Origin of the sequence: Paraburkholderia sp., assembly GCF_049581445.1 — a bacterium.
GTDB lineage: Bacteria > Pseudomonadota > Gammaproteobacteria > Burkholderiales > Burkholderiaceae > Paraburkholderia.
Map to the genome: position 1 here is coordinate 1 of NZ_JBAURZ010000377.1, position 57,671 is coordinate 57,671.

Below are 57,671 nucleotides of genomic sequence, written 5' to 3' on the forward strand. Positions count from 1 at the left end.
GAGGCATCGACGCGCGGCATCGTGGCGGCCTTGGCGGTGTCCGCATAGGCCTGGGCACCGGCGATGCGGGCGCGCGCCTGTGCAATCGTCGGGCTGCCCTTGAGGGCTTCGTCGATCAGGGCCTTCAATTGTGCGTCACCGAACTGGTCGGCCCAGTCGGCTGCGGGCCAGTGACCGCTTTCGGCCGGCAGGCTTTGCGTGGTCGCGAACTGTTGCGGCGCCGCCATCTGCTGGTCGCTGTGAATACCTGCATAGTTGACGCATGCCGAGAGCAGCGCCACCAGGATTGCCGACAGCCCCGTCTTCATCACATGGATACCGCTGCCTGATTGAATAAACTGCGCCTTCATTTTTGGACCTGCCAGACTAATGGTGAAAAAGGGAGCGCTTGCCGCCCGGGCGGCGCGCTGCTCAGTGACCACCTGCGCCCGCTGCGCTCTTCGCGCCGGCCTTAGTGGGCTTGGTGATCCAGATGAGCGGAATGATCACGATAAAGATCACTGCCGACAGCCAGAACACATCATTCAGACCAAGCATTGCCGCCTGCGTGGTCATTTGCGTTTCGAAAAAGACCTGGGCCTTGAAGACACTCGCGTGCAGCGTCGTCTGAATACCCGCAATCGCATGCATATAAGCCGGGTTATTCACGCTGGTGCGCTCGGCGAGTTGCGCGTGGTGCTGGATCGTCCGGTCATTCCAGATCGTGCTCAAGATCGACGTGCCCGCTGCGCCGGCGAAGATTCGCGCGAAGCTCGACAGACCGGCGGCTGCCGGAATCTTCTCCGGCGGCAAGCCCGACAGGATGATTGCCGTAAGTGGTGTGAAGAACATCGCAACCGGGATGCCCTGCAACAGCGTCGGCAAAACCAGCGTGTAGACGTCGATGTTTGTCGTGTACCACGAGCGCATCAGGAACACGCCCGCGAAGCCTACGAAGGCCAGCGTCGCCAGCACCCGTATGTCCGATTTCGGCATGATCTTGCCCATCACCGGCGCAAGGAACACGGAGAAGATGCCGAGCGGTGCCACCACGAACCCTGCATCGACGGCACGGTAGCCCAGGTATTCCTGAATCCACGTCGGCAGGATCACGAGGTTGGCGAAGAAGATCGCGTACCCGATCGATATGGCGATGGTGCCGCCCGCGAAGTTGCGTCCCTTGAACAGGCGCAGGTCGACAATCGGTTTGGCCTCGGTCAGCTCCCAGATCACGAAGAACAGGAACCCGACCAGCGCGACGCTCGTGAGCGCCCAGATCACCGGTGAATTGAACCAGTCGAGATCCTTGCCTTTGTCGAGCATGATCTGCAGCGAGCCTACCCACACGACCAGCGAGAGGAGTCCAACCTTGTCGACCGGCAGCTTGCGCGACGGCGTTTCGCGCTTGCGATAGAGCGCCCAGATCACCGCGGCGGCGAACAGCCCAACCGGCACGTTGACGTAGAAGACCCACGACCAGTTGTAGTTGTCGGTGATCCAGCCGCCGAGAGCCGGCCCGGCGATCGGCCCGGCCGTCGCAGTCATGGCCCACAATGCCAGCGCGTTCGAGCTTTTATTCTTCGGAAACGAGGAGAGCAGGAGCGCTTGCGATAGCGGTACCAGTGGCCCCGCCACCGCGCCTTGCAAGACGCGGGCCGCGAGCAGCAAGGGCAAGTTCGGCGCGAGACCGCATGCCGCGGACGACAGCACGAACAGCAGGATGGCGACCACGAAGAGCTTGACCTGTCCGACTCGCTGCGTGAGCCACCCGGTCAGCGGAATCGCCACCGCGTTCGACGCGGCGAACAGCGTGATGACCCAGGTGCCTTCATCCACTGACACGCCCAGGTCGCCGGAAAGCGTCGGGATCGCGACGTTGGCGATCGACGAGTCCATCACAGTCATGAAGGTGGCGAGGGCCACAGCAAACGTGCCCAGTGCGAACTGCCAACCGGTCAATGGCGCCGGAGCGCTCGCGGCTTTAGGCGGGTTCATGTTGCGTCCTTTAAGAGGCTTGATGGCCGGCTGTTCTCAAGCCTGTGCCGCGTATCTGATCTGTCAGATATTTGGTGAAAAAAAAAGGCTGATTTAAAAACGCCACGCAAACCCTCTCGTGGCGTCTTTTCTGATCGCCAACACGTACGCTTGCAACGCACGCATTGCCGCGATCACCAGTAGCAATCCGCAGGGCGGAGCGCTACCGGTCCATCCTTACGCAGCCGCGATCGCTTCGCGTGCGCCAGCGAGGGATGCGCTAGCCGTGTCCGGACCCATGGCCAGGCCTTCAGCGTAGATGAAGGTAACGTCGGTCATGCCGAGAAAGCCAAGGAAGGTCTGCAGAAACGGCGTGTGGGTGTCGTCTGGAGTGCCGACGTACTGGCCGCCGCGCGCCGTCACGACGAAGACCTTCTTGCCCGTCACGAAACCTTCCGAACCGGTGGCTGTGTACTGGAACGAGATGCCGGCGCGAGAGATAAAGTCGAAGTACGTCTTCAGTTGCGACGACACGCCGAAGTTGTACATCGGTGCGCCGATCACAATGATGTCGGCCGCTTGCAGTTCGGCGATCAGCGCTTCGCTACGCGCATTGATAGCCGCTTGTTCCGGGGTCCGCTGGTCAGCCGGCGTGAAGAACGCGCCGAGGATCGAATCGTCGAGGTGGGGCAGCGGCTCAGCTTGCAGATTGCGGACGACGACTTGCGCGCCCGGATTCGATTGTTGCAACTTCTCGGTCAGTTCGTTGACGAGCAGGGTCGAGGTTGCGCCTTGCGAGCGGGCTGCCGAGTTGACTTGGAGGATCGTGGTCATGATATGTCCGGTATTGGGTTAGAAAAGCGCAGGACCCAGGTTACGCGAGATGGATTTATTGCGGGAAGCTGGCAAACCATGCTGGCGACAGGTGGCCTGCTGAGGAGACATTCCTGTTGGTTGATGCATGATGGACCGAGTCGATGGTTTTGCCGTACCATTTTTCCGATGTACACGTTCGATGGAGTTGCACATGTTGTCAGAGGAAGAACTGGCGCTGCTGGACGCGATTCGCGAGACAGGGAGCCTGTCACGCGCAGCCGCTCAACTGGGCAAGGCGCCTTCGACCGTTTCGCATGCTGCGCGCCAGCTTGAGAGCCGCTTCGACGCGCTGTTGTTTGATCGTCGCCGCTACCGCTTGCAACTCACGCCGGCGGGGCTCTTGCTGGCAGAAGAGGCGGGGCGTCTCATGCAGGACATGGCGCGCATGACGCAGCGGGTTCGGCAGATTGCCAGCGGGTGGGAGGACCGCCTTTGGATCGTGACCGATGAAATTATCGAATTCGATGTGATTATGCCGGTAATCCGCGCATTTGATGCATTGCAATCCGGGGTCAAGCTACGTCTAACGAATGAAGTGCTAAGCGGCACATGGGAGGCACTTCGCGATGGCAGAGCCGACCTGATAATAGGGGCGACCAATGAGCCCCCTGCGATACCCGGTCTGCGCTGGTTCGATCTTGGTGTGATGGAATGGGCATTTGCGGTTTCACCCCGCCATCCGCTGGCGGCGGCCAAAGGCCCGCTCAAGCGGGACGCCATTTCGGCCCATCGTGGCATCGTCGTTGCCGATTCGTCTAGAATGGCGGCATCACGCGCCTACGGACTCGTTGGCGGCCAGCCGTCGCTTGCCGTGCCCAACATGCGGGCGAAGATTCTCGCACAGCGCGACGGCCTTGGTGTCGGCTGGCTGCCAAAACGTCGGATTGCGTCGCTGCTCAAGCGTGGCGAACTGGTTGAGAAAGACACGGTCGATCCACGTGAACCCAACAAACTATATGTTGCCTGGCGTGGCGATCACGAAGGGCGCGCCCTGCAATGGTGGGTAGAACAACTGCGTCAACCACGTCTCGTGCGGCGACTGATGCAAGGCATCGACCTGTTTGTGTAAGCCGCAAGGAAAGGAGGTGAGGGGCGTTTAATTACACCGTGTAACAAGTGAAATCCCAAACGGGGTATTAATCGCCAGGTTCTCCAGTAATAGGATGCGCGACCACGTCATCCACACTGGAGAATCGAATGAAAAAAACTATTATCGCTGCGCTGCTGGCCGCTGCCGCCAACCTCGCCCATGCAGGCACGGTGCTGGTCGTGCTGTCGGATCAGGATCAACTGAACCTGAAAGACGGCAAGGTCATGCAAACGGGCTTCTTCCTGAACGAATTGATGCAACCGGTCCAGGCTTTCGTCGAGGCTGGCGAAACCGTTGTATTTGCCACCCCCAGCGGCAAGGCACCGACTGCGGACCAGCGATCGAATGATGTGAAATTTTGGGGTGGCGACGAAAAGGCCCGTCAGGAAAGTCTCGCGCTGCTGGACACGCTGAAGCTGACCGCGAAGAGCGGTTCGCCGGCGATCAGCTTCGCGCAGGTCAAGAAAATCGGCTACGACAAGTTCGACGCCGTGTTTGTACCGGGCGGCCATATCCCGATGCAGGAACTGCTGAAGGACAAGCAACTGGGCGAGTTGTTGAGCAACTTCCATGAAAACGGCAAGGTCACCGGCTTCACCTGCCATGGCACTATCGCCATGCTGTCGGCCATGCCGGATGCACGCGGCTTTGTCACCGCGCTGGAATCCGGCGAGCAGCCTTCGGCCCCCGCCAACTGGATTTATAAGGGATACAAAGTAACTGCTTTCACCGATGAGGAAGAAGAGCAGGCCAAAGGCTTCCTGAACGGCGGCCACATGAAACTGTTCCCGCAGGACGGCCTGGTGGCAGCCGGCGCCAACTTTGCCGAAGGCAAGCCGTGGAGCGAGAACGTGGTCGAAGACCGCGAGGTGATCTCCGGGCAGAATCCGCAATCGGCCAAGGCAGTCGCGCTGGCCATGCTGACTAAACTGAAGTAATTCAAGGGCGGCGGCGATGAAACCCATCACGAGGCGTTCCCGGCAGGCCGGGGCCGTAGGTGGTGCGAATCAGGCCGCCGCGCGTGAAAGGCGCAGGACAACGCGAGAAGCCCGCTGACCCAACGGGTACTTAGGCTTTTGGCCGATCGCGCGAAACGCGCGAGAAACTGGACTCCGGGTGGGCCGCGAGAAAAACCGGCAGATCGGTAGTGGGCGGTTTGGCAGGAACGTCGAAGAACATTTCGCAAACCCATCCGCGATGATACGACGCGTGATTCACCAGATGCATGAACATCGCGCCGCGCGACATCGTCGAGCGCTCGCCTGATATGAACGTGAACGACAGTTCTTCAGCCAGCGAGGCATCGATCTGTTCATCTGCCCAACTTTCGAACCACGCATTCACGTCCTGTTGCGCGCGACGCAGGTCGCCCAGTTCGGCGTGCACAATGACGTTGCGCGCCGTGAAGCCGTGTTCCTTGCGTTCGAGATGGGCCCTCCAGATCAAATCGACCACATAGTTGTGGTTCAGCGTGCCGACCATTGATTTGAATAGCGTTTGCCGGGTTTTGACGACTTCGTCGGGCGGCAAGGCCGCGGTGGCATCAAACATCAGATTGTCAGCCCACGTCTTATAGCGGGAAAGGATGTGGGCGGTTTGCGTATTGAGCATGACGGGCTTCCTCGGCTATTCGCTCGCGTCGTTTAACACGTCCGGCGCCGCACGACACGCGCGGGCCAGCTATTCACGCAACAGTTCATGCGTGCTCTGCGAACGGTTCACAATGGCATCGGGAAGTTTAACCGTCTGACTGAATTGCTGCAGACGAAGCCGCGCCCCGGCACTCGAAGCTGTTACTCTTTGCTCCCCCACCGTGGCATGGTCCCAGGTAATGGGCCGACCGCCCCGTGTCACGAAAAACAGGATCTTGAATGTTCGGCTTTCTTCGCAGCTACTTCTCAAACGATCTCGCGATCGATCTCGGTACGTCAAACACGCTGATCTACATGCGGGGCAGGGGCATTGTCCTTGACGAGCCTTCGGTCGTGTCGATCCGCCGCGAAGGCGGCCCGAATGGTAAAAAAACCATTCTGGCGGTCGGCAAGGAAGCCAAGCAGATGCTTGGCAAGGTTCCGGGCAACATTGAAGCGATCCGCCCGATGAAAGACGGCGTGATCGCCGACTTCAACATCACTCAACAGATGATCAAGCAGTTCATCCGGATGGTGCATGCGCCGCATATTTTTGCGCCGTCGCCGCGGATCATTATCTGCGTGCCGTGCGGGTCGACCCAGGTTGAGCGGCGGGCAATCCGGGAGGCCGCGCACAGCGCAGGCGCTTCCCAGGTTTTCCTGATCGAAGAGCCCATGGCCGCCGCAACCGGTGCGGGCCTGCCAGTATCTGAAGCGACCGGCTCGATGGTTGTCGATATCGGCGGCGGCACAACCGAAGTCGGGGTGATCTCGCTCGGCGGCATCGTGTACAAAGGCTCGGTACGCGTCGGCGGAGACAAGTTCGACGAGGCAATCGTCAACTATATCCGGCGTAACTACGGCATGCTGATCGGCGAACAGACCGCCGAGACGATCAAGAAGGCGATTGGCTCAGCGTTCCCGGGGTCCAAAGTTAACGAAATGGAAGTGAAGGGCCGCAACATGTCGGAAGGCATACCGCGCAGTTTCACGGTCTCCAGCAGCGAGATCCTCGAAGCCCTCACCGATCCGTTGAACCAGATCGTATCCGCGGTCAAGATCGCGCTCGAACAGACGCCGCCGGAACTCGGCGCCGATATTGCGGAGCGCGGCATCATGCTCGCGGGCGGTGGTGCTCTACTGCGAGATCTAGACCGTCTGCTCGCCGAAGAGACGGGTCTACCCGTGTTCGTTGCCGAGGCCCCGCTTACCTGCGTCGTGCGCGGCTCCGGCATGGCGCTCGAACACATGGACAAATTCGGCGGCGTTTTCTCCTACGAATGAGAGCTGCGGAGCGGCCGCCACGCGACCGCTCCGCAGCGCCGAAGCCAGTTCAATTTTCGAATCGCAGCCTTGGCCAGGACGTCTCCAGCCATTGAGTGTGTTTCTGGAGATCCGACCTGATCAAGCTTTGGGCGAGCTATAACTGTCTGGCGACGCGCCGCAGGACTACTCTGAACAGGCCATGTACGCGTTGCAGCAGGCTTTCGGTGTCAGTGCCAGAGAAGCCAGGAAACTGGCTTACTTTCAGATTGCCGAATTCCCGCGTCCGGCTGGCGTTGTATTTGAGCGCATTGGGGGCGCGCGTCGCTGAGCCGTCCGCGTTCGTGTTGGCGGCCTGCTTGCTACACTAGGAGCAATTGGCCGCCAGCACTGACATAGTGCGGCTCACTGAAGCGCCAACTACGTGACTTCGCAAAACCTACGACGAGCACTTAAATGAAACTTTCAAAGAGAAAATTTGGTCGCACCGGCTGGAATGTGTCCGAAATCGGCTTTGGGGCATGGGCGATCGGTGGGTCGTGGGGCGGTGTTGCAGAAGACGACGCCAAGGCGGCGCTCAATGCCGCACTTGATAGCGGTGTTACTTTCATCGACACGGCGGACGTCTACGGCGACGGCCGGTCGGAGCGGATCATTCGCGATGTGCTGCAGCAACGAGGCGGCGAGCGTCCCATCGTGGCCACCAAGCTCGGGCGCCGACTCGATCCGCATGTGACAAGCGGATATACGAACAAGCGCGAGCTTGCGGGTTTCATCGACCGGAGCCTTTCGAATCTGGGTGTCGATACGCTCGACCTCGTGCAGTTGCATTGCCCGCCGACGGAGGTTTATTACCATCCCGAGGTATTCGACGCGATGGACGACTTCGTTGCTGCCGGCAAGATCCGCTTCTACGGTGTATCGGTCGAAAAGGTCGAAGAGGCGCTGAAGGCGATCGAGTATCCCAATGTGGTTTCGGTACAGATTATTTACAACATGTTCCGTCAACGCCCCGCCGACTTGTTCTTCAGGCAGGCACAAAAGAAAAACGTTGCGGTCATCGCGCGAGTGCCTCTGGCGAGCGGCATGCTGACCGGCAAGATGTCGGCGGATTCGGTTTTCCCGTCCGACGACCATCGTGCTTTCAATCGCCATGGCGAGGCGTTCGACGTCGGCGAAACGTTCTCCGGGGTGCCTTATGACATCGCGTTGAAAGCAGTCGACGAACTGCGCGGCCTCGTGCCGATGGACGCCTCCATGGCGCAGCTGGCCCTTCGCTGGATTCTCATGGAGGATGCCGTCTCCGTCATCATCCCGGGTAGTAAAAACGCGGCCCAGGCGGCGTCAAACGTCGCATCTGCGAGCCTCGCGCCACTGTCCGATGAGGCAATGCAACGTGTCCGTGAAGTCTATGAGCGCCATATAGCGCGTCAGGTCCACCAGCGCTGGTAAAGAGTCCCAAACCCGTGGAAGGCCGCCGCGACACCGGCCGCCACGATTCAAGATGCAGCCTGATCCAAGGATAGCGGGGCAGGCGGATTTTGCCCTTTGCGACGGGCGGCTGCTTTTGTTCCCACTTCCCGCAGCGGCCTGGCTGCTCCGCGCTGCCCGCGTTCGCCACTAGCACCGCTACGGCGAAAATCTCCGCATGGCCAGGTCTTTGCACACAAAGCCGCCTTGAGCACCTTAATCGACATAAAGTTAAAAGCAAACCGACAAAGAAATTAAACAATATTTAATCTTTGTTGTGAAAATGGAAAGTATCGAAAATCCTTGATTGGTCAATTACCCCGTTGCATCATTTAATTTGAATGACTCCATTGAGTCACCCCTATTACCTGATTAACATCGCTCACGCCGTTGAGGTGAAAGGAGACCGTCCGCGTCGACAGATATCGTATTTTTACGAAGACGCGTCGCGGCAATTATCAAGGAAAACTAATGATCAAGAAGTTGCTCACAATACTGCCGATCGCGTTTGCTGCTGCAAGCGCGCACGCGCAAAGCAGTGTAACGCTGTACGGGATTGTGGATTTGGGCGTCGATTACGCGAGCAATGTCGAAAACGGCAGCAACGGCAAGCTCGTGCCGGGAACGGGCGGCAAACTCTTCCAGATGCAGAGCGGCGTTCCTGCCGGCAGCCGGTGGGGCATCAGGGGCAGCGAAGATCTGGGTGACGGGTTGCACGCGATCTTCCGGCTCGAAAGCGGCTTCAATGCGGCAGATGGAGCAGAAGGTGGCGGTGGCCTCGCGTTTTCGCGTAATGCTTATGTTGGCATCAAATCGGATAGCTACGGTACGGTGACGGTTGGTAAGCAATGGGACGCAAACGTCGACCTCGTTGAGCCGTATTCGCTGAACGGGCAGTATGGCGGGTGGTACTTCTCGCATCCTAACGACATGGACAACCTCGACAACGGGTTCCCGGTCAACAATGCCGTGAAGTACGTGAGCCCGAGCATTGCCGGTATCGTGTTCGAAGGTCACTATTCGTTTGGCGGCACCGCTGGACAGTTCTCGACCAACTCGTCGTATAGTGCGGCCGCTCAGTACACGCATGCCGCCTTTAGCGCTGGGGTTGGTTATCTGCGCGTCAACACACCGATCACCGCCGTGGCGGGCTACGGCAGCGGTGGTTCGTACGTCAATGCTGTCTACGGCGACGCGCTTGCTAATGCGCGCAGCCAGGGTGTTCTCGCGGCCGGCGCATCGTATGCATTTGGTCGATTCAAGTTGATGGGTGACTTCTCGAACGTAGATTTCCAGAGCGGCGATGCAGGGCACGACGTGCGCTTCCAGAACTACGAGGTGTCAGGTATCTACTCACTGACGCCCGCCCTTACTTTTGCAGCCGGTTACACGTTCACAACCGGTCTCGACCACGCGACCGGTGCGGAACCGAAGTATCACCAGGTGAATGTGATCTCGCAATACGCACTCTCGCCGCGCACGTCGCTTTATGTAATGGGTTCGTATCAGCGCGCCGCTGGCTCCGCACAGAACGCGCAGATTGCAGGCTTTAATCCGTCGAGCTCGCAGTCGCAGGTCGTGGCACGTGTGGGTATCACGCACAGCTTCTAAGGACGAGAACTTGACGTTTGTTCGAGGTATCGTTCGAAACGAAGCACCGGCTCGATAAGTGCCGTGTGCGTAGAACAGGCCGGGTGCAGTTACACCCGGCCTGTTTTTTTGAGTACCGCCGCGCCCGTTTGCACGGGCAAGCTTCTCTCAGAACGCCTTTGCAGGCATTGGCGTTCAGACGCCGCAGGACTGGCTGACATCCTCCAAGGATGCGTAGTCGGTGTACCCCCGATGGTCTCCGCCATAGAATGTGGCGCGCTCGTGCCAGGTCATTGCCGCCCCGGTGCGTACCCGCTCAGGCAGGTCCGGATTGCTGATAAAGGGACGCCCGAATGCGACAGCATCGGCACGCGCATCGCCCACAGCGGCACGGGCCGTTTCCGCGACATATCCCCCTGCAGAGATAAGTGGGCCTTTGAAGACAGATTTAAAGTGAGCAGCCGCGTCCGGAGCGTTCGCATCGAGCGGGAGATCCGTAGTGAAGTCCGCGCGAGGTTCGACGACATGCAGATAGGCCAGGTCACGCTTGTTAAGCTCACGACCGACGTAATCCCACAGTGCCTCTCCATCGCTATCGGACATGTCATTAAATCCGTTCCACGGCGACAGTCGGACACCCACTCGCTGTGCACCCAGTGCAGCGATCACGGCATCGACCACTTCGAGTAACAGGCGCGCCCGATTTTCAATCGACCCACCATATCGGTCTGTGCGTTTGTTTGAGCCGTTGCGCAGGAACTGGTCGAGCAGGTAGCCGTTTGCGCCGTGAACCTCAACTCCGTCAAAGCCAGCCTCTCGCGCGTTGCGCGCTGCCGTGACGAAGTCCGCAACAAGAACGGCGAGTTCCTTTTCTTCAAGCGCGCGCGGCGTTTCGAAAGAGACAGGCTGACCGGACGCGTCGGTGTGATCGCCGGATGGACGAACGGGCGAGGGCGCGACCGGCAGCGCTCCATCGGGTTGTAGCGAAGAATGAGAAATGCGACCCACGTGCCAGATTTGACTGAAGATGAAGCCGCCTTTCGCGTGGACCGCGTCTGTCACCGCGCGCCAACCGGCTATCTGCTCGGCGCTGTACAGGCCGGGCGTCCCGCGGTAGCCCTGTGCCTGCGGCGTGATATCTGTCGCCTCGGTAATGAGCAAGCCGCCTTCGCTCGCGCGTTGTCCGTAATACTCGGCGTTCAGTGCGTGGGGAACATTGCCCGGTTGAGCCGAACGCATTCTGGTCATGGGGGCCATAACAATGCGATGCTTCAGTTCCAGGGCGCCAAGCTTAAGCGAGGTAAAAAGCGGATCGGGCTGCACTGTTACGCTCCAGAAGATATTGGAGCGTAAGCGTATCAACTATATCTATTCGCGAGTAGATGTCGAATGCAATCATCCTGTATATCGTTTCCCGATACAATTGGTCGTATGCCGCCGAAGCACACGGCTAACAGGATTCGTGAAGGAAACCGATATGGATGCCGAGAAAATTGACCTTGGTGGCGTCGCAGTCTTTTTGAACGCCGCTGCGGCAGGCAGTCTTTCCGCAGCAGCGAGACGGATGGGCATCGCACCGATGGCCGCAACGCGGCGACTCGCAGCGCTGGAAGATGGATTGGGCGTGCGCCTCATGCAGCGCACCACGCGGTCGGTGTCGTTGACCGCTGAGGGCGAGGCCTTCCTTCCGTTCGCGTCCACCATCGTTGAGGCGGCGGAAGCCGGTCGCGCAGTCATTTCGCCGTCGCAAAACGGTGCGGCGGGTTTGCTGCGCGTAACGGCATGCGGGTCAATCGGCCGGACGGTCATCATCCCGCTGATTACGACACTGCTGGACCAAAATCCTGGCCTGCGGGTAGACATGCTGCTTACCGACACGGTGGTCGACATCGTATCGACCGGCGTGGACGTCGCGGTTCGGATCGGCGTGCTGAAGGATTCAAATCTGATTGCCACCTCGCTTGGGGTCAACAGGCGGATACTCTGCGCGTCCCCGGCGTATCTCTCCCGGCGTGGAAGTCCCCGCCGCCTCAATGACCTTGCCGACCACGATTGCATCGCGCCAACCGGCACATTGCACTGGCAGTTCAACGTCAACGGCGAGGAGCGCTCGATCCGCATTTCCGGCCGCGTCACGATCAGCAGCCTCGATGGTGTGTTCGATGCGTGCGTGGCCGGCGGGGGGCTTGCCGTCCTCTCAAGCTGGCATGCAGGCGCCGAGATCGAATCTGGCAAGCTGGTGCAGATCGACCTTAAGGATGCTACTCCCAAGGAACTGGAAATTTGGGCCGTGTACCCAACGAGACGTCAGGTTTTGCCGAAGGTGCGGGTTTTTGTCGAAGCGATGCGCGAACGTCTGGCGAGGCCGGCTAACGTAGCAGCCTAGTTTAGGAATCGGGTTCAACAGTACGTCTTACCACAGGCTTTAAGCCCGAACTTGCGTTGCGTGAGGCAGCACGCGGTGGTCCGGCCTGCGCTACGCCTCAAATACTTATTTCGGAAAAGGGGATGTCATGGCTAAGGATGAAATCGTCTGGGGGATCCTGGGCACCGCGAAGATCAACGACAAGGTTGTCTTGCCCATGCACAGCGCGCCAAAGTGCCGGGTGAAGGGCATCGCGTCGCGATCTCAGGCAAAAGCTCAGGAAGCGGCGAACAAATATGGTTTGACTGTCGCATACGGCAGTTACGAGGCGCTGCTGGAGGACCCGGAAATCGACGCGGTCTATATTTCGTTACCCAATCACATTCACGTGGAATGGACGATCAAAGCCGTCGAGGCGGGCAAGCACGTCCTGTGTGAGAAGCCGATCGGGTTGGACGCTCAACAGGTTGAACAACTCATCGCTGCGCGCGACAAAAGCGGCCGATACATACAGGAAGCCTTCATGGTTCGCACGCATCCGCAATGGTTGAAGGTGCGAACCTTGATCGACGAAGGTGCGATTGGCGAATTGCGGGCAGTGACTGGCGGCTTTACCTATAACAACACGAACCCGGACAATATCCGCAACCAGAGTGAACTGGGTGGCGGCGGTTTGCTCGATATTGGCTGTTATCCCATCACAACGTCACGCTCCATTATCGGGCGTGAGCCAAAGCGAGTGGTTGCCCTGATGGAGCAGGATCCAGTCTTCAGAGTGGACCGGCTTGGCTCTGTGCTAATGGACTTCGGTGGTGTGCAGGCGAGTTTCTTTTACTCGACTCAGACCCATCCCTATCAGCGAATGCAATTTCACGGTACCGAAGGGCGGATTGAGGTCGAGATTCCATTCAACGCACCAAACGATAAACCGGCGCGTTTGTTAGTGAGTGAAAGCACGAGCGCGGGTGTCGGGTCTGACCGATGGCTGGAAATTCAGGTATGCGATCAATATGGTGTCGCAGCTGCAACGTTTGCGGAGGCGGTATTGAGTGGAAGCCCGCAGGCTATTCCGCTAGAAGATGCGCGCGCAAATATGCGAGTGATTGATGCTGTGTTCCGCTCGGCTCGATCGGGCGCGTGGGAGGGAATTCAGGGAAGTTGAGGTGTTGAGTGCAACGCGGGGGCAGCCTCCGAGGTTTGACGTGCGGAAAGTTCCAAAGCCGCGAGCCACGATTCGCGCGTTATAGGGAGTGGCCGTTGGCGTAGGTTTCGAAAGCGATCTTTGGCACGCCTGGAAGCGACCGTCCGGAACGAATCGCACTCGACCGGTTACTTGCCCCGGAATCCGATCGCCCTTGAAGCGGCGCCCGACTCCATTTGCCTCGGGGCCACAAATTTTCCAGCGTTGGGATATTCTTCAAGCTCATTCCCCGCTGGCCGATGTGCGCCCCGAATCGCGCTGTGGCTCATCGCGTCAGCCCTCACCGAGGACTACCATGGCGATCGACTCTTCCGCTTCCCCTGTCTGGTTCATCACTGGCTGTTCGACCGGGTTCGGTCGGGAAATTGCACAGGCTGTACTCGCGCGTGGCTGGCGTGCTGTGGTCACTGCGCGCGATCCCGGCACGCTCACCGACCTGACGAACGCGGACCCCGAACGCGCACTGTCGCTCAAACTTGATGTGACCTCGCCCGAGGCCGTAATCGCCGCCGTCGCGCAGGCGAAGGCTGCGTTTGGCCGCATCGACGTGCTGGTCAATAACGCAGGATATGGTTATCTGTCAGCTATTGAAGAAGGTGAAGATGACGACGTGCGCGCCATGTTCGAGGTCAATTTCTTTGGCGCGGTTAGCACGATCAAGGCCGTATTGCCTTTGATGCGGGAGCAGCGAGCAGGACATATCGTCAATATCACGTCCGTTGGGGGCTTGGTGGGTAATCCGGGCAGCGGTTATTACGCAGCAACCAAGTTCGCGCTGGAGGGGCTTGGAGAAGCCCTCGCGCGTGAGACCGCCGAGTTGGGCATCAAGGTGACGACGGTCGAACCAGGGCCGTTCCGGACAGACTGGGCGGGTCGATCACTCAAGCAGACGCGCCAGTCGATCGACGCATACGCATCCATCGCTGGGAAGCGCCGCGCGCAAGTGGCAGCGGATAGCGGGCGGCAACCCGGCGATCCGGCACGCGCCGCGCAGGCGATCATCGCCGCCGTCGAAGCGAAGGTGCCGCCATCGAATCTCGTACTGGGCAAACCCGGGCTGGAAGCGGTCCGGGCGAAACTGGGCAGGCTTCAGAATGATTTGAATAGCTGGGAGGCGACGACAGTCGGCGCGGATTTTCCTGACTGATATCTACCACGGTATGGCCTTTTACTTACCGCTCTCCCGCATCCAGCAGAATACGTAGATCCTTTATCAGAAGGACCCGCCGCGCACGCCTACGCTGAGGCAGACAACGCTTGCGCGACACGCTCACGCAGTGTCGGCAATACATCGGCTTCGAACCACGGGTTGCGCTTGAACCACGCAATGTTGCGCGGTGACGGATGAGGCAATGGAATCATCTGCGGGCTGAAGTCTCGCCACCGCAGCAGGGTGTCGGTCAGTGTCGTACCGGATGCTGAGCCGAGACCAAACCGCTGCGCATATTGCCCGATCAGCAAAGTGAGCCGGACTGAGCGCATCTGTGCCAGCAAATCACGGTGCCAGTGTGCGGCGCATTCGGGCCGTGGTGGCAAGTCGCCACTTGCACCATGGCCTGGGAAACAGAAGCCCATCGGCACAAGCGCAAATTTTGCGTCATCGTAAAACGTCGCATCGTCGACGCCGAGCCAGGTGCGCAGACGAGCACCGCTCGCATCGCTCCATGGAACACCTGACGCATGCACTCGCGCGCCGGGCGCCTGGCCGATGATCAGAATCCGTGAGCTCCCAGACGCAGCGAGCACTGGGCGTGGGGCATGCGGCAGGACAGGTGCGCAGATCGTGCAGGCACGGATGTCGCGCAACAATTCATCCAGCGGGATTAGCTTTATAACAGTCATATCGCTCATGGCGTGACAGGATAGATAACCGGTCTCGTTGTACGTCCGTATCAATCTGAGGATGATACCGCTGCCAGCGCCAGAACACCGCTTCGGCGTACTTGATCGCGCATCGGGTATTGCGTCCCAGGGCGAGCAACTGAGCGAGGCGTGTATCCGCTCCCATCGCTCATCGTTTACAAACTTTTTGCGAAAACGCGGCAACTCTTTTGATGAACCGCGCCGGCAATCCTCCTAAGATCCTCAGGCTCCAAGTACCGAAGCAGGACCATTCAAAAGATGGCCCGCCTCAGCGGCACGAGGAGCCTTTCGTTGAACACGTTTGTCGAGCGAACGGAGCGTTATCCGGACGTTTCATCCGAGATCCTGCTCATCCATCTCGACGCCTTGTTGGGGCATTTCCTGGAGCATAAGCAAGTGAAGAAGAATATTGTCGGGGCAGCAGTTTTGTCCGTTTTTGCCGTGGCGGCTCAAGCGCAAAGCAACGTCACCCTCTATGGGTTGATCGATGCGGGTATCGTTTATACGAACAATCAGGGCGGCAGCAGCGCGGCGCAGGAACAAAGCAGCATGCTGTCGAACGAAGTATGGGGTTTGAGGGGCAGCGAGGACCTCGGCGACGCTCTGCATGCGATTTTCCGCCTCGAGAACGGGTTCAATCTGCAGAACGGAAAGACCACTTATGCGGGCACCATGTTTGGCCGTCAGGCATACGTTGGTTTGCAGAGCGACAACTATGGAACGGTGACGCTAGGGCGGCAATACGACGCCGTGGTCGACGATCTCGGGGCGATCGCATTGGCAAACAACGGGGACGGAAACAACCTGGCCGCGCATCCGTTCGACAACGACAACGTGGACGACTCGTTTTATATCAACAACTCGGTCAAGTACGTGAGCCCGACGTACCAAGGGCTGCAGGGCGAGGCACTGTACGGCTTCAGCAACGCAGCCGGCGCGTTCTCGAACAATCGCGCCTATAGCTTCGGCGTGACATACAGCAACGGTCCGATCAATCTGGCGGCCGCTTACCTCCAACTAAATAACGGTGCGCTGAGTTGTACCGGGGCGCTGTCGAACAACGACTTCGTCAGCTTCCCCGCCGCGCGGCAACGCGTGATGGGCGCTGGCGGCAACTACACAATCGGACCGGCGGTGGTCGGCCTGCTGTGGACGCATAGCTTGTTCGACAACACCGAGCCCGGCGCGAACTCCGCGATCCAGCAGTCGTTCGACACCCTGCACTTTGATAACTACGAAGTCAACGTGCACTATTCCGTGACCCCGGCGATCTCACTCGCTGGCGCGTACACCTTCACTCAAGGCGCTGTCGCTGGCGGCACCGGTTCGGCGGACCCGAAATGGCATCAAGTAACGCTGATGGCAGATTACTCGTTCAGCAAGCGCACGGATGTCTATGTCGAAGGTGTCTACCAGCACGCGTACGGCGCTGCCGGCTCTGCGTTCGAGGGTGCGGATATCAACGGTTTGTCGCAAGCTACAACAGGCAATCAGATTGCGGCAACCGTAGGCCTTCGGACCCGCTTCTAACGCGTGCAGCGTTTGGTCGGGGTAGAGAAGTGGGTCAGGCCAGGCACATCGTGCGGCGATCCGATCACGCGCGCTGGGGCCACTGGATAGGCCACCGAGACTCAAACCTGGCAGTCCTGCGATGTTGGATTTAAAGCCGCTCAGAAACCGGATCTGTTTTCCATCCAGTTCGCCGCCGCTGCGCTCAGCAACGAGACCGCGGCGACGCTAAGCGGCGGAATGCCGTTGCAGATATCCACCACGCTCGCCGCGGAAGTCGGACTTTCTACGGCTTCCGCGCAAGCGAGCAGTTGTCCAAGCGCGCCGGCGCGCGTCCGGATGGCTTCGCGCACGGGCTCGGCCAGTTGCAGTTCGTCAAACAGGTCAGCAGGATCGCGCTGCAGTACGTCTGGCAGCAAAGAAGTCATGCCTGTCATGAACGCATTGTCGGCGAACGCTTCCTCATGGGGCTTGATTCGGCGCGCGGCCAGCTCCATGAAACGTGCCCGGGTGCCGACCAGTTGCACGAGCGCATTGGAGGCGACAGAGCGGCTATCGCCGTCCGTGTAAAGCGCAAGGAGAACCCAGCGCCGCAACCATTCGGTCCCAACCATCTGCACAGCGTCGCGCAGATGCAACTGTTGGCGTGTTACCGCATGGTGCCCGGAGCTGGCAAATCGCAGCAATTGCATCGTCAGCGAGGGGTTGCGCTTGACCTCCTCGACAACGGTCAAAAGCGCGGGCTCCGCGTTGAGTAGAACCAGAAGCTTGACCAGCGCCTGGCGCAGCGGGGGAATCCGGCGGACCCGCAACAGGTGAGGATGCGCGAAATAGTAGCCTTGGAAGAGGTCGCAGCCCGCTTCGTAGGTCCACCGGTATTCCTGCGGCGTCTCGACTTTTTCCGCAATGACGCGTTTGCCGGCGCGATGCATTGCGTCGACGAATGGCCGCAGTTTATGGGGAGTCCAGTGAGGCGCCTCGATCTTGACGAGCCGGACCTTGTCAAACACCGCGGTACGGATCTGATCGCACTCGCGACAATCGTCGATGGCGAAACAGTACCCTGCATGCGATAGCGCTTCGATGCGCTTCAACAGTTGGGCGTCCTCCTGCATCGACTCGCGGATTTCGATCACAAAAGGCTCTGGCGGCAGTAGCGTGAACATGTCGTTCATGAGCCAGTCCCGCCCTGCGTTGATGTAGCCGGGCAGACCTCCCAATACGCTTTCGATACCCAGTTCGCCGAGCGTCTCGATCACGATCTCGGCTGTCGCGCGGATGTCATCCGATACTGTGCCCTCGTCCCGCGCTGGGTTACTTGAACCGAACGGGCGGAAAAGCAATTCGTACGCGACGAGATGGCCTTCGCGGTTCAGGATTGGCTGCCTTCCCAGATACGAATTCATCGTGATCAAGGATAACGCGGCAGTATCGTGCGTGATGTCATTCATGCGGATTACTGGTCAATAGACGTCTGGCATATATGAATGCGGATAGCAACACGACGTCCCGGACACTGCAATGGGATTTGATCAGTTTTCCCTATCACACGATTTCTGCGGCTTTCTGGCTGGCCAGAAGGATGGCTGTATGGGTCGGCGTCACATCCACGTGTCCGCCAGACTGCGTGAGCGTCGACACAATGGCGTGGTCCTCAAAGCGGCATTGGCACAACAACTGATCCGAAGCAGCGAGCCTGACCGTTTGTGCAAGCGTAAGCGCGGCAAGGAGGTCTGCGCTCCGCTCGGACAATCCCAACCGGAACATCCCGACCAGCTTGTCCTCCCTGAGCATGCGTTGCGCAAGCATGATGTAAGCCAGGTTGATTTCCCTGACCATTGTCAACGCATCATCGTTCACGATCTTTCCATCCCCTTTGGATCCCTTGGCAAAGCGATCACCGATCCCTGAACCACCGGCGCGAGTTCACGCGGCAAGCCCGCGAGTTACTACCAGACACAAAACGTTACATTTAGATACGTTTGCGCGTAGTTTAGGGATGTCCTTTGCGAAAGGCAATGGCTCAGAAATTATCCGGAAGACTCGTCGCCGTGGGCCGCCGTGCCGTGGGCGCTGGCGCTGACTGTGTCCGGTAGGCCCGCAAAAGCCAAAATCTCAAAGAATGCTCACTTGCAGGTAAGGGAAATGTTCCATATTATTTCAACGTTTCGTGCGTGCGCCGACCGTCTGTAAGAATTTCCGAAAGATTAGATGGTAAGGGTGACGCTCAGGTACCGGGATGCGAATCCTGCTTCGGGCCGGCATGCTACGAAACTCGGGCCCCCGACCGGTAATGGCGTTATGCAACCGACCGGTGGGCGCGCGTTACGAAAGCCTTACTTAAAGCAATTATTGTTACGGCCCGGTGAGCATTGGGCGCTGTTCCTTGCACGTGTTGCTGTTTTTTGGGGCACGGCTTGGGCTCGGCTATCAATAGCTCGTCGCTTGTTTGTATTCCTGGAGGTATGCGTGAATATCCATTCCGTGGCAAGCACCATGGCGACACCCAGCTATCAGCGGACAACGTCGTCGAATTCGAATCCCGTTCAAACAATCGAGCACGTTGCTACTGAAGTCGCCGGCGTTGCGGCGACGGTCGCGCCGGTAGTCGGCCTGGTGGGCGGCCTCATCAATATTTTTGCCTGACCGACGCGCAGTCGGGTCAAGTCTCGGCAGACCTGTCGAGAGCGTGAGATGTTCCAAAAGAGTGCGCCGCCCTTCTCCACGAAGGGCGCGAAGGCATTTGCAAATATCCACCAGTCTGGGTTCGAACGCCCAGTATCCCCAGTCGCATCCCATGTGAAGACCACAGCGTGGGCTCACGATCGTTCGTTATCCAAAATGTTTGTTATCCGACGTGTAGCGGACATACAACGTGAAAGGCCACGACGCGTCAGCCTTGGCGTCGGAATCGCGCGTTGATTCCAAAAGTCTGATCAAACGGGACGGCCTCCCAGATTCGTGCTCAGCCGAGGCGCACCGAAACGCGAATTTATTGTGAAGCTTTCCTTTCAACTTTAGAAAAAGATAGTCCTTAAATTGACGCACTTATCGGCTTAAAGTCGGCCTCTGAACTTCAATCGTTTGCTCACTGGCGTTTGGCGGTTCGTTCAGTGACAAACAAAGCCATTGAACGGAGGATAAAGCAATGAAGATGCGGCAACTGGCCCTCACGTCGGCCATCCTTGTGACGGGCGCTGCTCACGCGCAAAGCAGCGTCACGCTTTTCGGCCTGATTGATACGGGCGTCGTCTACGTCAATAACCAGCGCGCGGTTGCGACCAACCCGAACGTAGGCGGCTCCAGCTGGTCACTGCAGTCTGGCAACGTCTTTACGTCGCGGTGGGGCTTGCGCGGCACTGAAGATCTCGGTGGCGGGCTCAGCGCCGTATTCTGGTTGGAGAATGGTTTCAACGTCGCCAACGGCACGTTCAAGAACGGGGGAGACCTGTTCGGCCGTCAGGCCTGGGTCGGCCTGAGTGCCACCCAGTACGGTACCGTTACGCTGGGTCGTCAATACGACTTCATGGTCAGTTATCTGGCACCCCTTAGCGCGACCGGTTCGGGCTTTGGCGGCAACCTGGCAACTCACCCGTACGATAACGACAACCTGAACAACGACATGCGCCTGAACAACGCAGTCAAGTTCAGCAGCGTGGCGTTCGGCGGCGTGAAAATCGGCGCGATGTACGCATTCTCGGGGGCAGCAGGACAGGTCTCGAACAACAACGCGTATAGCGCGGGGATCTCCTACGCGTTCGGGCCGATCAACCTCGCGGCGTCTTACTTGCAGATCAACCGCGACGCCAATAATCCGAATGCGACGGGAGCGGTCAGCACGGGTGACGGCGATGCGTTGACGACAGGCGGTCTGCAACGGATGTACGGCGCAGGCGCGCAGTACCTGTTCGGCCCGGCTTCCGTCGGCCTCGTCTGGACGCATTCGTCGACGGAAAACGTGACGGGTCTCTGGCAGGGCGGCAGCACCACGACCGGCAAGCTGACCGGTAGTTACCTCAAGTTCGACAACTTCGAAATCAACGGACGATATTTCCTGACTCCGGTCCTGAGCCTTGGCGCATCGTATACGTACACGATGGCCTCGTTCGATGCGCCGAAGGGCGCGGATCCGCATTGGAACCAGGTCATGGCCCAGGCGGATTATTCGCTGTCGAAGCGTACCGATGTCTACCTGGAGGGGGTCTACCAGCGCGTGGGTGGCGGCAACGGCCTGCCGGTGTTCGACGCAGGTGTCTACAGCCTCACCCCGTCAACGAATGAGAAGCAGGTTGTCGTTGCCGTAGGGATCAAGCACAAGTTCTGAACTGAGTTCGTCGGGTGTCTGGGGATGGTGGGAGAGGCGGAGGCACTCACATCCGCTATGCCCGGACGAGATTACCGGACACTTTCCAGCGAAGTTCAGGTGGCAGCAACGCCCCCGGCGAAACCTTAGCGAAGCACATCATGCGCGGATGGCGACAGCTCAAACTTGCTCCAAACCAGCATCACGCAACCAAGCGCCAGGATCCCGCCGACGATGCCTGAAAAACGCCACGCCGCGGCAGCAGGATCGACGGACCAAAAGGAGTCCTGCACGAAAACGAGTATGAATGCGATCGCAAACTGTCGGCCGATATAACTGGCGCCTTGCTGTCCCGTCTGCAGGTGGCATCCCACCCACACGCCAGCAGACAGCGCGAGCAGGTAGGGAATATCATGGCCGCTTACCAGTGGCAGCAGCGCGATTCCCACCGGTCCTGCAAAGAGGCAGCCAATCATGCGTTGAATCATCTTTTGCATCACGGGCTTGCGTGACGGTACGAGTTGCGACGACGGAAGAATCAGCACGGCGATGATGGTGACCAGCGCCTGCGCCAGACCCTGCAGTTTGAACGCATAGGTGAGCGACGCGACGATTACGACCGCAACGGCGGCCTGGATGGCCAGTTCAGCCCGCACTAAACGCTGCGTTTCGAACGATGGCTGCGTTCCGGTGGACATCGAATTGGTTGCTTCATTGGACGTCGAAGCGAGTCCGTGTTGTGGACGCCAACGTCTGCCGACGTGGAAAATACCGGACACCAATACGCATGCAAACACGCCGACGCAGACGTCCACAACCCGCAGCAGGGCAAATTGAGCCGTCGGTTTAAACGTGTGTAGTTCATGAGCCTGATAGATCACCATCACTGCCGTCACACCGCCGAGCACCCAGCCATACGAGGCGGATCCGGCATTCGCGCGATAAATGGTGAACCCACTGATTGCGCCCAGCAACGGAACAAATAGCCAGGGCAGATCCCCAATCTGGGGGCCTGCGAGTGTCCCGACCAATGCGCCCAAGATCGTCCCCAACACGCGAAGCATTGCTCGTTCGACCGATAAAGCAAAGCTCGTCTGCATCACCGCAAATCCGCTGATTGCAGCCCACCAGACGTCGGGCAGTTTCAGCATATGCGCAAACGCGACAGCCAGTCCGACGGAGATCACCGCCTCGATACCAAAGAGCGCGCGCTCCGCCGATGGTTTCCATCCGGCAAGCTCGCGACCGAGCGCGAAAATCGCATCACGGGCAATTTCTATGAGGATGGCATTGCGCATTTCGCATGTCCTGGCAAAACAGATGAACTAGGTCGTGAAGCGCAACACGACACGGGCGTCGAACTCAGTCCAGGCAGTTCCCGGTCAACCACCAGGCAATGTGCTGCAAGTCATTTGCCGATGAACTGGAGCGTATCCACCATCGGCGTCTTTGATGCGTTGACCATTCCCTGGAAGGGCGTATCCATATCGAGGACGACATAAATCGCAGTGGTAGCTGAAATCGCGCAAAGAAGAAAAACGACGCACATGCTCCAGCTTCTCGGCGCGCTGAAGCCAAATATGCCGAATATGACGACGAGCCAGCCGACGAGGATCATGATCAATGGAGTCGGGATCAAGCCCTTTCTGTGTTCGAGTGCAAGCCATCGGCCGGCAAAAATATCGTCCCAAAGATGAAGCGCACTGTCCTGCAACTTCTCCTGCAAAGCGCCGACGGGCTGTATGGCAAAGATAAGTTCCTGGATGTCGTACGTACTCTGAATGATCTCTCGCGACTCCGCCTCTGCGCTCTTGCCCGTTGTGCTGGAAAACAGGAACGTGATCCACCGGGCGTAATCTTTCTTGATCTGAGCGCGCAGGTCGTCGGTCGAAGGGCCGAACTGGGCCAAGGTGCGATCGAGCCGGATCATGGTGACAGTGTTCCGCTCAAGTGCAGTGTTAACGAGATCCAGCGAGGACTTTCCCGACGAAATCAGCAGGCTAAGGACCAATGCCGACAATGTCGCAACGAGTCCAACGGCGATGCGCATCGCGCCAAGTGAAGCTTCGTCGAAATGGTGATCCGGCATTTTCAATCGCACATACGACCCAAGTGCTGCGCTTGAAAGGATTAGCCCCAGTACGATGGCGGAAATAACGTAGTGGTCCATGTGGAGACGGCCTCGTTAGTTCGAACAGGGTTCGGCGACTCGTATGCGAAACCAGCATGGCAGCCAGGCGGCGGATTTGAGCGCTGGCCACACCGTCAATTATGCGTCATTTGGAGTTCCGATCTACCGGGTCCTAATTGCTTGGCGTGGCTGATTTCTCGGGCCGCTTCATGCTTGACGAATGGGCACATGCACAAAGAGCCTATGCACGTGCCGATTCGCAGTCGAAAATGCAGGGAGACTAGGTGGGGTGAGGCCGGTCCAACGATGATATGCAACCTCAGCGGATCAAGCACGACGGCGGACTTGACAGGCATGCCGCCGTCGCTTCTCGCTCACGAGTTCAGATCGCCGAGAAAGTTGCGGCAAGGTGTCTCCGTGTTTGGCCGGTGCTGGAACTTGCGCTTCACCAGCGTGCTATCCGTATGAAAGGCATCGGGGCATTCCACTTTCAATTTTCGGATCGTCATATCAACGTATTCGATGCCGATCTTCGCAGAGTTAATTAACTCTCGCTTCTGGGATTGGTTCAGTTTCACGTCATCTCCGTGTAGAGAAAAGGACTTCAAGAAAAAGTTGCCAGCGTCGCCGGCTCAGCTATGCCTGAACAGTGCGATCTGGCCTTTCTTGTAGAGATCGTGGACCTTCCCTGCGAGCGGTGCATCCGGCGTCTTCTGGCACTCGCCAACGACTGCGGCTACCGGTGTCGCGACATCCACCACGTTTGTGACCGTCTCGCGCACGCCGAGCTTGTCGACGCCGGAGACCCAATAAACCAGTGCTGGCTTGTAGGCGTCTTGCACGGCGAGAAAGTCTGAACAGCTCATTTCAGCGGGTGTGACCGGCTTGGGTGCTTGCGCGAAAGCAAGTGGGGAAAGGCACAAACTGACCACCGTGGCGGTGGCGACGATAAAGTGCTTCATGGCATTCTCCAGATAGTGCTACGTTTCGCCACCTCCCGGCGGCGGCGTGCTGCTTGTCGATATCCCAATGCCCTCCAGCGTCGCGGAATGGGCGCTCAGGATCGTGGATTCCACCAACAACCGGCTCTATGCATTAGGCGGTGGAACGCGTCTTGAGGCGTCCGCCGCGCGAGCCGTTGCGCGATGTTGATACGTAGCGTATCGAGAGAGAATGAGGAGAAAATTAGGTCGCCGCGATTGGCGTGTCGGCAGCGTTGTGCAGCCGAAGATAGCTGTTGTCGCAGCACTCGACGGTCGCCCCGTGAGATGCTGCGTCCTGCTGATGATGTGGCGCGAGCGGATAGTTGCTGTCTTGCGTGAAGTGCAAGGCGGTTTTCGGTCGGTGCGGGAGAGATCGGTTAGGACCTGGGCGGAGTTTCTGCCTTCGTCAGAGCGGTGCTGGATGCGGGCCGGTTTCGGGCACTGGCTTGCACGGGGGGGCGTTGCTTAGAACCCTGGTCCTGTTTGGCGTGTCGTTGGTCGAGTTGAGCGGAACGATTGATATGCATGTCGGACGCCGGATGATGAACGTGCTGCGCCATATCCTTTGCATGCAACTGCTGCGGGCGCACGTTCTTTTCATGACGCCGGCCGTGTTCGACATCGGCGCGTACGATTGACGGATGTGCGGAGTGATGGGCGGTCACTGAGCGCAGGTTGTCCCGTCGGCGAAACACCTCCCGGCGTCTGTCACCATGACCATAGAAGTGCCGATGACGCTGACCGTCTGGTCCCGTCACCCAGATATACGTGCTTCCGCCGATGAAGACGACATCGCTATTGGCAGCCCCCGAAACATAGACATCGTTGGCTTCCGGCAATACTTCTTCTGTCACGACGGGCCGCACAGCCAAGGGTCGACGAGGGGCGGGCGGGGCTGTCGCTACTGCCGTGGGCGGCGCAGATGGTGTAACCGGTGAACTCGTGACCTGTCTTGGTACAGTAGTCACGCATCCGGATAAAAAGAGCGCAGCAGTGGCTGCGGCGATGGTTACTGCCAACTTCGTGTGTTTCAAGCACTGCTCCGCGGTCCGATTTGGCTATTGTGTCGAGATAACGGCCAAAGTCTGCCAATCTTTATGCCGGCGCGGCTAAGTTAGAAAGAAATATGTAAATTGGCACGTTCCGCAATCAGGACGTGCCTTCAGGAATCAGTCAAACTCCATGCCCCCGCCAAGCCGAAGTTCAGCGAGTTTGCGAATCTGCTCAGGCAAAATGCGACCCAGCGACAACGGAGGCAACGCATCGATGGAAAAGAAGCCTACGGCGTCTGTCTCAACACCCGAAATATCACCCGAAGCGACAATGTTGCCGAGAAACACCAGCTTCCAGGTGTGAAACAAGGAGGGTGGGTGTTCGTGCTTCGGCATGTCCCATATCGCTAGCAATCGATCGATGGTCACGGTGTACCCGCTTTCCTCGCGGACTTCGCGAAGAGCGTTCTCGGCGGGCGAAGTGCCAATGTCGGCCCATCCACCAGGAAGGGACCATCGACCGTCGGCAGCTTCTCGCACTAGGAGCACCTGGCCAGCGTCGTTGAATACCGCGCAGCGAACGTCAACCTTCGGATTGGCGTAGCCTTGTTCGGGGGCGAAAAGTTGTGCGACCTCTGCGGCATCGATATCGGCCAGTTCGGCGAGCTGCGCTTGCGCAATGCCGAGTAGTTCCTGATAGCGCTCTCGGTCGAATGCGCCCTCCGTGTAATGCAGGCCTGTTTGCGCAATGGCTAACAGGCGACGTGCCTGCGTCAACCGTTGTTTCGTCAATTCAGAAGGTGTATGCATGGGACCGGTCCACGTCTAGCGGATTGATGAAATGCAAAACCCCACTCTAATCCAAACTCTGAACGTTTCGCCAAGCGGCGCTGAAGCTGGCGCTGTCAGCAGGGCTTCATAGCAGCGCCATCGATTCGGTCATGTTCTGCCGCATCGGCGTCTATTCGGGCTTCTTGCCGGACGCGACGGCTTCGCGCACTTTGTCATACTTCCCGCGGCTCACGAGTGGGCCACGTAGGACGCTGTCTTGAAGACCGTTCCCTATAGTGATTATGCACGTTTGCTCCTCCAACTTCACAATGAGAGAATTGTGAAAATGGGAAGGGATCTGGGCCGAACCGCGTTTAGAACACGGTGCGAGTTGAAGCGAATTTCGGTGGGGCTTGAACGACAAAGACATGGAAGCATTGAACGTCAGGCAGGAACGCACGCCAAGGAATACCCTTTAGCACATTATCTGTCGATTAGAGTTAGCGCTTTGGTTGTCGACCAGAGTTCGCGCTTTAGGGCGTAAGTCTGGCCCCATGCAGGGTTATTGCGGTCGAATCTGGAGGAGCCATGAGTCGAACTGAAACAGCATTGATTGTGGGTGCGGGAAAGGGACTGAGTGCCTCGCTGGCACGCCTGCTCGCGGCGGAAGGTATGCAGGTCGCGCTAGCTGCCCGCGACATCAGCAAGCTTGCGGACCTGGTAGACGAGACGGGCGCTCTGCCCGTGAAGTGCGACGCCAGTCGACAGGAAGACGTCGAAGCGCTCTTCGAACGCGTGGAGCACGCATTCGGCGCCCCTGACCTCGTTGTCTACAACGCGAGTGGCCGCTATCGCGCGGCCATCGAAGACATCGAAGCAGAGAAACTCGAGGATGCCATCAGAGTGACCGCATTCGGCGGCTTTCACGTTGCTCAGGCTGCGGTGGTGCGAATGCTGGCACGCGGCAGCGGCAGCATTCTCCTGACGGGTGCAACTGCGAGCGTAAAAGGCCTACCCGGTTCAACAGCATTCGCCATGGGAAAATTCGCGCTTCGCGGCTTGGCCCAGTGTATGGCGCGAGAGCTTGCCCCAAAGAATATCCACGTTGCGCACTTCGTTCTCGATGGCGGGATCGCCAGCAGCCGGGTTCAATCAGATGATAGTAAGGAGGACAAATGGTTAGATCCCGACGCGATAGCGCGTGAGTATCTGCACGTGCATCGTCAGCACCGCAGTGCGTGGACATGGGAGGTCGAACTGCGACCGTGGGTGGAGCGGTTTTAGCGATGTCGGGTCGATCCGGATGATCGGCCCGAGTCCGCCTCGTGGTCATGGCATGGACCTGCATGCGACGATTCGAAGATTGCAGGATCAAATGTCGGGAAACGCGGCGGAGGACACGGGCGCAGAGCCAGTTCGAAAGTAGTCCACAGCGAATTCAACAAATGATCTTGTTTTGGCGGAAACATGCCTACGGCCCGGATAAACCAGCGCCACTTCCTTGTCCGCGCCCTGGATCCGGTAGTCGGGGAGTACATGCACGAGGGTCCCGCGTGACAGATCCGCCGCCACATGACTCTCCGGCAGGATCGTAATGCCCATGTCGGCAAGCGCGGCCTGCCGCAACATGGCTGCGTTGTTCACCACGTAGGCGGGCTCCAGGCTGACTGTCTCCTCGCGTCCATCCAGCGCGGTAAACGTCCAGTCAGAGTTGTGAATTTCCGCCGAGGGCGCGAGGAACGTCTGCGTGGCAAGGTGCGCGGGCGTGACTGGCATACCGTGCAAACGGATGTAGCCAGGCGACGCAACGGCGATCGGACAAACCCTGAAGAGCGGGCGTCTGATTAGCGTGCTGCCTTTGATTTGTGCTGGCACCACTATCCCGGCATCGAACCCTTCTTCCACCAGATTGACCGACCGATGTAGCAAGGTCACAGACAGCTTCACTTTCGGATGGCGCAGGCGATACTCCTGCAGCAGAGGGGTGAGGCGAAACAACGAGAATGAGGCCGCGGCGACGAGTTTTAACGTGCCTGTGGGTTCGCTGGTGCTCAGGGTGAGGCTCGAGTCCATCGCGCCAAGCTGTTCGATAATACCTCGGCAGCCGTCGGCGTACGCCATGCCGGCTTCCGTGAGCGATACATGGCGGGTCGTCCGGTTAACCAGCCGGGTATTGAGGTGACTCTCGAGTAACGCGACATAACGCGTAACGACAGCATTGGACATGTCCAGACTCGCGGCGGCGCGTCCAAAGGAACCATTCTCTGCGACCTTCAGAAAGATACGCATGGCCTGTAGTTGATTCATCATGATGTTGACACTATAGGTGGGGAGTTGTTCAACGGGACCGTCTCGTTCAGGTGGAGCGCGACGATCGCCCAGGTCGGTACGCGAATATCTCAGCAACCTCCATCTGTATGGCCTCGACCTCACCGCTCGACAAAGCGTTGCTCCGGCGAGCTGTTCGCATGACACCAGCAACCTGGAAGATTGTTCGATAGCAACTTGCTCACTTCGTTATGCGAATTTAACGATGGTGGAACAATTCGTAAAGATCTAATTCTCAATTATTTCAATGTGACGTGTCACGATTGTCTTTCCTTGACGGAAGGCGGGCACAAATATCACCGCTCAGGGCGAATCAAATAAATCTGTCGGTCAGTCCCAATGTTCATCGTGATTTTTTAATAAAAATATATGAAGCATTTAAATTATTTAAATAAGATAGGCGGTTCAATTAATTTAAAAATGATTTTGCATGTGTTGATGCGGAATTTATTGAATAATCAACCTATAATTACTCGCGCACCTATGCTTTTTCATGGTCGAAGAGGTGGTGTCTGCTACACACCCTTCCGCGCTCCTGCAATCTATACACGCGCAGGCCCTCCCGGCCGAACGTCAGGGGGATGGGTGCACGCCAGTCTTTGCGTTGTCGATTCAGATCGACCACTACGAGTCAAAACGGCTGTCGGATTTCTTTAACAATTTTCTAAGAAAGAATGCTGAAGACGAGTCACAGAGCGGTATTGCAGGAGGCGAACGCTGCGCGACTCCCGCAATGATCGAGCTATGGAGGATGTTGTTCGAGATTTTCAGACGATCGCGCCTGACGCGCTATCTCCATTTGCGCGAGGCAAGACGAGACGCCCTTTAGTGGCGGAATTGATCGTCAAAATAAAGTGTTCTTCCGCCGGCAACGCTATTGCGGAGCAATCTGGAGATTTGCATGGTAGTTTTATCATCGCTGTCGCTGATGTATTCAAGGGTGTTTCCGGTCGGATATTCCGTCCGTTCCCGGTTCAGGCGACTGCTTTGTTGCGCGGCGCTGACATGCGTCGCGGGATGCAACAAACCGGGTCCCACTTCTGCGCAGCAACCTGTTGACGTCAGTGTCGTGACTGTCGCGCAGCAGGATGCCTCAGTCGATTTTGAATTTACCGCGCAGACGCAGAGTTCACGTCAGGTCGAGATTCGTGCGCGCGTCGATGGCTTTCTCGACAAGCGGACCTATACCGAAGGCCAACTGGTGCACGAAGGGCAAACGCTCTTTCTGATGGATAGCAAGCCGTTCGAGGCGGCCCTCCAGACAGCGAAAGGAGAATTGGCGCAGCAACAGGCTCGGCTTACCGTGGCGCAGGCGAACCTTGCACGCGTGGTTCCGCTTGAAGCGGCGAACGCATTGAGCAAAAAGGACCTGGACGATGCTACCGGCAGCGAAAAGCAGGCCGAAGCAGCGGTAATCTCGGCAAAGGGGCAGGTGCAGGCCGCGTCGCTCAACCTGGGCTATACGAGCATCAAGTCTCCGTTGACTGGGTTGTCCAGCTTCGCACGGCAGCAGGAAGGCAGCTACGTTACGCCAGGGCCTTCGGGCCTTCTCACCTACGTTTATCAACTTGATCCGATGTGGGTTAATTTCAGCATCTCCGAAAATGAAATGCTGGGCTATCGCGATCAGGTCGCGAAGGGTCAGTTGCGGTTTCCATCAGGTAACGATTTCGATGTGTCGCTGGTGCTGGCAGATGGGTCCACGTTTCCTGCCCATGGGCACATAGATTTCGCGAATCCCGCCTTCAGTTCGGACACGGGCACCTTTCTCGTGCGCGCCGTGTTCGACAACCCGAAGGGAAGATTGCTACCGGGGCAGTTTGTCCGCGCTCGGATAGCGGGCGCGACGCGTCCGAACGCTATTCTGTTACCGCAACGCGCGGTATTGCAGGGGGCGAAGAGCCATTTTGTCTGGGTCGTGAGTGCAGAGAAAAAGCCCCAGCAGCGTATGGTTGAAGTGGGTGACTGGCATGGCGACGACTGGTTCATCACCGAAGGGCTGAATGCTGGGGATCGGGTTGTCGTGGACGGCGCGATTCGTGTCGCACCAGATTCGCACCTCAGGATCATGCCGCTGCGCGCCAGCGCCGCGACCAGCGTGCCGGTCCCGGTGGACGTGCAGGTTTTGCAGGACTCAGATAAAGCACGGCCTGCGCGAACCCGGTCTGAAAGTTTGGCGGGTCGATAACAGCCATGAAAATCTCTCATTTCTGTATCGACCGCCCCATCTTTGCATCGGTCATCTCGATCGTGATCGTCCTTGCCGGGGCGCTGTCGATGCTGTCACTTCCGGTTGCGCAATATCCGGACATCACGCCGCCGCAAATCACGATCTCTGCCACCTATCCAGGCGCAAGCGCGGATGTCGTCGCCAACAATGTGGCCGCGCCGATCGAGCAGCAAGTGAACGGCGCGGACAACATGATCTACATGAACTCGTCGAGTTCGTCCACGGGCAATCTGACGATCAATGCCTACTTCGGAACAGGGACGAACCCTGACCTGGCGCAAGTGGATATCCAGAACCGGGTCAACCTCGCGTTACCGCAGTTACCTCAGTCGGTCCAGTCGCAGGGTGTACAGGTTCAGAAGAAGTCCTCCGCGTTCATGATGGTGATTGCCATTCATTCGCCTGGTAACCGCTATGACGCTACGTACATCGCGAACTATGCGAATGTCTATGTGCTCGATGCGATAAAACGCATTCCCGGAGCAAACCAGGCGAGCATCTTTGGTACTCCAGACTACGCGATGCGTATCTGGCTCAGACCCGACCGGATGGCGCAACTGGGTATCACCGCTGCGGATGTGCAACGCGCAGTGGCGAACCAGAATCAGCAGTTTGCGGTAGGCCGCATCGGCCAGTCGCCGACGGGCGTGCCGGTCGAGCAGTCGTTCGCGGTCACGACGTCAGGGCGGCTGGCGGAACCCGCCGAGTTTGAAGACATCATCATTCGCGCCCAGAGCGGCGATGCAGCGATCGTGCGGCTGAAGGACATCGGCCGGGCCGAACTGGGGCAAAAGGACTATTCCATTCGCAGCAAGTTTCAGGGCAAGCCTGCGACAGTCATCGCCATCTATCAGCAACCCGGTGCCAATGCGCTCGACGTCTCGAAGCAGGTCCGCGCAACATTGCAGGGGATGAAGAAGTCGTTCCCGCCAGGCATGGACTACGACATTGCCATGGATGCGACCGACTTTACCCGCGCGTCCATCAAGGATGTAGTCGTGACGTTCTTCGAGGCGGTCGCGCTGGTGGTGGTGGTCGTGTTCGTTTTCCTGCAGAGCTTGCGAGCGACCCTGATTCCGGTGTTGGCCGTACCGGTGTCGATCATCGGCACCTTCATGGGCATGCTGGCGCTGGGCTTTTCGATCAACATGCTGACGATGTTTGGCATGGTGCTCGCGATCGGTATCGTCGTGGATGATGCAATCGTCGTGATCGAGAACGTCGAGCGCAACATGACGGTCCACCAGCTCGACGCCAGAAGCGCCGCCAAAATGGCGATGGACGAAGTCTCCGGGCCGGTCATCGCAATCGTGCTGGTGCTGTGCGCAGTGTTCGTGCCGGTGGCATTCATCGGCGGCATTACCGGCCAGATGTATAAGCAGTTCGCGATCACCATCGCGATCTCCGTGGTGATATCGGGCATTGTCGCGCTCACGTTGTCGCCGGCGCTGGCTGGGGTGTTGCTCAAACCAGGTCAGCACAAGAAACGCGGCTTCTTCCGCTGGTTTGAGAATCGATTTGAACGGCTGACGCAGGGCTATACAAATGCGGTTCAGCTTGTCATCAAACGCTGCGGGGTAGCTTTGGCGCTGTTCGCCGGCATGATCGTGCTGGCAGTCTTGATGATGAGAACGATCCCCGGCGCTTTTCTTCCTCCTGAGGATCAAGGCTACCTGCTGGGCGCCGTGATCATGCCGGACGCCGCGAGTCTCGATCGCACCGAAGGGGTGTCCCGTAATGTGACGGACTACTTCATGAAGCAGAGCGCGGTCGGCAGTGTGACGGTCGTGGACGGCTATAGCCTGCTGGACAACCAGACGAAAAACAATGCGTCTACGTTCTTCATCGGTTTAAAGAGTTTCGATGAACGGTATAAGTCGGCAAACATCAGGACGCAGAACGCGCGGACCTTACTATTGGAGGCGAATAAAACTCTGTCTGGCGTCAAGGAAGGAATTATTGCGGCCCTTAATCCACCGTCGATTCCTGGCCTCGGTACGACCGGCGGCACGGAAATGTGGATTCAGAGCAAAGGCGATGCGACGATCGACCAGCTTGCCGCTGTTGTGCGGGACTACGTTGCGCAGGCGAAGCGACGTCCGGAACTTGCCGATGTTACTTCCACGTTTACAGCCTCCTCGCAGCAACTCCGTGTCGATGTGGACCGCGACAAGTCGGCCACGCTAGGTGTGCCGATCGACGACGTCTACAGCGCAATGCAGACGATGTTCGGCTCCCTGTACGTGTCTCAGTTCAACCGTTCGAGCCGGCTCTGGCAGGTCATCTTGCAGGCCGAACCGTCGTATCGACTCAAGCCTTCCGATCTTGACCAGGTGTATGTGCGAAGCGGCAACGGCAGCATGGTGCCGCTGAAATCCGTGGTGTCCTACAAGTACGTCACGGGCCCGGACCTCGTCGCGCGATTCAACAACTTTCCGGCGGTCAAGGTCACTGCAAGCGCGGCTCCAGGCTATAGCTCGGGTCAAGTCATTGCCGCACTGGAGGACATCGCACGGCAACTGCCATCTAGCTACGGCATCGGCTGGAGTGGAGAAGCCTACGAGGCGAAGCAGTCGGGCGGCACGTCGGGCCTCGTATTCGTGTTTGGCCTGGTCATGGTGTTTCTGATCCTCGCCGCGCAGTACGAAAAATGGAGCCTGCCGGTCGGTGTGCTGATGGCGGTACCGTTCGCGTTGTTCGGCGCGTTACTCGCAGTTTTTATGCGGGGGCTCGACGACGATGTGTACTTCCAGATTGGCCTCACCATGCTGGTCGCGCTGGCCGCCAAGAATGCGATCCTGATCTTCGAGTTCGCCGTACTGAATCGAAAGGCTGGCGCATCGATATACGACGCGACAGTGCGTGCCGCGAGAGAGCGGCTTCGCCCGATCGTCATGACTTCGATTGCATTCATCCTGGGCTGCGTGCCGCTTGCTATTGCGACCGGCGCCTCGGCTAACAGCCGGCATTCGATTGGTACGGGCGTGATTGGCGGCATGCTTGGTGCGACGCTGATCGCTGTGTTTTTTATCCCAATGTTCTTTTATGTGCTGGAGACCCTGTCCGAGCGGCGCAGCGGCGACCCTCGGACACCTGACGCGTCAAGCGGCGGGCAAGGAAATGCGTCCCGTGTCACACCTTTCGTCACTTCTAGGGGAGTAAGCGGAATACCTTCTGTTCGCCGTGAGGATGAGTCCAATGCGTAGTTCTGTATTTGCCTTGCTGCTTGCGTGTCCTTTCTTCCTCACGCTCAACGGGTGCGTGCTCGGACCTGATTACGTAAGACCGACAATCAGCACGCCAGCAACGTTTCGCTTTGCCACCAGCGACATGTCGGGTGTCGCCAATACCGAATGGTGGCGCCAATTTAACGACCCGGAGCTCGACCGTCTGATCGCAACGGCACTCGCGCAGAACAAGGATGTGCAGATTGCTGGCACGCGTGTCGATGAATTTCTTGGGCAATTCGCGAGCACCAGGTCGCAACTGTTTCCGCAATTAAGCGCGGGCCTTGCTGCCCAGCGCCAGCGCGTTCCGCAAGCAGGCGGAATCCCATTGCTTGGGGGCGAAGGGCCGGACTATAGCCAGTTGCAGGCAACGCTTGGGGCGACCTGGGACATCGACCTGTTCGGGCGGGTCAGGCGTGAAACGGAAGCTGCGCGTGCCAACGTCCGCGCGAGTGAAGAGATGCGCCGAGCGACGATCCTGACTCTGGTCGCATCGGTAGCGTCGTCGTACATCAACCTGCGCAGTCTCGACCAGCAACTCGCAATCGCTCGGGACACCACCGCAAGTCGCGCGGAGTCCGTCAGGGTCTTCGACTTACGGTTTCATGGCGGGGAGGTGTCGCAGATGGAACTCGCGCAGAGTCAGTCCGAATACGAAGCGTCGCGCGCGACGATTTCGCGGATCGAAGATCAGATTGCCCAGCAGGAGGATGCGTTGGCGGTCTTGCTTGGTGAGAATCCTGGCGCGATTCCGCGTGGGCTTCGGCTGCCGGATCTTGACGCGCCGGCTGTGCCGGCGGGACTGCCGTCGGATCTCATCGAACGCCGTCCGGACCTGCGTGCGGCCGAACAGAATCTGGTTGCGGCCAACGCGCTTATCGGCGCGGCGCACGCACTTTATTTCCCGTCTATTTCGCTTACTGGACTGTTCGGATCGGCAAGCGGACAACTTTCAAAGCTGTTCATCGGACCGGCGCGCGTGTGGTCGTTTGCTGGTGCCGTCGCACAGCCGGTCTTCACGGCCGGCAACATTCGGGGCCAGGTGCAGCAGGCGCAGGCGCAACAGCAGGAAGCGCTACTGCAGTATCAGAAGGCGGTCCAGGTCGCATTCCAGCAGGTCAACGACGCGCTGATATCCGTGCAGAAGCTCCGCGAACAGACCGACGTGCAGGCACGCCAGGTCAAGACATTGGAAACCTATGCGCGACTCGCACGGTTGCGTTATGACGGTGGCTACACGAGCTACCTGGAAGTGCTGGATGCCGAGCGAAGTCTCTTCAACGCCCGTTTGAGCTACACGCAAACCAGACAGGCCGCACTCGTATCCTTCGTGAATCTCTATCAGTCGATGGGCGGAGGATGGGCGGTGGACGTCGAATACATGACTGCTGTGGCGGTGACACCCGGGCCTTAGTCAGGTTATCCGTCGATCAAGCGGAATTTATTTTGTAGTCGTAGGTGCAGTTGGTTGTCAATCAGATCAGATTGTTTAATAAAAAGGAGTGCGTATGAAAAAGGTAGTTTTTGGAACAGCTTTGATTCTCGGCGTGGCGATTCTCCAACTGGCGTCAGCGCAGGATGCACTGACCAGCGCTGCTCAGACCGCTGTACTCGATGAGCAGCCGGTACATCTGAAGGCGCAAATTGTCTCAATAGATCGTGCCGCGCGCGTTCTCACACTGCGTGGCCCGCAGGGCAACCAGGTTGACATTACAGTTGGCCCTCAGGCGGATAATCTAGCGACACTCGAAGTTGGTGACACGGTCGAATTGCTCTACAAGAACGCGTTGCTGGTCACTGCGCAACGTGTGACCGGAGGCGCCAAAGGTGTTCGCGAGCGTGTCGACACACGGGTCTCTCTGCCGGCGGCGTCAGGTTATGACGCTGCCCACCAGGTAGAGGTCGAAGCGACTGTGGAAAAGATCGATAGCAAGACGCGCCATGTGACGTTGCGTGGCGCGTATCGAACCGTTACGCTGGATGCGTCGAAGGACGTCAATCTTGACCAGCTGAAGGTGGGCGACACAATTCACGCTGTGTTTGTTTCTGCTTACGCGGTGCGGGTAACGCCGGTCACAGCAGCGCAATAACCACTGCACCTCCCTCATTAAGCCCGGCGGCCGCAAGCGGGCAGTCGCAAAAAGCCTTCCACGGACAATGCGCTTCACGATTCTTGCGAGGGGTAACGGATGCGGGCAGGGCTGCATCCGCCGTATAACCTTGCCATTAAATCGATGCAGCAACGCCGATTCCGTTATCGCTCCAGAAGCGGCACGAAATTCGAGGTTGCCAGTCCGTTGTTGCTCTGAAATTGCAATGGCCGATCTCTGCATTGTGGACGATAAGCAACGTATTATTATTGATTCGTCATGCGAAACATGTTTAGGATCAAATAAAACTGTTCGTAATCAATCGGAATGCAGCAATAAATCAGAGTATTCGACTAATTCATAAAAACTGTTCCTTCGGGACCCATGGATATTGCAAGATCTGCTCACTAAACTCTGGCTGCGGAAAACACTGCTTCGGTTCAATCCTGAAGGTGCGTCACTCAGGCTATTGGGCTGATCCAGGTCGTGCAATCAATTGAGTCGGAAGACTCAGTATTCAAGGAATTAACATGAAAAAGCAGATCATTTTTACTGTGGTAGCGGCGAGCTTTGCCGGTGCGGCAAGCGCACAAAGTTCGGTGACTCTGTACGGGGTGGTCGACGCGGGTCTTGCCGCTGTCAGCAACCAGGTTGCCAATGCGTCGCAGATGAAGAGTGGCGGCAGTTCAATGGTCGGTTTGACTGGCGGTAATATTCAAGGCAGCCGTTGGGGCTTGCGTGGTGCTGAAGATCTGGGCGGTGGTTTGAAAACGATCTTCACCCTCGAAAGTGGGTTTAGCGTGATCAATGGCCAGCAGGATACTGCAGGGAACCTCTTTAACCGTCAGGCGTTCATCGGCCTGACGAACGAATTCGGCGCCGTCACGTTGGGCCGACAGTACGATTCGGTGGTCGACTATCTCGGCCCGCTGTCAGCAACGGGTACGTGGGGCGGAACCTATTTCGCTCATCCTGGCGACAACGACAATCTTAACAATACGATCCGGATCAACAATTCGGTCAAGTTTCAAAGCGCTGACTATGCCGGGTTGTCCTTCAGCGGGGTGTATGGGTTCTCCAACCAGGCCGGTGGTTTTGCCAATAACCGCGCGTATAGCGTTGGCGCCGGTTACAAGAACGGCGGCCTGCAATTGGGCACCGCTTACCTGCAACTACAGGGGTTGAACTCGAATAGTAATGGCGCGGTTCAAGGCGTCCCGGATTACACCCTGGCGCAGATTCCTGGCATGCAGAACCAACGTACCTGGGGCGTTGGCGGTAGCTACACATTCGGTCCGGCCGTGGTCGGCGGTGTCTTCACGCAGAGTCGCTTTCAGGACAGGATTGTTGACGCGTCTGTACGCTACAACAACTATGAAATCAACGGACGCTATAACCTGACACCGGCGTTTGGCTTGGGCGTCGCGTATACGTTCACGCAGGCACTGAACTCCACGCCTGCGGCAGGGAGCGACGATAACGGCTCGGCTCACTGGAACCAACTGGCTATTCAGGCAGACTACGCATTGTCCGCGCGCACGGATATTTATGCTGAAAGCGCGGCCTTCCTTGGGTCGAACGGCAATATCATGCCGACACAGATCAACGGCACCAGCGCGCCGTCGTCGAGCCGTAACCAGTTTCTGGTGTCCACGGGTATCCGTCACCGCTTCTAAGCAGACGCGCGTCTTCGAGAAAGTGGCGCGGGTTTTGAACACGGCTTAGCATTGTACGAACGTGATCTTTACTGTTTTATGTAAAGGGTACGTCAAGTACTCCTTATAAAATGCGACGCCCGGTCAATTCCTGGCAAGGGTGAACGCCACGATGTCTGTGGCGTTCTGTTTTTCATGGAGCGGGAAATGCTCGGCGGCCGCGATGCCATACACCAGCTAGACAGCCTGCAACGCTGACACCGCACTGCGCAACGCGGTCCGCAGCCCTTCCTCTACTACCGGATGATAGAACGGCATTTGCAACATCGTGTCGACGGTGAGCTTCATTTGCAGCGCCCATGCAAGAAGGTGTGCAATATGTTCGGCGTCCGGCCCGATCCATTCCGCGCCGAGGAACCGGCGGCTAGTTTTATCGACGTAGACGTGCATCAACCCGCGGTTCCTGAGCATGACACGGCTGCGGCCCTGGTCCTCGAAACTGACCTCGCCGGTCACGAATGTGGATGGTTCAAGATCCGAATGCTGGGCGCCGACCATCGCAATCCCCGGGTCGCTGAACAGTACGGCAATGGGTGCGCGGCGGATCAACGGGGCCAGCTGCGGAAAGGTCGCCGCGTTCGCGCCCGCGATGCGGCCTTCGTCCGCGGCTTCATGCAGTAGCGGGAGCACTCCGTTTGAGTCGCCTGCGATGAACACGGAGTGTGCGCCGGCTTGCAGCGTCAGCGGGTCATACTCGGGTACGCCGTGGCTGTCGAGCGCGAGCGAGGTATTGTTCAGCGCCAGGCGGTCGACATTCGGCTTGCGGCCCGCTGTCACCAGTACGTACTCGAAGGTGTCTTCCACCACCTCGCCCTCGCCGGTTCTGAAGCGGAGCGTGACACCATGGCCTTGACGGGTGGCGGCTTCGACATTTGCCCGGGCCTCGAAGCGAAACGACTCGCTGAAGGTCTGTTCAGCATAGGCCTTGATTGCCGGATCCGTCAGTGGCCCGACGCGCCCGCGCGCGCCGATCACCGTGACTTCCACGCCAAGATGCGCAAGCGCCTGGCCCAACTCCACGCCAATCACTCCTGCGCCAACCACAGCGACCTTGCGCGGCAGATCGGTCCATTCGAATACGTCGTCGTTGACGATAACGCGGTCACCGAGTGACTGGTACAGGTTCGGGATAACCGGCGTCGATCCGGTTGCGATCACGACGCTGCGAGCCCGCACGCGGGTATGGCCGCCGACCTCCAGCAGGTTATCGTCGATAAATCGTGCATAGCCCGTCAGCTTGTCTTCGGCGGGAATCGCGTCCACGCTGTCGACTACAAAGCCGACCAGCCGGTCGCGTTCGCTCCGAACGCGTTGCATGACCTCGCGACCGTCGATGCGAACCAGGCCGTCGATATGCACGCCAAACGCGGCCATGCGCGTCGCGGCGTGCGCGGCTTCAGCGGCGGCGATCAGCAGCTTGGACGGCATACAGCCCACCCGAGCGCATGTCGTCCCGTGCGGCCCTCCTTCGATCAGGATCGCAGATGCGCCGGCTGCTTTTGCAGCGCGATAGGCGGGCAGGCCGGCGCTGCCAGCGCCAATGATAGCCACATCGATTTGAACGGTTTTCATGACTTCCTCGAAGGGAACGGTGCAATAAGAGGAATCCACCGGCGCTTTGCTACCTTGGGCTTCGGCTGATTCGGGCTGATTTCCATGTGCACACTTTATGGGGATCGGTGCGCCGTGATAACTCTCGAATGGCTCAAGAAAGCGCTCAAACGGCTCACGTTGATCTGCGCGGGCTGGGACCTCCCAAGGCAACATCGCTTTCCACGAAGTCCCTTGGGACGTGTCGCTGGCCGAGCGCACCACGCTGGAACACGGGCAACCTGCGCGAGAAAGTGGTGCACGCAACCTCGGCGTGTTTGCGACGGGCCTCTTGAGACCGCCGGCGGCATGGATGCAGATACGCGCTATTCCTGCGGCGAATTACTTGTTGGCGAGACCCGGGACAGCTAATGTTCACAAGTCCGGGCGTTGCGGATCAATGAATGGCCTTGCGCGCAGGCAGTCAGATCTTGAGGATCCCCCGGTCACTGCCCGTGGAGCGGGGCAGCCGCGAATTGTCAGCGAACATCACATCGAGCAATCGTTACTCTTTGGAGAGCGAATTATGTCAACTATCCCGGTGTCCTCGTCCGTCCGTCAATTTTCCATCCCTGCGTCTTCGTTCGGGATCATTCTGGGCATGTCGGGCTTGAGTAATTGCTGGCGCTTTGCCCACGTCCTATGGGGAATCGATGCCTGGATTGGCGAGGCACTGTCGGCGCTCACGGCGCTCGTTTGGCTTGCATTGCTGCTGGGCTATGCGATGAAGTGGCTGCGCGAGCGCGGCGATGCCGTTGCGGAGTTCGAGCATCCCATCCAATGTTGCTTCATTGGGCTCATTCCGGTCTGCGCGGCGCTGGTGGGTATCTGGGTGGTGACCTGGTGGGAGGCGGCGGGAGCGGCGCTCATCATCGTGGGGTGCGCGGGCCTTTTTTCCTGGTTGGCGCTTGAATCGGTAATTGTCCACCATCTGTACACAACGGAACCGTTGCCGCCAGCGGTGCGTCCGGCACTGGGAATTCAACTGGCGCCGCCCGTAGTGGATGCGGTGGCCTATCTTCGCTTCCCGCCGGCCCTGGTATGCAGATCTTCTCGCCGGATGGCAAATACGGCTACGTGTGCTCGTCTTTCAAATCCCGAAACCGATGCGGTTTCAGTGCGGGATCATCAGATAGTGGGCAAGGTGAAGCAGGCGAGCCCGTTCTGCCCAAATATTGCAGCCACGCCGGACGGTAAGCAGGTGTGGTTCACGCTCAAGGACACGGGCAAAACACAGGTGTTCGATGCGCAGCCGCCATTCGCCTTGCTCAAGACGCTCGACACCGGACCGATCACCAATCACGTTAACTTCGTTCATAACGCCCACGGCGACTTCGCTTACGTGACCGTAGGAGGCCTGAACGTCGTCAAGGTGTGCCGGACCGACGACTACTCGCAGGTCGCGGTCATTCCAGTCGGCAATCTGCCGCATGGCATCTGGCCTTCGGACGATGGCAGCCGTGTCTATGTCGGGCTCGAACATAGCGACGCGCTCAGTGTGATAGATACGCTGACCAACGCGGTCATTGCGGCCGTGCCGATCGGACAGGCGCCGCAGGCGCTCAACTACGTGTCGAACGCGGTGCCGGAAGGCGATGGTATGAGTAACCTTCAGCCTCTAGGCGTGGCGGGGCAGGTGGTGCATGTCGCGTTGGTGCCCATTGGCGCGACAGCCATGGCCACCAGCGTTTCGCTGTTCGATCAGGGTTTGTTGCAGGTTCTGCAGGCGGCCGTACGGGACTCAATCCCCAACATCCCTATGTATTAGGTCTCGCGGATGCGCCGGATGGTAGTGGCCAGATTGCACCATTGGCGTTTTTCATGACGAATCCAGCGGGGGCGGCGACCGTCGATGCCCTTGGACAGATTCGTCAGGTGGTCGCACCGGACAATAAGAGCGCGGCCGACAAGCGTCGCTATCTGGTGATTGCGACTTCCGTGTCCGGTAAGGCTGGCATGCCGGTCCAGGTGCAGAAGCTATAGCGTGTTGCCCGATGGCAGGCGCGGTCAAGATGGAGGGCTGCTGTGAATATCCCTCACAAACGTTTGCAGGCGTAGTGGGCTGATAGATTTGCGTCCAGACGACGAGAATTCAAAAGATACCGTAGGCTATACGGGTGGCGGATCGACGCGCTGCATCATTCATTTGAACGAGGGTCGATAAGACTGACTCTCTAAGGAGGCTTCACATGAGTACTGAATCGCTAACAGTTGGAATCGACCACTTGGGGCTCACCGTCCGTAATCTCGACGTGACGCGTGACTTCTTCGTCAATTGCCTTGGGTGGAAGCAGGTTGGCGGGAAACCCGAGTATCCGGCCGCATTCGTCTCCGATGGGCACATCCTGCTGACGCTCTGGCAAGCTAAAGACCCGGGGGAAGCAGTCGATTTCGACCGCAAGAACAACCTCGGATTGCACCATCTCGCCCTGCGCACCGCGAACGAAGAAGCCTTTACCACCATCTTCGAGCGCGTATCCGCATGGCCGGGCGTCAAAGTGGAGTTCACGCCTGAATTATTAGGTAGCGGACCCAAGCGGCACGCCATGGTGTATGAGCCGGGCGGCATCCGGCTGGAGTTTGACTATGACCCTCGCGTATAGGGCCCAGCCTTAAACGATGAACCCGGCACGCGCAGAACAAGATTGATCGTTCAATTTTATAGGTGCGTGCTGGCCAGTTTCGCGGCAAGACCCAAAAAAACCGCACCGGCAAACCAGTTGAGCGCCCGCTGCGCGCGGGCGGAGCGTAGCAGGAGTTGGCCGAATACGCCTGAAAAATAAGCGATGGCGCCAAACACGATCAGCGAAGCGGCGATGAAGACAATGCCGAGCACCGTGATCTGCAGGGAAATGTGTCCACGGTCAGCAGCGACAAACTGCGGCAGAAAAGCGAGAAAGAAAATCACGACCTTGGGATTGGTCAGGTTCATCAGGACTCCACGCCGATACATATGCCCGGCGCCGGGGCTTTCGCCGCTGTCTGTACTCACGACACCCACGGGAGCACGGAACGCTCGCCACGCCAGGTAAGCAAGATACAGCGCACCGGCGCTCTTGAGCACGGTGAACGCGAGTTTCGAAGCTGCCAGCAGCGCGCCCAATCCTACGGCGACCACGGTTGTATGCACGAGCAGACCCGTGCACAGCCCGAATACGACGATCATGCCCGCGCGCGGCCCGCGCATCGCGGACTGCAGCAGCACAAAGACATTGTCTGGTCCAGGCGTCAGCCCAAGCAGCAGCGAAATGCCGAAAAACGGCAATAAGGTCGAGATTGGAGGCATGCTCGGGCCTAGGTGGACGGCGTAGCTTCGAGGTGTCCGTTGCGCAGCATAATGACCGTCGGGATCTCGGTGAATGGGTCGTGCCGCACACCTGGATGTAAGCGTATCCACGTGCCAGCGGGATACCGTTGGTCGTGGCTGCGCAACTCGCCGCTCAGCACCAGAATCTCTTCGCCGTTGCGATGCCCGTGATCGCGCGTGTGGGTGTCGGGTTCCCACGCTACCAGTGTCAACCGGCGACCGCTCGAGGACAGCCGCGCGTACTCGCTTGACGGTGCAAGCGTTACCACCCCTGCCCAGAGCGGATCGTCGGCAGCGCCAAGATGCAATACGTGATCCGTGGCCGTTAGAGCTTCGGCTAAATCGAGCCTCGCGGTTTCAATCATGTCGACTTTCATATCCACTCCTGGCCGTCGTGTCCTGGTGCGATTCCGGTCTGCCTTTCGTGGAGCTTACGCGCTCCCGCTGCTCACGTGTCTGTTCGGGACACCGAGGAACTATGGGGTAGCTTCGAGCCGGAAAGATGAACGCTGTACAGTTTCACGCTGACTTTCCTCAGTCAATTTAAACGTTGGATAACCGCGTGATCGTTGGCAGCGAGTGTGCCAGCTTTGAGTGGGTATGATAAGCCGGCAGCGCACCAACTCTGAATCCGCGCCGGGTGGACAATCGCCGCGGGCGAAGTCCGTCGCTGCAACTTTAGAGCATTCGCTGAGAGCGGAGTGGATAGCGGTCTGTGAAGGGACCGGCATCCCGAGAATCGAATGATTCGAGTTGGCCGTGCCGGAAAGGAGCGTCGCAGCGATCAGGTCCATGGCTCATGAGCCGTGTCGAGGCTCCGGTCCAGATGATATGCATAACTAATCAATGCGCGATGTGTGAACGCTTGCGGGAGATCACCTGACGCTTCGCCCGTCGTAGCTATCTCCCCCGAAAAGAGCACGGGACAGAGGAGCGGGCAGTTCGGTTCTACCCGCCATCCCCACGCCAGATCCGCTGCGTTTCTACCCTTAGAACCGGTAGGTCAGACCGAGCTGTGCGACGGGATACACCCTGTAGCGCTCGACCGTATTGCTGATCTTCTGTTCCTGCTGGTCGATGTTTTCCTGGGTGGTGAACAGCGTGTAAATCTCCGGCACGCTATAGGAAACATGCGGACGCCCATACGCGACCCCCAGATCGAAGGTCACGCCGAAGCCCTTCGATACCGGCTTATGCCCGTAGCCGATGCCCAGATACGGCATTGCATGCGGCAGCGAAGCCTGCGCGGTGGGCGCAGCGCCGACGGCCGGCACGTAATCGCTGCCGATCTTGTAGTTGCCGTCCGCATTGGGGACGGCGTGGGCATCCAGGTGATCGTCGTTGATCAGTACACCTGTGGTGACGCGAAAGCCACTCGATTTGAACGGGAACAGATCGAGGTAGAGACCACCTTGCAACAGCGTAAGACGACCATCGTACTGATTACCGTCCACGTTGACCGTATGCGAGAGGCCGAAGCCTTCGAGTTCGGCGTGTACGCCGGCCCATGAGCTAAGAGGCAGCGCCGCGCCGACGCCGGCACCCAGCGTGCCGCCCTGAACATACACCTCCTGCGCGCCAGCGCTTGCCGCGAACATCGCGATGGCTGCGGCGAGCGCCGCACGTGTTGCCTGTTTCACGCACCTTCTCCGTAAGGGGGTCATTCTGCGGAACAGACTGTACGGTGTAACCAGTGAGTTCAAATGGGTGAATAGCGGCCAGTTACACCTGCACTTCCCTCTCAAGTTTTGCCAACTCGTGCAACAGGGAAAAAGTACCCCGTAACTGTTACCAAACAGGCAATTGAAGGAGTTCGTGCATCAGATATGAGCCTGTTTTAAAGGCCTATTTGAGAGATTGGCCGATGCGGGTCGCTTCGATAATGGCTGCACTGATTGGTCCGTCCGGTTAGCACACGGCCTCACGAGACAGATCGATTTACCTGATGAAGGAGGCGCGAAGCGCTTCGTTCGCAAACGGCGTGGCCGTGTACACGTCAGCATTTTTTCCAGAGTGGAGCAGGCATGTCTTTGTATCAAGCGTCACGGTCATTCGGCGCAGCGACGCTGATCGCGGCAACGGCAATGTTGGGTGCGTGCGGCGGAGGGGGATCGGGGAGCAGCAGCTCGGCCAGTTCGAACGTGTTGAAGCTCTCCACGGCGGTCCAGAGCGAACCGGTCGCGAAGTATGCCGGCGCAGTGGGTATCCTCGCGGGCCCGGGCGTGGCGGCAATCTATACATCGGTGGTGCAGTCTTTGGTGACCGGAGTGACTTCGAGCGCGGCAAACGGCACGAAGGTGTGTCCGACCAGCGGGTCGATCAGCATCGGCACGCAAAGCGCCGGCAACACAGGATTGCAGAGCGGTGAAACGGCGACGGTCAGTTTCAATCAATGCATGGGGCAGGTGAGCGCGCCGGGCGTGTCGGCTTCGGCTGCGATTACCGGTTCGATGACGGTGCAGGTGCAAAACGCTCAAGGTACGGTGGGCAGTAGTACGGCTAACTGGTCGTACACCGCGGTTGAAACCGCAAACGCGTTGACGTTGACGTCGTCGAACGGCACCACGGTACTGAACGGCACGGTCACCTACACGATGAGCTACGACGCCGCCACGGGCGTGACCACGACGACGGCGACCGCGCCGACGATCACGCTCGGCATCGCACAAGCAGTGGCTTCGGGCAACGTTGACGGCACGATTACGATTACCGCGTTGACCTATTCGCGCATCCACGGCACCGACCCGACCAGCGACACCGTATCGACAAGTGGCGCAATCAGCGTGCAGGCAAGCGATGCGGAAATCGCCTTTAACGTCGCAACGCCGGCGCCGGTCGTAGTCAGCGACGGCAATGTGGAGGGCGGTGAGATTCAGTTGTCGAGCGACAATACGGTTGAGAACATCACGGCGGCGAGCACGTCGAGCGTCAATATCTCGGTCACCTCGAACGGCCAGACGGGGACGTACACGGAAACCGTGGCCAGCCTGCGTGCGCTGACGGGAAGCTGATTGAATTGATTTGGTGCGTTGAAGAGCGCCGAAGAGCTCATTTCCCGGTTACAGGAACATTGCGGGTCTAGCGGTGTTGGCCTTTCCTCGCTTTCTCGTTGGTTGATGAGTGTCGCTTCTTGCAGGGGCGACACTCATAGTCCGCGAAGAATGTGAGGAGAGGCCAGAACAAAGGTCGTTCAGACGAGCCTTACTGCTTCGCCTGCCCTTGCTCATAAAAATCATCGATCAACGCCATGGCCCGATGCTCAAGCGAGCTCATGGCCATCAAAGGGTCGATCTTCACACGAGGGATCGCCAGTTCGGGGCTGGGCGGCACGCCCTTGGCGTTATCCCCGTCAATACGCTCAATCACAGCGCGGCACATCCACTGAACGCCGAGTTCATCCGGCACCACATTTACATCTACTCGAAAGCCACGATGCTCGATTGCCACAAATCCTCCAGTCATACAACGAAATAAAAATCGCCCTACCGACAAAACGTCCGAACGTATAAGGGCAGAGAAAATCGTAGCATGACCGCCGTAAAATCTTTGTTGAAACGGGCAATCGAAAGCGCACCAGAAATGTGCATTTCAATGCGATTCGCTGCGCTACAAGGGTTGCGAGTGCTTTACCGCAAGCCGAGTAAACGTGGTTGCCGCCATTTCGTGCGCGGCGTCTAAGAACATCACCTCGCAAGTATGGTTCGTGCTTACTTTATGTAAGGTGACGGCGCGGACACTCGAATGAAGTTTCGGCACCGAGCCGAAAAACTTCACCCCAACACGATCTGCACCTTCACATCGTTTGGATTTCCACTAGCCGCTTCTTCAAAGGCCTTGATCCCCTCCGCGAACGGAAACGTCCGCGAGATAAAAGGCTTCACATCCAACCTCCCCGAAGCAATCAACTGAATCGCTCTGGGAAAAATGTTCGCATACCGAAACACTGATTCAATCCGTACTTCCTTGATCTGGACCGCAACCACATCGAGCGGCACGGCCTTCTGCGGCATCCCAACCAGTACAAGACACCCGCCGGGACAAAGCAGATCGATGATCCCATCAAAAGCCTTCTCGTTCCCACTAGCCTCGAACACGATATTCGCGCCCCAGCCATCGGTAAGCTGAGCAACCACCTCGCGCGGCGACTGATCCCGGATGTTCACCGTCGTGACACCCTGCACAGCTCCGATCAACTCAAGCTTTTCCTCCACCAGATCGCACACAATTGCGCGGCTGCATCCTCCGGCGAGAGCAGCAAGTGCGCACATCATGCCGATCGTCCCGGCGCCCAACACAACGGCCACATCGCCTGGCTTGATGGCAGCCTTCTTCGCTGCCTGCAGTCCAATGGCCAGCGGCTCGACAATCGCACCTTCGGCAAAGCTGACGTTATCCGGCAACTTGAACGTGAACGATGCGGGATGCACGACGAACGGCGTGAGGCAGCCATGCACAGGTGGCGTAGCCCAAAACCGAACCTTGGGATCAAGGTTGTAAAGCCCTTCACGTGCCGCACGCGAGTCCATATCCGGCACCCCAGGCTCCATACATACGCGATCGCCAACCTTCAGATGCTTCACCTCTTCGCCGACTTCAACAATCGTTCCGGCCGCTTCATGCCCCAGCACCATGGGCTCATTCACCACAAACGGCCCAATCCGGCCATGCTTGTAATAGTGAATATCGCTACCGCAAATCCCCACCGTATGAATGCGAATGCGCACGTCACGCGGGCCCACGACCTGAGGGAGGGTGAACGGCCGCAGGCTGATGCGTCGTGCTTCTTCAAGAACCAATGCTTCCATCGCGGTGCCTCTGCTGGTTGGCGTCTTCATGGTTGAAAGTCGGCTTGAATGCCGCCGACTGGCAGACCAATCTTACTCGCCGTTTCCGCATCGTGCTTTACCCTCATGGCAAGGGTTGCGACGCGAAGCGAGGCTATATGCCGTGCTCAATTCACTTGAACAGGTACCCTGCGAGCAAGCGCACACATCAACTCATAACCAATCGTGCCGGAAGCGCTGGCGACGTCGTCGACCTTCACCTGGTTGCCCCACAACTCAACCTGCGAACCAATGTGCGCATCAAGGCAGGGCGTGAGATCCACCGTGAGCATATCCATCGACACGCGCCCAACCACACGTGTCAGCACGCCGTCCACGGCAATGGGGGTGCCGGTGGAAGCATGTCGCGGATAACCGTCCGCATAACCGCAGGCCACGACGCCGATACGCATGGGGCGGTCGGCCTCAAAGCGCCGTCCATATCCAACCGTCTCCTGCTCCGACAGCGTCTGCATGCCGATGATCCGGCTCGTCAGGCTCATCGACGCGTGCAGCGGAATATCGTTGATATGTCGTGACATGCCGGACGGCGAGCCGCCATAAAGAATGATGCCGGGCCTGACCCAGTCACGATGAGCACGCGGATGCCACAGCACGGCCGCGGAGTTGGCGAGGCTTCGAGCGCCCGGTAGCTCGCGGGCGGCTGCGTCGAACTGTTCCACTTGCCAGTCCACGTCGCCCTCGTCGGCATTGGCAAAGTGGCTCATCAACGTAATCTCGCCAATCGACGCCGCTGACCGAGCGCGTTCCCACGCGGTCTTAAACGCGTCCGGTCTGAAACCCAGGCGGTTCATGCCGGAGTTCATCTTCAGATTGATATCAATGGGACGCTGTACCTTGGCGGCGAGCAACAGGTCGAGTTGTTCCGTGCAGTGGACCGCGACTGTCAGGCGCAATTCATCTGCAACCGCGACGTCCGCCGCAGTGAAGATGCCTTCGAGCAACAGAATGGGCTTCTTCCACCCGAGTTCACGCACGCGAGCCGCTTCGTCGAGATCGAGCAACGCGATGCCATCGGCGCGCGCCAGACCCGGATAGATGCGCTCGATGCCATGTCCATACGCATTGGCCTTAACGACTGCCCACACACGCGAGTGCGGCGTTTTTTGCCGGATCAGTTCGAGATTGTTCGCAATGGCATCCGGATGGATCTGGGCAAGGATAGGGCGGGGCATGTCAGTCTCTGTGACGGAAAAGACGGGAAATAGTTGGCGTTTTGCGATTGATACTCACCGTGCCGCGATCCGCAGCGGTCACTCGATATGAAAATCTTCCGGAACCTTTGATTCGTCTGCATACCGAAACACGTTGAGATCGTCGTAGCGGATTGCTGGTTGCTTGCCGGAGATAAGGTCGGCCAGCAGTTGACCGGAGCCGCACGACATCGTCCAGCCTAGCGTGCCGTGCCCCGTGTTCAGGAACAGGTTCGGTACGGCGGTGCGGCCGAGGATCGGCGTGCCGTCCGGCGTCATGGGACGCAAGCCAGTCCAGAACGTAGCCTTCGCGGTATCGCCGCCGCCAGGGAAGAGATCGTTCACGCACATCTCGAGCGTTTCGCGGCGCGCTTCGCGCAGTTTGGTGTCGAAGCCGACGATCTCGGCCATGCCACCCACGCGAATACGTTCGTCAAAACGCGTAATGGCAATCTTGTAGGTCTCATCCAGCACTGTGGAGATGGGCGCTGCAGCCGGATTGGCGATGGGCGCGGTAATCGAATAGCCCTTGAGTGGATACACCGGAATCTTGACGATGCTGGAGAGAAACTCCGTCGAATACGAACCGAATGCCACCACAAACGCGTCGGCGTGCACCAGTTTGTTTCCGTGGCGCGCTCCGATGATCTTGCCACCCTCGGTGACGAGCGCGTCGATTACCGTGTTGTAGCGGAACGTGACGCCGAGGTCTTCGGCCATTGCGACCAGGCGCGTGGTGAACAACTGGCAGTCGCCGGTTTCGTCGCCGGGCAGGCGCAGGCCACCGGTCAGCTTGTGCGCGGTCGCTGCGAGAGCCGGTTCGGCACGCGACAACTCCGCTGGCGTCAACAGTTCGTAGGCAACGTTGGCTTCTTTGAGCACGGCGATGTCTTTCGCTGCACCGTCGAGTTGCTGCTGGGTGCGAAACACTTGAAGCGTGCCGCCGGTGCGGCCTTCGTACTGGATGCCGGTCTCGGAGCGCAGCGCGTCCAGGCAGTCGCGGCTGTATTCGGCGAGACGCACCATGCGGCTCTTGTTGATCGCATAGCGTTCAGCGGTGCAGTTCTGCAGCATCTGCCACATCCACTGCAACTGGAACTGCTTGTTGGCATCGTCGGGGCGGATGGCCAATGGCGCGTGCTTCTGGAACATCCACTTGACGGCCTTCAGCGGCACGCCGGGCGCCGCCCACGGCGCTGCATAACCCGGTGAAATCTGGCCCGCGTTGGCAAAGCTGGTTTCGAGCGCGGGACCTGCCTCGCGGTCAATCACGGTGACTTCGTGGCCGGCGCGCGCCAGATACCAGGCACTGGTCACCCCAACGACACCACTTCCCAAGACGACGACTCGCATGGCCACCCCCGGCAGATTGCCAGGCTGAGAGCGGCCGAACGACCGGTTTTTGTGCTCAGCCTAGTGTCGAGCACTATGATAATGGGCCATTTTCAGGTTTTGTTATTGTATTTTTGGCTGATTTCAGGATAAAAAACTAGTGACCTCGGCCCCCGACACCACCAGCCGCGAGTGCCCAACGCCACCGCCTTTCTCAATGCGGATTTGCGTAGCGATGCGATCCTTGAGTGCCTCAACGTGACTGATCACGCCAATCATTTTCCCACTCGCATTGAGGGAATCAAGCGCGTCCAGCGCGACTTCCAGCGTATCTCCGTCGAGCGTACCGAAGCCTTCGTCGAGGAACAGTGAGTCGATCGAGGTCTTGTGGCTCACCAGGTCCGACAGCGCAAGCGCGAGCGCGAGACTCACCAGAAAGCTCTCGCCACCTGATAGCGTGCGCGTGTCTCGGCTGACGTCACCCTGCCAGCCGTCGATGATCTCCAGTTCCAGTTCACCGCTGGTTTTCCGCTTCAGCAGATAGCGTGCATGCAAGCGGTCGAGATGGCGATTGGCCAGGTACAGCAGATGATCGAGGGTGAGGCCTTGGGCGAATTTGCGGAACTTGTCCCCGCGTGCTGAGCCGATCAGACCATCCAGGTGCTGCCAGATATCGACTTCCTTGGCCTGCGCGCTGATTTCGGCGAAGAGGGCCTGTTGACTCTGCCGGCTTTGCTCGTCGCGGGCCAGCAGCGCGCGCTGTGCTCCAAGTTGTTCGGTTGCGGTGGTGTGTTGCTGATTCAGTTCGCCGATGCGCAATTCCAGGTCGGCAAGCGTGGTTTCCGTGAGTGCCTGGGCCTGCAGTTGACGAAGCTTTTCGCTGGCCGTGGTGAGCACGGCATCGGCCTGCTGTCGCGTGCGCTCGCCGCTTTCCTTTAGTTGACGCAAACGCTGCCGCTCCTCGACTGGCAACAGCGCGGCGGCGAATGCCGCGTGATCGGCAAATGGACTGGCTGATAGCGCGGTTTGCCATGCCTGGCTGGTTTCAGCGAGCGTGGCCTTGTGTTGCGTGAGATTCTGCTCGAGTTGTGCGTGACGGCCGCTTAGCGCCGCCAGAGACCTTCCATGTTCTTCAACCTCTTCGGCACAGCGGGCCAACGCCTCAATGAAATTTTGACCAGCAGATAGCGCGGGGGCGTCAATGGCGGCACCTTCGTTGGTGAAATCCAATGCCTGTGTTCGCTTTGCCCATAGATCGACCGCTGCCGCAGCGGCTTCGCATACCGTTTGCTGTCGCGACAGGAACTCGGCCAGTTGCTGCAGGCGTCGTTGTGCCTGCTGCCAATCCTGCCATTCCGCTGTTCGGGCGTCGATCCATACGCTGGGATCGTCGGGCAATGCGGGTTCGGCAAAACCTGCATCGTTCAGCGAAACTGAAATCAGCGCGACAAGTTCGCCGCGCTCGCTTTGCAGCTTTTCGACCGCGACCAGAAGCTCGGCATGGCGCGTTTGATTTTGCTGGATTGCCTGCTTCGTCAGCTCAACGCGGTTGCGCAAGGCCTGCAGGACTTCGGTCTGGTCGTGGAGTGCCTGGCGTGCCCGGGACAGCGTCTGTTCGCCTTGCTCGGCCAGATCCAGGCGTTGTCTGATTTGCTCAAGTGCTTGCGTGGCGCCTGCGCATGCTGCCTCCAGTCGTGCCGCTTCCTGCCAACCTTGAGGTGTTAGCGTTGCCTCGCCACTAAGGTTGGCGATCTGCGCGTCCCATTCCTCTTGAGCCTGTGCGAGGCTCACGGTTACCTTTTCATGCTGACGTTGCAACTGGTCATGCGTCGCCCGAGCACCGGCTAGCGCGGTCGCCGTCTGGGTGATTCGAGTAATGAGCGTGTCCAGTTCCGCTTTCTTTTCTTTGAGCGCGGCTTCGGTAGCGGAAACGTCGAGTGCCTGATAAGCCGCGATCGCCGGGTGTTCAAGCGATCCGCACAGCGGACACGGCTCGCCAGGCTGCAGTCGCTGCCGATGCGCTTCGAGCGTACGAATGCGGTGTTCCTGCTCCAACAGCTTCTGTTTGTCGTCGAGTTGCGCCTGTACGCCGGCTTGTTGCTGTTTCAGTGCGTCGTGTGCGGTCTGCTGCTCGACGATGGCTCCCGTCGCAGCCTGCAACTGAGCAGCCAAGTCGTTCCTTTCGGCGACGAGTCCGCGTTGGCGGTGAGCGAGCGTGGTAAGTTGGCGCCATTGAGTCACACTGGCCTGCGCGTTCTGCCACGCTTCACGCAGCCCCGATAGCGCTTGACGACCGAGGCGCGCGTCCTGTTCCTGTTGAGCGGACTTTAATGCCGTATCTGCGGCCACTGTGACTTGACTAGCCTGTTCGACAGTGAGCATTTGCGCAGCAAGCTGATTTTGCTGCTCAACCTGCTGCCGTTCGACCTCGTTGCGCGCCGTGACCTGCCTCGCGATTTCGTGAAGCAGGCGGTCATGTTGCAGGAAATGCTGGCGCCATACGCCGATGCGCTCGCCTAACGCTGCGCGTTGATGATTCTCCGCGCAGAACCGATCGAGTTGCTGTCTCTCCTGAACCAGATGGTCCTGCTTGCGCTGCGCGTCGGTTGAGATTTGCTCGGCCAGTGCATGAGCCAGGTGGTGTCCGCGATACTGTGCCTGCTGCAACTTGGCGCGTTCGCCTCGCAGCGTCGTCAGTTCGCTTGCGGTTCGCTCGCATGCGCTTTCCGCCTTTTGCCGGGCTTGATGCAAAGGCCTTAAGACTTCCGCGGGCTCGCTTTGTTCGAGGCGACGCAATTCGGCGGCCATTGCCGCGAGCGCATTCGCGGCTTCCAGCGCTCTGGCCTTGGCTTCGTCCACCTCCTTTTGCGTCCCGGCGAGATCGACGCGCCATTGTTTGTGGCGCAGGGTGGTATCGAGGTGTTGCCTGATTCCGGCCAGTTGAGTATCGAGTACCGCAATGTGTTCCAGCATCTCCTTGCGTGCATCGTCGCTGAGTAATTCGACGCCCTCCGCGCGAGCCTTCAACTGATTCAGTTGCTCGCGAACGTCGCGCGCTTTTTCGAACACGCCCCTGGAAATATCGCCGTAAATCTCCGTGCCGGTGAGTTCTTCCAGCAACTCCGCGCGGTCGTTCGCGTTGGCGTTGAGGAACGCCGCGAAGCCGCCTTGCGCCAGCAGCATGGATTTTGTAAAGCGGGCAAAGTCGAGACCCGTGATCTCCATGGTCTGCTTGAGCTTGTCGTTGCTCTGCGAGCTGAGAATCGTGCCGTCCCCGCGTGCGAGTTCGACTTTGGGTGGCTGCAGCGCGCCGTCAACCTTGTCGCGCGCGCGGCGCTGGCTCCAGAACGCGCGGTAGACGTTGCCCTTCACCTCGAACTCGACTTCCGCAAGGCAGTCCGCCGTATGGCGCGTCATGATGTCGTTTGCGGAGGCGGAGATGCTCTTTAGGCGCGGCGTTTCGTGGTACAGCGCGAGGCATATCGCATCGAGCAGGGTGGATTTTCCCGCGCCAGTGGGACCGACGATCGCGAAGAGGCTATTGTCGAGAAAAGGCGCGGTCGTGAAGTCGATTCGCCATTCGCCTTTGAGTGAATTGAGGTTCTTGAGTCGCAGCGTCCGGATTTTCACGCTTTTGACTCCTGCAGAGCGCTCACGACGTGACGATAGCGTTCGGTGAGCGCGTCGCTTAGTTCGCTGGCTAGATCCTCCTGTTCGAGGCGGCGGGCAAAGACGTCGTAGGGACTTAACTCGGCCAGCGTCTCGTCGCCTTGCGCGCCGAGAATTGCCGCCTGATTGCCACGCTCGCGGCGAATCCGCAGAATTTCGACCGGCAGACCTTCGGCCATGGTCTGGATACGGGCGGGCAGATCAGCGAGGTAGTCGTCCGCGGAGACGGTCACTTCCAGCCAGACGGGTTGTTCGGTTGAACCGGCTGTTGCCGCCGAAGCCATCGCGGCAGCGAGCTCGCTCAAATTGCCAGTCAATGAGGCCAGCGGTTGAAAGCGCGGCACGGGCAATGGTGTGACAGCGGTCAGGCCGCTTGCGTCCAGGTCCACGAGCAACACTTCCTTTTGCTGGCGCACTTCGTCGAAACTCAGCGGAATGGGCGAGCCGCAATAGCGAATGTGCTCCTCGCCGCCAACCTTCTGCGGACGGTGTATGTGCCCAAGCGCTATATAAGCAACAGGCGGAAACGCCGACGCGGGAAACGTTTCAAGCGAGCCCACGTAAATCTCCCGCACGGACTCGCTGATGCTGGCGCCGAGCGTCGTGAGGTGGCCAGTCGCGATGATGGGTACTACCTGCCCGGTGGATGCTGCGATTTCATCTTGCCGAGCGCACGCGGCGAGGTACACCGCTTGATAATGCGCCTGAATCGCGGCCTGCAACGATTGCTGCTTGTGGTCGGCGCTCTCGCCGGCACTGCTTTGCAACACGTCGCGTGGGCGAATGAAAGGCACCGCGCAGACAATGCAGCCCGCATTCGCCGAACCGTTCGCGTCGCGCAGCGGCAATACCTGCACCTGATTCTCGATTCCGGATGCCGCCGCGATGACGGTGGTGCTCAGGCAAGCGAGCAACGCGCTGCTTTCGCGCAGGGTCGCCACGGAGTCGTGATTGCCGCCTAGCAGCAACAGCGCGACACCCGCCGCATGCAGCCGCACGACCAGTTGGCTGTAAAGCTCGCGTGCATAGCTGGGCGGCGAGCCGGTATCGAAGATGTCGCCGGCGATCAGGACCGCATCTACGGCTTGTTCGTTCACCTGCACCAGCAGCCAGTCGATCAGCGCCTGATGTTCGGCCTGCCGGCTCTTGCCCATGAAATGTTGGCCGAGATGCCAGTCGGAGGTATGGAGGATCCGCATTGCGAAGTAAACTATCGAAGTAGGGTGGACGGCCGCTCATGCCGAAGAGCAGGCACGCCAGGACAGACGCAATTATCACGCCTTTGGCCGCGCGTTCCTACCATGCCTTAATATGCGCCCGACGCATGCCGATCAATGGAGACTCGTTTGACAGTAGATTCGATTCCCGCAGGACTCATGCTGGTACACGGCAATCAGCCGGAACGCCTGCGCGACCTGATGGTTCACTGGATCCGCCAGCATCCGCTGGCGCCGCTGGAAAAAGAGGTCATCCTGGTCCAGAGCAACGGCATTGCGCAATGGCTCAAGCTAGCGCTCGCCGCCGATCCGGAAGACGGCGGCTGCGGTATCTCGGCCGCGCTCGACATGCTGCTGCCCGCCAGCTTCCTCTGGCAGGTCTACCGCGCCGTCCTCGGCGAAGACGCGGTGCCAGCCATCTCTCCGTTCGATAAGTCGCGTCTCGTGTGGCGGCTCACGCGTTTGTTGCCCGAACTGCTCGATTTGCCCGCTTATACGCCGCTCAAGCGCTTCATGTCGCACGACGACGACCAGCGCAAGCGCTTTCAGCTTGCGCAGCGGGTCGCCGACCTGTTCGACCAGTATCAGGTCTATCGCGCGGACTGGCTCGCTGCATGGGCCGAAGGCGAGGACGTCCAGATCGACGCGCGCAACAACCGCACACCGCTGCCGGACGAATACCGCTGGCAGGCTGAGTTGTGGCGTGCTTTGCTGGAGGACGTGGAAGCGCAAGGTTCGGACGGTGTCGATATGTCAAAGGCCGGGCGCGCCGCAGTCCATGACGCGTTCCTGCGTGAGGCCGCGGCCCGTCCCGAGGGCGACCGGCCTAAGGGGCTGCCGCGCCGCGTCATCATCTTCGGGATTTCGAGCCTGCCGCGCCAGGCGGTGGAGGTGCTCGCCGCGCTCTCGCGCTGGACCCAGGTGTTGATGTGCGTGCACAACCCTTGCGCGCATTACTGGGCCGATATCGTGGCCGATCAGGACTTGCTGCGGGCGCAGCGCTCGCGCCAGCAGCGCCGTCACGGAGCGCCGGCCGTGATGGATGATGCCCAGTTGCATCTGCATGCGCAGCCGCTCCTGGCGGCTTGGGGCAAGCAGGGGCGCGATTTTATCGGCTTGCTCGACGAGTACGACAGCGCCGAAGCGCGCGAGCGTTATACGCAGCACTTCACCGGCATCGGGCAACGCATCGACCTGTTCGACAGCGATGATGCCGAGACGATGCTGCAGCAGTTGCAGGACGACATCCGCGATTTGCGGCCGCTACGCGAAACGCGCGAGCACTGGGACCCCGTGGATGCGGACAGGGATACGTCGATCCGCTTTCACATTGCGCACAGCGCCCAACGCGAAGTCGAGATTCTCCACGATCAGTTGCTGGCTGCCTTCGCTGCCGATCCCACCCTGCGCCCGCGCGATGTGATCGTGATGGTGCCCGACATCGAAGTCTATACGCCGCATATTCAGGCCGTATTCGGTTTGCTGGAGAACGACGACCCGCGCCATATTCCGTTTAGCGTCGCGGACCGTGGGCAGCGCGATTTCGATCCGCTAATCGGTGCGCTGGAAACACTGCTCGCGTTGCCGCAATCGCGCCTGACTGTGAGCGATGTGCTCGACCTGCTCGAAGTGCCGGCATTGCGTGCGCGTTTCGGCATCGACACGGACGATCTGCCGAAGCTGCGCGCATGGATCAGCGGCGCCAATATCCGCTGGGGACTCCATGCCGGACAGCGCGCCAGTCTGGGCCTGCCGCAAGCTGACGACGAAAGCGCACCCAATAGCTGGGCGTTCGGCTTGCGCCGGATGCTGCTCGGTTATGCGGCCGGTGACAAGGCGGGCGCGTGGCGCGACATCGAACCGTACGCAGAGATTGGCGGCCTCGATGCCGCACTGCTGGGACCGTTGACGCAACTCATCGACGCGCTGGATACCACCTGGCAGACACTGCGCCAACCCGCCACTGTGGAAGGATGGTGCGACCGTCTGCGTGCGCTAAAAGCGGACTTCTTCGCGCCTGACGATAGCGAAGATGCCTACACGCTCGAACGCCTCGACGCCGCGCTCGAAGGCTGGCGTGACGCCTGTGACGAGGCGGCGCTTACCGGCGAGTTGCCGCTCTCGATCGTGGGCGACTACTGGCTTTCGCAATTCGAAGGCGGTGGCCTGTCGCAGCGCTTTTTTGCGGGTGCCGTGACCTTCGCCACATTGATGCCGATGCGTGCGATTCCGTTCCGCCAAGTGTGCCTGCTCGGTATGAACGACGGCGACTATCCGCGTAATCGCATGCCGCTCGACTTCGACCTGATGCGCCGTAACTACCGGCCCGGCGACCGCTCGCGCCGCGAGGACGACCGCTATCTGTTTCTGGAGGCGCTGTTATCGGCGCGGGAGCACTTGCACGTGTCGTGGGTTGGCCGTAGCGTCAACGACAACACGCCGCGCCCGGCTTCGGTGCTGGTCGGCCAGTTGCAAGATCATCTGAAAGCCGGCTGGCATCTTGAAGGCGCGGCAGAAGACGACCGTGACGCGTTGCTGCGTGCGTTGACGGTGGATCACCGCTTGCAGCCGTTCAGTCCTGCCTACTTTCCTGTCCATCCCGGCGAGTCGAAACTTTTCACTTACGCACGCGAATGGAGTCAGCCCGCACCGAAAGCGCTTACCGATAGCGCAGCATTAGCCGCGTCCGATGAAGCGACACTGCAACCGCTTGAGCGTGATGAACCGCTGTCGGTGCGCGAACTCACGGACTTTCTCAAAGATCCGGTCAAGAGCTTCTTTCGTCAGCGTCTGCGAGTGGCATTCGAAGCCGAGGATGCATCCAGCGAAAATCATGAGCCATTCGAAGTTGACCAGCTCGAAACATGGCAACTGCAAAACGAGCTGATCCAGGCGCAGGCTGCTGCGTTGGAGCGCGGTGAGGATGATCTGCGACCGG

46 protein-coding genes and 2 pseudogenes (1 of these 48 running past the window's edge) are annotated in these 57,671 nt (G+C 59.0%); 24 read left to right on the forward strand and 24 right to left on the reverse strand.

Going from position 1 to position 57,671, the window contains the following annotated elements:
- The 3 genes from WCA85_RS32385 to WCA85_RS32395 all read right to left on the reverse strand — a co-directional run.
- A partial coding sequence (locus WCA85_RS32385) for a TolC family protein (RefSeq protein WP_424069459.1) occupies positions 1–308 on the reverse strand: 308 nt, incomplete at its 3' end.
- A 103-nt stretch (positions 309–411) separates the two neighbouring features.
- Positions 412–1,974 carry a DHA2 family efflux MFS transporter permease subunit gene (locus tag WCA85_RS32390; RefSeq protein WP_424069353.1) on the reverse strand — a complete coding sequence of 521 codons (1,563 nt, stop codon included), beginning with the start codon at positions 1,972–1,974 and terminating at the stop codon, positions 412–414.
- A gap of 216 nt (positions 1,975–2,190) precedes the next feature.
- The gene (locus tag WCA85_RS32395; RefSeq protein ID WP_424069355.1) at positions 2,191–2,787 is read right to left on the reverse strand and encodes an FMN-dependent NADH-azoreductase; all 597 of its coding nucleotides are present in this window, start codon (positions 2,785–2,787) and stop codon (positions 2,191–2,193) included.
- 193 nt (positions 2,788–2,980) lie between these two features.
- Between WCA85_RS32395 and WCA85_RS32400 the strand changes: the two genes are divergently transcribed.
- Both WCA85_RS32400 and WCA85_RS32405 read left to right on the forward strand, forming a co-directional pair.
- Positions 2,981–3,898, forward strand: coding sequence for a LysR family transcriptional regulator (locus WCA85_RS32400; RefSeq protein WP_424069357.1), 918 nt, complete (start codon positions 2,981–2,983; stop codon positions 3,896–3,898).
- Positions 3,899–4,026: 128 nt separating this feature from the next.
- Positions 4,027–4,857 carry a type 1 glutamine amidotransferase domain-containing protein gene (locus tag WCA85_RS32405; protein ID WP_424069359.1) on the forward strand — a complete coding sequence of 277 codons (831 nt, stop codon included), beginning with the start codon at positions 4,027–4,029 and terminating at the stop codon, positions 4,855–4,857.
- Positions 4,858–4,987: 130 nt separating this feature from the next.
- Here the strand turns inward: WCA85_RS32405 and WCA85_RS32410 are convergent, their stop codons facing one another.
- Positions 4,988–5,530, reverse strand: a complete 543-nt coding sequence (locus WCA85_RS32410) for a DinB family protein (protein ID WP_424069361.1) — start codon at positions 5,528–5,530, stop codon at positions 4,988–4,990.
- Between the two features lie 260 nt (positions 5,531–5,790).
- Between WCA85_RS32410 and WCA85_RS32415 the strand changes: the two genes are divergently transcribed.
- The 3 genes from WCA85_RS32415 (at position 5,791) to WCA85_RS32425 (ending at position 9,894) form a co-directional block, all read left to right on the forward strand.
- The gene (locus WCA85_RS32415) at positions 5,791–6,834 is read left to right on the forward strand and encodes a rod shape-determining protein (RefSeq protein WP_424069363.1); all 1,044 of its coding nucleotides are present in this window, start codon (positions 5,791–5,793) and stop codon (positions 6,832–6,834) included.
- A 435-nt stretch (positions 6,835–7,269) separates the two neighbouring features.
- A complete protein-coding gene (locus WCA85_RS32420) occupies positions 7,270–8,265 on the forward strand; it encodes an aldo/keto reductase (protein ID WP_424069365.1) in 996 nt (331 codons plus the stop codon).
- A 492-nt stretch (positions 8,266–8,757) separates the two neighbouring features.
- Positions 8,758–9,894 (forward strand): porin, encoded by a 1,137-nt coding sequence (locus tag WCA85_RS32425; RefSeq protein WP_424069461.1) that lies wholly within the window; start codon positions 8,758–8,760, stop codon positions 9,892–9,894.
- 174 nt (positions 9,895–10,068) lie between these two features.
- Here WCA85_RS32425 and WCA85_RS32430 read toward each other — a convergent pair whose 3' ends face one another.
- Positions 10,069–11,196, reverse strand: a complete 1,128-nt coding sequence (locus WCA85_RS32430; protein WP_424069367.1) for an alkene reductase — start codon at positions 11,194–11,196, stop codon at positions 10,069–10,071.
- A gap of 154 nt (positions 11,197–11,350) precedes the next feature.
- Here WCA85_RS32430 and WCA85_RS32435 point away from each other — a divergent pair, with 154 nt between their 5' ends.
- The 3 genes from WCA85_RS32435 (at position 11,351) to WCA85_RS32445 (ending at position 14,586) form a co-directional block, all read left to right on the forward strand.
- Positions 11,351–12,259 (forward strand): LysR family transcriptional regulator, encoded by a 909-nt coding sequence (locus WCA85_RS32435; RefSeq protein ID WP_424069369.1) that lies wholly within the window; start codon positions 11,351–11,353, stop codon positions 12,257–12,259.
- A gap of 127 nt (positions 12,260–12,386) precedes the next feature.
- Positions 12,387–13,400: a Gfo/Idh/MocA family protein gene (locus WCA85_RS32440; RefSeq protein ID WP_424069371.1), complete on the forward strand. Its 1,014-nt coding sequence runs from the start codon at positions 12,387–12,389 to the stop codon at positions 13,398–13,400.
- A 334-nt stretch (positions 13,401–13,734) separates the two neighbouring features.
- Positions 13,735–14,586: an oxidoreductase gene (locus WCA85_RS32445; RefSeq protein ID WP_424069373.1), complete on the forward strand. Its 852-nt coding sequence runs from the start codon at positions 13,735–13,737 to the stop codon at positions 14,584–14,586.
- Positions 14,587–14,675: 89 nt separating this feature from the next.
- Here WCA85_RS32445 and WCA85_RS32450 read toward each other — a convergent pair whose 3' ends face one another.
- Complete coding sequence (locus WCA85_RS32450; RefSeq protein WP_424069374.1) at positions 14,676–15,281, reverse strand: uracil-DNA glycosylase family protein; 606 nt, start codon at positions 15,279–15,281, stop codon at positions 14,676–14,678.
- 417 nt (positions 15,282–15,698) lie between these two features.
- Between WCA85_RS32450 and WCA85_RS32455 the strand changes: the two genes are divergently transcribed.
- A complete protein-coding gene (locus WCA85_RS32455) occupies positions 15,699–16,832 on the forward strand; it encodes a porin (RefSeq protein WP_424069463.1) in 1,134 nt (377 codons plus the stop codon).
- Between the two features lie 140 nt (positions 16,833–16,972).
- Here the strand turns inward: WCA85_RS32455 and WCA85_RS32460 are convergent, their stop codons facing one another.
- Together WCA85_RS32460 and flhD are read right to left on the reverse strand one after the other, a co-directional pair.
- Positions 16,973–18,262, reverse strand: coding sequence for an EAL and HDOD domain-containing protein (locus WCA85_RS32460; protein ID WP_424069376.1), 1,290 nt, complete (start codon positions 18,260–18,262; stop codon positions 16,973–16,975).
- Positions 18,263–18,356: 94 nt separating this feature from the next.
- Positions 18,357–18,671, reverse strand: a complete 315-nt coding sequence (gene flhD / locus WCA85_RS32465) for a flagellar transcriptional regulator FlhD (protein WP_424069378.1) — start codon at positions 18,669–18,671, stop codon at positions 18,357–18,359.
- 609 nt (positions 18,672–19,280) lie between these two features.
- Between flhD and WCA85_RS32470 the strand changes: the two genes are divergently transcribed.
- On the forward strand, positions 19,281–19,457 hold the full coding sequence (locus WCA85_RS32470; RefSeq protein ID WP_424069380.1) for a hypothetical protein: 177 nt from the start codon (positions 19,281–19,283) through the stop codon (positions 19,455–19,457).
- 502 nt (positions 19,458–19,959) lie between these two features.
- Positions 19,960–21,135, forward strand: a complete 1,176-nt coding sequence (locus tag WCA85_RS32475; RefSeq protein WP_424069382.1) for a porin — start codon at positions 19,960–19,962, stop codon at positions 21,133–21,135.
- Positions 21,136–21,260: 125 nt separating this feature from the next.
- Here the strand turns inward: WCA85_RS32475 and WCA85_RS32480 are convergent, their stop codons facing one another.
- The 4 genes from WCA85_RS32480 to WCA85_RS32495 all read right to left on the reverse strand — a co-directional run bounded on the left by WCA85_RS32480 (position 21,261) and on the right by WCA85_RS32495 (position 24,207).
- Complete coding sequence (locus WCA85_RS32480) at positions 21,261–22,265, reverse strand: FUSC family protein (protein ID WP_424069384.1); 1,005 nt, start codon at positions 22,263–22,265, stop codon at positions 21,261–21,263.
- Between the two features lie 257 nt (positions 22,266–22,522).
- Positions 22,523–23,284 carry a hypothetical protein gene (locus WCA85_RS32485; RefSeq protein ID WP_424069386.1) on the reverse strand — a complete coding sequence of 254 codons (762 nt, stop codon included), beginning with the start codon at positions 23,282–23,284 and terminating at the stop codon, positions 22,523–22,525.
- A 335-nt stretch (positions 23,285–23,619) separates the two neighbouring features.
- Positions 23,620–23,823 carry a hypothetical protein gene (locus WCA85_RS32490; protein ID WP_424069388.1) on the reverse strand — a complete coding sequence of 68 codons (204 nt, stop codon included), beginning with the start codon at positions 23,821–23,823 and terminating at the stop codon, positions 23,620–23,622.
- Between the two features lie 54 nt (positions 23,824–23,877).
- A complete protein-coding gene (locus WCA85_RS32495) occupies positions 23,878–24,207 on the reverse strand; it encodes an HdeA/HdeB family chaperone (RefSeq protein WP_424069390.1) in 330 nt (109 codons plus the stop codon).
- Between the two features lie 482 nt (positions 24,208–24,689).
- On the opposite strand from WCA85_RS32495, the gene WCA85_RS32500 reads away from it, so the two are divergent.
- Entirely contained in the window at positions 24,690–24,866 is a 177-nt protein-coding gene (locus WCA85_RS32500) for a hypothetical protein (protein WP_424069392.1), read from the forward strand.
- A gap of 531 nt (positions 24,867–25,397) precedes the next feature.
- On the opposite strand, the gene WCA85_RS32505 is transcribed toward WCA85_RS32500, so the two are convergent.
- Positions 25,398–26,030: an NUDIX hydrolase gene (locus WCA85_RS32505; protein ID WP_424069394.1), complete on the reverse strand. Its 633-nt coding sequence runs from the start codon at positions 26,028–26,030 to the stop codon at positions 25,398–25,400.
- A 549-nt stretch (positions 26,031–26,579) separates the two neighbouring features.
- Between WCA85_RS32505 and WCA85_RS32510 the strand changes: the two genes are divergently transcribed.
- On the forward strand, positions 26,580–27,275 hold the full coding sequence (locus tag WCA85_RS32510) for an SDR family NAD(P)-dependent oxidoreductase (RefSeq protein WP_424069396.1): 696 nt from the start codon (positions 26,580–26,582) through the stop codon (positions 27,273–27,275).
- Positions 27,276–27,362: 87 nt separating this feature from the next.
- Here WCA85_RS32510 and WCA85_RS32515 read toward each other — a convergent pair whose 3' ends face one another.
- Positions 27,363–28,301 carry a LysR family transcriptional regulator gene (locus WCA85_RS32515; protein WP_424069398.1) on the reverse strand — a complete coding sequence of 313 codons (939 nt, stop codon included), beginning with the start codon at positions 28,299–28,301 and terminating at the stop codon, positions 27,363–27,365.
- 762 nt (positions 28,302–29,063) lie between these two features.
- On the opposite strand from WCA85_RS32515, the gene WCA85_RS32520 reads away from it, so the two are divergent.
- The 6 genes from WCA85_RS32520 (at position 29,064) to WCA85_RS32545 (ending at position 37,542) form a co-directional block, all read left to right on the forward strand.
- Positions 29,064–29,378 carry a hypothetical protein gene (locus tag WCA85_RS32520; protein ID WP_424069473.1) on the forward strand — a complete coding sequence of 105 codons (315 nt, stop codon included), beginning with the start codon at positions 29,064–29,066 and terminating at the stop codon, positions 29,376–29,378.
- Complete coding sequence (locus tag WCA85_RS32525) at positions 29,260–30,507, forward strand: efflux RND transporter periplasmic adaptor subunit (RefSeq protein WP_424069465.1); 1,248 nt, start codon at positions 29,260–29,262, stop codon at positions 30,505–30,507. Before WCA85_RS32520 ends, WCA85_RS32525 begins: the two co-directional genes overlap by 119 nt.
- 5 nt (positions 30,508–30,512) lie before the next feature.
- Positions 30,513–33,755 (forward strand): efflux RND transporter permease subunit, encoded by a 3,243-nt coding sequence (locus WCA85_RS32530; protein ID WP_424069400.1) that lies wholly within the window; start codon positions 30,513–30,515, stop codon positions 33,753–33,755.
- The gene (locus tag WCA85_RS32535) at positions 33,748–35,190 is read left to right on the forward strand and encodes an efflux transporter outer membrane subunit (protein WP_424069402.1); all 1,443 of its coding nucleotides are present in this window, start codon (positions 33,748–33,750) and stop codon (positions 35,188–35,190) included. Before WCA85_RS32530 ends, WCA85_RS32535 begins: the two co-directional genes overlap by 8 nt.
- Before the next feature lie 94 nt (positions 35,191–35,284).
- Positions 35,285–35,866 carry a hypothetical protein gene (locus WCA85_RS32540; protein WP_424069404.1) on the forward strand — a complete coding sequence of 194 codons (582 nt, stop codon included), beginning with the start codon at positions 35,285–35,287 and terminating at the stop codon, positions 35,864–35,866.
- A gap of 530 nt (positions 35,867–36,396) precedes the next feature.
- Entirely contained in the window at positions 36,397–37,542 is a 1,146-nt protein-coding gene (locus tag WCA85_RS32545) for a porin (protein WP_424069406.1), read from the forward strand.
- 216 nt (positions 37,543–37,758) lie between these two features.
- Here WCA85_RS32545 and WCA85_RS32550 read toward each other — a convergent pair whose 3' ends face one another.
- Positions 37,759–39,153: a dihydrolipoyl dehydrogenase gene (locus WCA85_RS32550; protein ID WP_424069408.1), complete on the reverse strand. Its 1,395-nt coding sequence runs from the start codon at positions 39,151–39,153 to the stop codon at positions 37,759–37,761.
- Between the two features lie 544 nt (positions 39,154–39,697).
- Between WCA85_RS32550 and WCA85_RS32555 the strand changes: the two are divergent.
- The 3 genes and pseudogenes from WCA85_RS32555 to WCA85_RS32565 all read left to right on the forward strand — a co-directional run.
- Positions 39,698–40,042: pseudogene (locus tag WCA85_RS32555) on the forward strand (dicarboxylate transporter/tellurite-resistance protein TehA); the annotation flags it as partial.
- 149 nt (positions 40,043–40,191) lie between these two features.
- Positions 40,192–41,154 (forward strand): annotated as a pseudogene (locus WCA85_RS32560) (YncE family protein); the annotation flags it as partial.
- A 206-nt stretch (positions 41,155–41,360) separates the two neighbouring features.
- On the forward strand, positions 41,361–41,774 hold the full coding sequence (locus tag WCA85_RS32565) for a VOC family protein (RefSeq protein WP_424069410.1): 414 nt from the start codon (positions 41,361–41,363) through the stop codon (positions 41,772–41,774).
- A gap of 56 nt (positions 41,775–41,830) precedes the next feature.
- Here WCA85_RS32565 and WCA85_RS32570 read toward each other — a convergent pair whose 3' ends face one another.
- From WCA85_RS32570 to WCA85_RS32580, 3 genes are all read right to left on the reverse strand, one after another.
- Complete coding sequence (locus tag WCA85_RS32570) at positions 41,831–42,457, reverse strand: LysE family translocator (protein WP_424069412.1); 627 nt, start codon at positions 42,455–42,457, stop codon at positions 41,831–41,833.
- A gap of 8 nt (positions 42,458–42,465) precedes the next feature.
- On the reverse strand, positions 42,466–42,855 hold the full coding sequence (locus WCA85_RS32575) for a cupin domain-containing protein (RefSeq protein ID WP_424069414.1): 390 nt from the start codon (positions 42,853–42,855) through the stop codon (positions 42,466–42,468).
- A gap of 612 nt (positions 42,856–43,467) precedes the next feature.
- Positions 43,468–44,142 carry a hypothetical protein gene (locus tag WCA85_RS32580; RefSeq protein WP_424069416.1) on the reverse strand — a complete coding sequence of 225 codons (675 nt, stop codon included), beginning with the start codon at positions 44,140–44,142 and terminating at the stop codon, positions 43,468–43,470.
- Between the two features lie 360 nt (positions 44,143–44,502).
- On the opposite strand from WCA85_RS32580, the gene WCA85_RS32585 reads away from it, so the two are divergent.
- Positions 44,503–45,489: a hypothetical protein gene (locus tag WCA85_RS32585; RefSeq protein ID WP_424069418.1), complete on the forward strand. Its 987-nt coding sequence runs from the start codon at positions 44,503–44,505 to the stop codon at positions 45,487–45,489.
- A gap of 190 nt (positions 45,490–45,679) precedes the next feature.
- Here WCA85_RS32585 and WCA85_RS32590 read toward each other — a convergent pair whose 3' ends face one another.
- From WCA85_RS32590 to sbcD, 6 genes are all read right to left on the reverse strand, one after another.
- On the reverse strand, positions 45,680–45,925 hold the full coding sequence (locus WCA85_RS32590) for a hypothetical protein (protein ID WP_424069420.1): 246 nt from the start codon (positions 45,923–45,925) through the stop codon (positions 45,680–45,682).
- Between the two features lie 323 nt (positions 45,926–46,248).
- On the reverse strand, positions 46,249–47,283 hold the full coding sequence (locus tag WCA85_RS32595; RefSeq protein ID WP_424069422.1) for an NAD(P)-dependent alcohol dehydrogenase: 1,035 nt from the start codon (positions 47,281–47,283) through the stop codon (positions 46,249–46,251).
- A 146-nt stretch (positions 47,284–47,429) separates the two neighbouring features.
- The gene (gene alr / locus WCA85_RS32600; protein ID WP_424069424.1) at positions 47,430–48,497 is read right to left on the reverse strand and encodes an alanine racemase; all 1,068 of its coding nucleotides are present in this window, start codon (positions 48,495–48,497) and stop codon (positions 47,430–47,432) included.
- 78 nt (positions 48,498–48,575) lie between these two features.
- Positions 48,576–49,868 (reverse strand): D-amino acid dehydrogenase, encoded by a 1,293-nt coding sequence (locus WCA85_RS32605; RefSeq protein WP_424069426.1) that lies wholly within the window; start codon positions 49,866–49,868, stop codon positions 48,576–48,578.
- Between the two features lie 123 nt (positions 49,869–49,991).
- On the reverse strand, positions 49,992–53,477 hold the full coding sequence (gene sbcC / locus WCA85_RS32610) for an exonuclease subunit SbcC (protein ID WP_424069428.1): 3,486 nt from the start codon (positions 53,475–53,477) through the stop codon (positions 49,992–49,994).
- Positions 53,474–54,715, reverse strand: coding sequence for an exonuclease subunit SbcD (sbcD, locus tag WCA85_RS32615; RefSeq protein WP_424069430.1), 1,242 nt, complete (start codon positions 54,713–54,715; stop codon positions 53,474–53,476). Before sbcD ends, sbcC begins: the two co-directional genes overlap by 4 nt.
- 147 nt (positions 54,716–54,862) lie before the next feature.
- On the opposite strand from sbcD, the gene recC reads away from it, so the two are divergent.
- A protein-coding gene (recC, locus tag WCA85_RS32620) for an exodeoxyribonuclease V subunit gamma (RefSeq protein WP_424069432.1) crosses the window boundary here: on the forward strand, positions 54,863–57,671 show its 5' portion. 857 nt of this gene lie beyond the right edge of the window; 2,809 of the gene's 3,666 nt are visible here — the first part of the coding sequence; its start codon is at positions 54,863–54,865; its stop codon lies beyond the right edge, outside the window.

Bases quoted from the DNA above. Each gene is read 5' to 3' on its own strand.
- WCA85_RS32390 (WP_424069353.1), bottom strand. From the start codon at position 1,974: ATGAACCCGCCTAAAGCCGCGAGCGCTCCGGCGCCATTGACCGGTTGG.
- WCA85_RS32395 (WP_424069355.1), bottom strand. From the start codon at position 2,787: ATGACCACGATCCTCCAAGTCAACTCGGCAGCCCGCTCGCAAGGCGCA.
- WCA85_RS32400 (WP_424069357.1), top strand. From the start codon at position 2,981: ATGTTGTCAGAGGAAGAACTGGCGCTGCTGGACGCGATTCGCGAGACA.
- WCA85_RS32405 (WP_424069359.1), top strand. From the start codon at position 4,027: ATGAAAAAAACTATTATCGCTGCGCTGCTGGCCGCTGCCGCCAACCTC.
- WCA85_RS32410 (WP_424069361.1), bottom strand. From the start codon at position 5,530: ATGCTCAATACGCAAACCGCCCACATCCTTTCCCGCTATAAGACGTGG.
- WCA85_RS32415 (WP_424069363.1), top strand. From the start codon at position 5,791: ATGTTCGGCTTTCTTCGCAGCTACTTCTCAAACGATCTCGCGATCGAT.
- WCA85_RS32420 (WP_424069365.1), top strand. From the start codon at position 7,270: ATGAAACTTTCAAAGAGAAAATTTGGTCGCACCGGCTGGAATGTGTCC.
- WCA85_RS32435 (WP_424069369.1), top strand. From the start codon at position 11,351: ATGGATGCCGAGAAAATTGACCTTGGTGGCGTCGCAGTCTTTTTGAAC.
- WCA85_RS32440 (WP_424069371.1), top strand. From the start codon at position 12,387: ATGGCTAAGGATGAAATCGTCTGGGGGATCCTGGGCACCGCGAAGATC.
- WCA85_RS32445 (WP_424069373.1), top strand. From the start codon at position 13,735: ATGGCGATCGACTCTTCCGCTTCCCCTGTCTGGTTCATCACTGGCTGT.
- WCA85_RS32450 (WP_424069374.1), bottom strand. From the start codon at position 15,281: ATGACTGTTATAAAGCTAATCCCGCTGGATGAATTGTTGCGCGACATC.
- WCA85_RS32460 (WP_424069376.1), bottom strand. From the start codon at position 18,262: ATGAATGACATCACGCACGATACTGCCGCGTTATCCTTGATCACGATG.
- WCA85_RS32475 (WP_424069382.1), top strand. From the start codon at position 19,960: ATGAAGATGCGGCAACTGGCCCTCACGTCGGCCATCCTTGTGACGGGC.
- WCA85_RS32480 (WP_424069384.1), bottom strand. From the start codon at position 22,265: ATGCTGAAACTGCCCGACGTCTGGTGGGCTGCAATCAGCGGATTTGCG.
- WCA85_RS32485 (WP_424069386.1), bottom strand. From the start codon at position 23,284: ATGGACCACTACGTTATTTCCGCCATCGTACTGGGGCTAATCCTTTCA.
- WCA85_RS32495 (WP_424069390.1), bottom strand. From the start codon at position 24,207: ATGAAGCACTTTATCGTCGCCACCGCCACGGTGGTCAGTTTGTGCCTT.
- WCA85_RS32505 (WP_424069394.1), bottom strand. From the start codon at position 26,030: ATGCATACACCTTCTGAATTGACGAAACAACGGTTGACGCAGGCACGT.
- WCA85_RS32510 (WP_424069396.1), top strand. From the start codon at position 26,580: ATGAGTCGAACTGAAACAGCATTGATTGTGGGTGCGGGAAAGGGACTG.
- WCA85_RS32515 (WP_424069398.1), bottom strand. From the start codon at position 28,301: ATGATGAATCAACTACAGGCCATGCGTATCTTTCTGAAGGTCGCAGAG.
- WCA85_RS32520 (WP_424069473.1), top strand. From the start codon at position 29,064: ATGGAGGATGTTGTTCGAGATTTTCAGACGATCGCGCCTGACGCGCTA.
- WCA85_RS32530 (WP_424069400.1), top strand. From the start codon at position 30,513: ATGAAAATCTCTCATTTCTGTATCGACCGCCCCATCTTTGCATCGGTC.
- WCA85_RS32535 (WP_424069402.1), top strand. From the start codon at position 33,748: ATGCGTAGTTCTGTATTTGCCTTGCTGCTTGCGTGTCCTTTCTTCCTC.
- WCA85_RS32540 (WP_424069404.1), top strand. From the start codon at position 35,285: ATGAAAAAGGTAGTTTTTGGAACAGCTTTGATTCTCGGCGTGGCGATT.
- WCA85_RS32545 (WP_424069406.1), top strand. From the start codon at position 36,397: ATGAAAAAGCAGATCATTTTTACTGTGGTAGCGGCGAGCTTTGCCGGT.
- WCA85_RS32550 (WP_424069408.1), bottom strand. From the start codon at position 39,153: ATGAAAACCGTTCAAATCGATGTGGCTATCATTGGCGCTGGCAGCGCC.
- WCA85_RS32565 (WP_424069410.1), top strand. From the start codon at position 41,361: ATGAGTACTGAATCGCTAACAGTTGGAATCGACCACTTGGGGCTCACC.
- WCA85_RS32570 (WP_424069412.1), bottom strand. From the start codon at position 42,457: ATGCCTCCAATCTCGACCTTATTGCCGTTTTTCGGCATTTCGCTGCTG.
- WCA85_RS32575 (WP_424069414.1), bottom strand. From the start codon at position 42,855: ATGAAAGTCGACATGATTGAAACCGCGAGGCTCGATTTAGCCGAAGCT.
- WCA85_RS32580 (WP_424069416.1), bottom strand. From the start codon at position 44,142: ATGACCCCCTTACGGAGAAGGTGCGTGAAACAGGCAACACGTGCGGCG.
- WCA85_RS32585 (WP_424069418.1), top strand. From the start codon at position 44,503: ATGTCTTTGTATCAAGCGTCACGGTCATTCGGCGCAGCGACGCTGATC.
- WCA85_RS32595 (WP_424069422.1), bottom strand. From the start codon at position 47,283: ATGGAAGCATTGGTTCTTGAAGAAGCACGACGCATCAGCCTGCGGCCG.
- alr (WP_424069424.1), bottom strand. From the start codon at position 48,497: ATGCCCCGCCCTATCCTTGCCCAGATCCATCCGGATGCCATTGCGAAC.
- WCA85_RS32605 (WP_424069426.1), bottom strand. From the start codon at position 49,868: ATGCGAGTCGTCGTCTTGGGAAGTGGTGTCGTTGGGGTGACCAGTGCC.
- sbcD (WP_424069430.1), bottom strand. From the start codon at position 54,715: ATGCGGATCCTCCATACCTCCGACTGGCATCTCGGCCAACATTTCATG.